This window comes from Amycolatopsis roodepoortensis, from assembly GCF_024628825.1.
In the GTDB taxonomy this organism is placed as follows: domain Bacteria; phylum Actinomycetota; class Actinomycetes; order Mycobacteriales; family Pseudonocardiaceae; genus Amycolatopsis; species Amycolatopsis roodepoortensis.
In genome coordinates this window covers 5145523-5199695 of sequence record NZ_CP102415.1, presented here as the reverse complement: position 1 = coordinate 5199695, position 54173 = coordinate 5145523, and the positions used below count along the sequence as shown (strand labels likewise).

The 54173-nt window shown below is 67.5% G+C and carries 60 protein-coding genes and 1 tRNA gene (2 of these 61 only partly in view); 30 read left to right on the top strand and 31 right to left on the bottom strand.

From position 1 onward, the window contains the following. The 5 genes from NQK81_RS24790 to NQK81_RS24770 all read right to left on the bottom strand — a co-directional run. Positions 1-727: the 5' portion of an ESX secretion-associated protein EspG gene (locus NQK81_RS24790; protein ID WP_126736168.1), read on the bottom strand. 17 nt of this gene lie to the left of the window's left edge; the window shows 727 of its 744 coding nt (coding positions 1-727); it begins with the start codon at positions 725-727; its stop codon lies beyond the left edge, outside the window. 2 nt (positions 728-729) lie between these two features. Beyond that, positions 730-1818, bottom strand: coding sequence for a hypothetical protein (locus NQK81_RS24785; RefSeq protein ID WP_257483448.1), 1089 nt, complete (start codon positions 1816-1818; stop codon positions 730-732). 117 nt (positions 1819-1935) lie between these two features. Beyond that, positions 1936-2541, bottom strand: a complete 606-nt coding sequence (locus NQK81_RS24780; RefSeq protein WP_257483447.1) for a DUF3558 domain-containing protein — start codon at positions 2539-2541, stop codon at positions 1936-1938. After that, positions 2541-3047, bottom strand: a complete 507-nt coding sequence (locus NQK81_RS24775; RefSeq protein WP_126736165.1) for a hypothetical protein — start codon at positions 3045-3047, stop codon at positions 2541-2543. Before NQK81_RS24775 ends, NQK81_RS24780 begins: the two co-directional genes overlap by 1 nt. Positions 3048-3293: 246 nt before the next feature. After that, positions 3294-3884: a DUF3558 domain-containing protein gene (locus tag NQK81_RS24770; protein WP_257483446.1), complete on the bottom strand. Its 591-nt coding sequence runs from the start codon at positions 3882-3884 to the stop codon at positions 3294-3296. Positions 3885-4160: 276 nt separating this feature from the next. Between NQK81_RS24770 and NQK81_RS24765 the strand changes: the two genes are divergently transcribed. After that, positions 4161-6506, top strand: coding sequence for an oxidoreductase (locus NQK81_RS24765; RefSeq protein WP_257483445.1), 2346 nt, complete (start codon positions 4161-4163; stop codon positions 6504-6506). 35 nt (positions 6507-6541) lie between these two features. After that, a complete protein-coding gene (locus NQK81_RS24760) occupies positions 6542-7039 on the top strand; it encodes an SRPBCC family protein (protein WP_257483444.1) in 498 nt (165 codons plus the stop codon). Here NQK81_RS24760 and NQK81_RS24755 read toward each other — a convergent pair. Beyond that, on the bottom strand, positions 7006-7575 hold the full coding sequence (locus tag NQK81_RS24755) for a hypothetical protein (RefSeq protein WP_126736161.1): 570 nt from the start codon (positions 7573-7575) through the stop codon (positions 7006-7008). The genes NQK81_RS24760 and NQK81_RS24755 overlap by 34 nt on opposite strands. Positions 7576-7754: 179 nt before the next feature. Between NQK81_RS24755 and NQK81_RS24750 the strand changes: the two genes are divergently transcribed. Genes NQK81_RS24750 through NQK81_RS24740 form a run of 3 tightly spaced genes read left to right on the top strand, consistent with a single transcriptional unit; the run spans position 7755 to position 11753 of the window. Further along, complete coding sequence (locus NQK81_RS24750; RefSeq protein ID WP_257489834.1) at positions 7755-9563, top strand: NHL domain-containing thioredoxin family protein; 1809 nt, start codon at positions 7755-7757, stop codon at positions 9561-9563. A gap of 40 nt (positions 9564-9603) precedes the next feature. After that, positions 9604-9897 (top strand): GroES family chaperonin, encoded by a 294-nt coding sequence (locus NQK81_RS24745; RefSeq protein WP_007032412.1) that lies wholly within the window; start codon positions 9604-9606, stop codon positions 9895-9897. A 26-nt stretch (positions 9898-9923) separates the two neighbouring features. Continuing rightward, positions 9924-11753: a VanW family protein gene (locus NQK81_RS24740; RefSeq protein ID WP_257483443.1), complete on the top strand. Its 1830-nt coding sequence runs from the start codon at positions 9924-9926 to the stop codon at positions 11751-11753. Positions 11754-11757: 4 nt separating this feature from the next. Here NQK81_RS24740 and NQK81_RS24735 read toward each other — a convergent pair whose 3' ends face one another. The 6 genes from NQK81_RS24735 to mug form a co-directional block, all read right to left on the bottom strand. Further along, the gene (locus NQK81_RS24735) at positions 11758-12474 is read right to left on the bottom strand and encodes a leucine-rich repeat domain-containing protein (protein ID WP_257483442.1); all 717 of its coding nucleotides are present in this window, start codon (positions 12472-12474) and stop codon (positions 11758-11760) included. Positions 12475-12494: 20 nt separating this feature from the next. Then, positions 12495-12791, bottom strand: coding sequence for a GlsB/YeaQ/YmgE family stress response membrane protein (locus NQK81_RS24730; RefSeq protein WP_126736158.1), 297 nt, complete (start codon positions 12789-12791; stop codon positions 12495-12497). Positions 12792-12862: 71 nt separating this feature from the next. Beyond that, positions 12863-13138, bottom strand: coding sequence for a GlsB/YeaQ/YmgE family stress response membrane protein (locus tag NQK81_RS24725; protein ID WP_016338181.1), 276 nt, complete (start codon positions 13136-13138; stop codon positions 12863-12865). A gap of 124 nt (positions 13139-13262) precedes the next feature. Then, complete coding sequence (locus NQK81_RS24720; RefSeq protein ID WP_126736157.1) at positions 13263-15107, bottom strand: acyl-CoA dehydrogenase; 1845 nt, start codon at positions 15105-15107, stop codon at positions 13263-13265. A 148-nt stretch (positions 15108-15255) separates the two neighbouring features. After that, positions 15256-16056: a response regulator transcription factor gene (locus NQK81_RS24715; RefSeq protein ID WP_126736156.1), complete on the bottom strand. Its 801-nt coding sequence runs from the start codon at positions 16054-16056 to the stop codon at positions 15256-15258. Between the two features lie 282 nt (positions 16057-16338). Beyond that, entirely contained in the window at positions 16339-16890 is a 552-nt protein-coding gene (mug, locus tag NQK81_RS24710) for a G/U mismatch-specific DNA glycosylase (protein ID WP_257483440.1), read from the bottom strand. Between the two features lie 28 nt (positions 16891-16918). Here mug and NQK81_RS24705 point away from each other — a divergent pair, with 28 nt between their 5' ends. Beyond that, positions 16919-17572, top strand: a complete 654-nt coding sequence (locus NQK81_RS24705; protein ID WP_257483439.1) for a class I SAM-dependent methyltransferase — start codon at positions 16919-16921, stop codon at positions 17570-17572. 96 nt (positions 17573-17668) lie between these two features. Further along, complete coding sequence (locus NQK81_RS24700; RefSeq protein WP_185927304.1) at positions 17669-17845, top strand: hypothetical protein; 177 nt, start codon at positions 17669-17671, stop codon at positions 17843-17845. On the opposite strand, the gene NQK81_RS24695 is transcribed toward NQK81_RS24700, so the two are convergent. After that, positions 17786-18433, bottom strand: a complete 648-nt coding sequence (locus NQK81_RS24695) for a VanZ family protein (RefSeq protein WP_257483437.1) — start codon at positions 18431-18433, stop codon at positions 17786-17788. The genes NQK81_RS24700 and NQK81_RS24695 overlap by 60 nt on opposite strands. Before the next feature lie 150 nt (positions 18434-18583). Between NQK81_RS24695 and NQK81_RS24690 the strand changes: the two genes are divergently transcribed. The 3 genes from NQK81_RS24690 (at position 18584) to NQK81_RS24680 (ending at position 21277) form a co-directional block, all read left to right on the top strand. After that, positions 18584-19060: a GNAT family N-acetyltransferase gene (locus NQK81_RS24690; protein ID WP_126736152.1), complete on the top strand. Its 477-nt coding sequence runs from the start codon at positions 18584-18586 to the stop codon at positions 19058-19060. 83 nt (positions 19061-19143) lie between these two features. Continuing rightward, positions 19144-20829, top strand: coding sequence for a bifunctional metallophosphatase/5'-nucleotidase (locus NQK81_RS24685; RefSeq protein WP_257483435.1), 1686 nt, complete (start codon positions 19144-19146; stop codon positions 20827-20829). Between the two features lie 109 nt (positions 20830-20938). After that, positions 20939-21277, top strand: a complete 339-nt coding sequence (locus tag NQK81_RS24680; RefSeq protein WP_126736150.1) for an MmcQ/YjbR family DNA-binding protein — start codon at positions 20939-20941, stop codon at positions 21275-21277. Here NQK81_RS24680 and NQK81_RS24675 read toward each other — a convergent pair. Further along, on the bottom strand, positions 21274-21801 hold the full coding sequence (locus NQK81_RS24675; RefSeq protein ID WP_257483434.1) for a GNAT family N-acetyltransferase: 528 nt from the start codon (positions 21799-21801) through the stop codon (positions 21274-21276). The genes NQK81_RS24680 and NQK81_RS24675 overlap by 4 nt on opposite strands. A gap of 34 nt (positions 21802-21835) precedes the next feature. Next, entirely contained in the window at positions 21836-22228 is a 393-nt protein-coding gene (locus NQK81_RS24670; RefSeq protein WP_126736148.1) for a pyridoxamine 5'-phosphate oxidase family protein, read from the bottom strand. Positions 22229-22264: 36 nt separating this feature from the next. Between NQK81_RS24670 and NQK81_RS24665 the strand changes: the two genes are divergently transcribed. Together NQK81_RS24665 and NQK81_RS24660 are read left to right on the top strand one after the other, a co-directional pair. Beyond that, entirely contained in the window at positions 22265-22666 is a 402-nt protein-coding gene (locus NQK81_RS24665) for a DUF4279 domain-containing protein (RefSeq protein ID WP_192747167.1), read from the top strand. A gap of 61 nt (positions 22667-22727) precedes the next feature. Next, positions 22728-23381, top strand: a complete 654-nt coding sequence (locus NQK81_RS24660; RefSeq protein WP_126736146.1) for a hypothetical protein — start codon at positions 22728-22730, stop codon at positions 23379-23381. A gap of 1 nt (position 23382) precedes the next feature. Here the strand turns inward: NQK81_RS24660 and NQK81_RS24655 are convergent, their stop codons facing one another. The 3 genes from NQK81_RS24655 to NQK81_RS24645 form a co-directional block, all read right to left on the bottom strand. After that, positions 23383-23871, bottom strand: coding sequence for a GNAT family N-acetyltransferase (locus tag NQK81_RS24655; protein ID WP_257483433.1), 489 nt, complete (start codon positions 23869-23871; stop codon positions 23383-23385). Positions 23872-24318: 447 nt separating this feature from the next. Further along, positions 24319-24972, bottom strand: coding sequence for a YdcF family protein (locus NQK81_RS24650; RefSeq protein WP_257483432.1), 654 nt, complete (start codon positions 24970-24972; stop codon positions 24319-24321). A 358-nt stretch (positions 24973-25330) separates the two neighbouring features. Further along, complete coding sequence (locus NQK81_RS24645) at positions 25331-25558, bottom strand: hypothetical protein (RefSeq protein ID WP_257483431.1); 228 nt, start codon at positions 25556-25558, stop codon at positions 25331-25333. Between NQK81_RS24645 and NQK81_RS24640 the strand changes: the two genes are divergently transcribed. Continuing rightward, entirely contained in the window at positions 25557-25718 is a 162-nt protein-coding gene (locus NQK81_RS24640) for a hypothetical protein (RefSeq protein ID WP_257483430.1), read from the top strand. The two genes, NQK81_RS24645 and NQK81_RS24640, sit on opposite strands and share 2 nt — an antisense overlap. Before the next feature lie 157 nt (positions 25719-25875). Here NQK81_RS24640 and NQK81_RS24635 read toward each other — a convergent pair whose 3' ends face one another. From NQK81_RS24635 to NQK81_RS24620, 4 genes are all read right to left on the bottom strand, one after another. Next, positions 25876-26940 (bottom strand): hypothetical protein, encoded by a 1065-nt coding sequence (locus tag NQK81_RS24635; protein WP_257483429.1) that lies wholly within the window; start codon positions 26938-26940, stop codon positions 25876-25878. A 126-nt stretch (positions 26941-27066) separates the two neighbouring features. Next, positions 27067-27729 carry a YdcF family protein gene (locus NQK81_RS24630; RefSeq protein WP_257483428.1) on the bottom strand — a complete coding sequence of 221 codons (663 nt, stop codon included), beginning with the start codon at positions 27727-27729 and terminating at the stop codon, positions 27067-27069. Between the two features lie 70 nt (positions 27730-27799). Further along, complete coding sequence (locus NQK81_RS24625; RefSeq protein ID WP_257483427.1) at positions 27800-28135, bottom strand: UTRA domain-containing protein; 336 nt, start codon at positions 28133-28135, stop codon at positions 27800-27802. 198 nt (positions 28136-28333) lie between these two features. After that, positions 28334-28404 (bottom strand) — tRNA-Gly (locus NQK81_RS24620). Between the two features lie 111 nt (positions 28405-28515). Here NQK81_RS24620 and NQK81_RS24615 point away from each other — a divergent pair. Together NQK81_RS24615 and dcd are read left to right on the top strand one after the other, a co-directional pair. Next, positions 28516-29721 carry an oxygenase MpaB family protein gene (locus NQK81_RS24615; RefSeq protein WP_126736135.1) on the top strand — a complete coding sequence of 402 codons (1206 nt, stop codon included), beginning with the start codon at positions 28516-28518 and terminating at the stop codon, positions 29719-29721. Positions 29722-29734: 13 nt separating this feature from the next. Next, positions 29735-30316 (top strand): dCTP deaminase, encoded by a 582-nt coding sequence (dcd, locus tag NQK81_RS24610; RefSeq protein ID WP_125679521.1) that lies wholly within the window; start codon positions 29735-29737, stop codon positions 30314-30316. On the opposite strand, the gene NQK81_RS24605 is transcribed toward dcd, so the two are convergent. Beyond that, positions 30313-31497, bottom strand: a complete 1185-nt coding sequence (locus NQK81_RS24605) for an FAD-dependent oxidoreductase (protein ID WP_257483426.1) — start codon at positions 31495-31497, stop codon at positions 30313-30315. The two genes, dcd and NQK81_RS24605, sit on opposite strands and share 4 nt — an antisense overlap. Positions 31498-31570: 73 nt before the next feature. Between NQK81_RS24605 and NQK81_RS24600 the strand changes: the two genes are divergently transcribed. Beyond that, complete coding sequence (locus tag NQK81_RS24600; protein WP_257483425.1) at positions 31571-32029, top strand: MarR family winged helix-turn-helix transcriptional regulator; 459 nt, start codon at positions 31571-31573, stop codon at positions 32027-32029. 121 nt (positions 32030-32150) lie between these two features. Continuing rightward, entirely contained in the window at positions 32151-32843 is a 693-nt protein-coding gene (locus tag NQK81_RS24595) for a CAP domain-containing protein (protein WP_257489833.1), read from the top strand. Here the strand turns inward: NQK81_RS24595 and NQK81_RS24590 are convergent. The 3 genes from NQK81_RS24590 to NQK81_RS24580 form a co-directional block, all read right to left on the bottom strand. Continuing rightward, on the bottom strand, positions 32837-33820 hold the full coding sequence (locus NQK81_RS24590) for a cation diffusion facilitator family transporter (RefSeq protein ID WP_257483424.1): 984 nt from the start codon (positions 33818-33820) through the stop codon (positions 32837-32839). The two genes, NQK81_RS24595 and NQK81_RS24590, sit on opposite strands and share 7 nt — an antisense overlap. A gap of 30 nt (positions 33821-33850) precedes the next feature. Then, positions 33851-34252 (bottom strand): DUF742 domain-containing protein, encoded by a 402-nt coding sequence (locus tag NQK81_RS24585; protein ID WP_225950780.1) that lies wholly within the window; start codon positions 34250-34252, stop codon positions 33851-33853. 265 nt (positions 34253-34517) lie between these two features. Continuing rightward, a complete protein-coding gene (locus NQK81_RS24580) occupies positions 34518-36812 on the bottom strand; it encodes a (Fe-S)-binding protein (protein WP_126736130.1) in 2295 nt (764 codons plus the stop codon). 153 nt (positions 36813-36965) lie between these two features. Between NQK81_RS24580 and NQK81_RS24575 the strand changes: the two genes are divergently transcribed. From NQK81_RS24575 to NQK81_RS24565, 3 genes are read left to right on the top strand one after another with little or no spacing between them, the layout of a single operon-like run. Next, positions 36966-37292, top strand: coding sequence for a DMT family transporter (locus NQK81_RS24575; protein WP_257483423.1), 327 nt, complete (start codon positions 36966-36968; stop codon positions 37290-37292). Then, positions 37293-37853: a TetR/AcrR family transcriptional regulator gene (locus tag NQK81_RS24570; protein ID WP_126736128.1), complete on the top strand. Its 561-nt coding sequence runs from the start codon at positions 37293-37295 to the stop codon at positions 37851-37853. A 22-nt stretch (positions 37854-37875) separates the two neighbouring features. Continuing rightward, entirely contained in the window at positions 37876-38310 is a 435-nt protein-coding gene (locus NQK81_RS24565) for a GNAT family N-acetyltransferase (protein ID WP_257483422.1), read from the top strand. Positions 38311-38491: 181 nt separating this feature from the next. On the opposite strand, the gene NQK81_RS24560 is transcribed toward NQK81_RS24565, so the two are convergent. Continuing rightward, on the bottom strand, positions 38492-39031 hold the full coding sequence (locus NQK81_RS24560; protein ID WP_257483421.1) for a YbhB/YbcL family Raf kinase inhibitor-like protein: 540 nt from the start codon (positions 39029-39031) through the stop codon (positions 38492-38494). A 325-nt stretch (positions 39032-39356) separates the two neighbouring features. Here NQK81_RS24560 and NQK81_RS24555 point away from each other — a divergent pair, with 325 nt between their 5' ends. The 7 genes from NQK81_RS24555 to NQK81_RS24525 all read left to right on the top strand — a co-directional run bounded on the left by NQK81_RS24555 (position 39357) and on the right by NQK81_RS24525 (position 46655). Continuing rightward, positions 39357-40124, top strand: a complete 768-nt coding sequence (locus tag NQK81_RS24555) for a DUF4097 family beta strand repeat-containing protein (RefSeq protein WP_257483419.1) — start codon at positions 39357-39359, stop codon at positions 40122-40124. A gap of 26 nt (positions 40125-40150) precedes the next feature. Then, the gene (locus NQK81_RS24550; protein ID WP_126736124.1) at positions 40151-40822 is read left to right on the top strand and encodes a DUF4097 family beta strand repeat-containing protein; all 672 of its coding nucleotides are present in this window, start codon (positions 40151-40153) and stop codon (positions 40820-40822) included. Then, positions 40819-42225, top strand: coding sequence for an alpha/beta fold hydrolase (locus NQK81_RS24545; protein ID WP_257483418.1), 1407 nt, complete (start codon positions 40819-40821; stop codon positions 42223-42225). Before NQK81_RS24550 ends, NQK81_RS24545 begins: the two co-directional genes overlap by 4 nt. Before the next feature lie 166 nt (positions 42226-42391). Continuing rightward, positions 42392-44263, top strand: coding sequence for a molecular chaperone DnaK (gene dnaK, locus NQK81_RS24540; protein ID WP_016338148.1), 1872 nt, complete (start codon positions 42392-42394; stop codon positions 44261-44263). Then, positions 44260-45015: a nucleotide exchange factor GrpE gene (grpE, locus tag NQK81_RS24535; protein ID WP_126736122.1), complete on the top strand. Its 756-nt coding sequence runs from the start codon at positions 44260-44262 to the stop codon at positions 45013-45015. Before dnaK ends, grpE begins: the two co-directional genes overlap by 4 nt. 33 nt (positions 45016-45048) lie before the next feature. Next, positions 45049-46221 carry a molecular chaperone DnaJ gene (gene dnaJ, locus NQK81_RS24530; RefSeq protein WP_126736121.1) on the top strand — a complete coding sequence of 391 codons (1173 nt, stop codon included), beginning with the start codon at positions 45049-45051 and terminating at the stop codon, positions 46219-46221. Between the two features lie 5 nt (positions 46222-46226). Next, positions 46227-46655 carry a heat shock protein transcriptional repressor HspR gene (locus NQK81_RS24525; protein WP_257489832.1) on the top strand — a complete coding sequence of 143 codons (429 nt, stop codon included), beginning with the start codon at positions 46227-46229 and terminating at the stop codon, positions 46653-46655. A gap of 284 nt (positions 46656-46939) precedes the next feature. Here the strand turns inward: NQK81_RS24525 and NQK81_RS24520 are convergent, their stop codons facing one another. The 4 genes from NQK81_RS24520 to NQK81_RS24505 all read right to left on the bottom strand — a co-directional run bounded on the left by NQK81_RS24520 (position 46940) and on the right by NQK81_RS24505 (position 51098). Next, positions 46940-47536, bottom strand: coding sequence for a DUF305 domain-containing protein (locus NQK81_RS24520; protein WP_257483416.1), 597 nt, complete (start codon positions 47534-47536; stop codon positions 46940-46942). Beyond that, positions 47533-48285, bottom strand: a complete 753-nt coding sequence (locus NQK81_RS24515) for a lytic polysaccharide monooxygenase (RefSeq protein WP_126736119.1) — start codon at positions 48283-48285, stop codon at positions 47533-47535. Before NQK81_RS24515 ends, NQK81_RS24520 begins: the two co-directional genes overlap by 4 nt. Positions 48286-48445: 160 nt before the next feature. After that, entirely contained in the window at positions 48446-49546 is a 1101-nt protein-coding gene (locus NQK81_RS24510) for a globin domain-containing protein (protein WP_257489831.1), read from the bottom strand. A gap of 448 nt (positions 49547-49994) precedes the next feature. Then, positions 49995-51098 carry a globin domain-containing protein gene (locus NQK81_RS24505; RefSeq protein WP_225950779.1) on the bottom strand — a complete coding sequence of 368 codons (1104 nt, stop codon included), beginning with the start codon at positions 51096-51098 and terminating at the stop codon, positions 49995-49997. 372 nt (positions 51099-51470) lie between these two features. Here NQK81_RS24505 and NQK81_RS24500 point away from each other — a divergent pair, with 372 nt between their 5' ends. The 3 genes from NQK81_RS24500 to clpB form a co-directional block, all read left to right on the top strand. Next, entirely contained in the window at positions 51471-51935 is a 465-nt protein-coding gene (locus NQK81_RS24500) for a MarR family winged helix-turn-helix transcriptional regulator (RefSeq protein ID WP_126736118.1), read from the top strand. Positions 51936-52010: 75 nt separating this feature from the next. Further along, positions 52011-53195, top strand: a complete 1185-nt coding sequence (locus NQK81_RS24495; protein WP_126736117.1) for an MFS transporter — start codon at positions 52011-52013, stop codon at positions 53193-53195. A gap of 88 nt (positions 53196-53283) precedes the next feature. Continuing rightward, positions 53284-54173 carry the beginning of an ATP-dependent chaperone ClpB gene (gene clpB, locus NQK81_RS24490; RefSeq protein WP_126736116.1) on the top strand. The gene runs 1708 nt beyond the window's last position, so the window shows 890 of its 2598 coding nt (coding positions 1-890); its start codon is at positions 53284-53286; its stop codon lies beyond the right edge, outside the window.

The following is a 54173-nucleotide window of genomic DNA, read 5'->3' as shown; positions in this document are numbered from 1 at the left end:
CCGACTCCAGCTGGACGACCTTCGAGACGATTTCGTGCGGCCCGGCGCCCATGAGGCTCACCCAGCCCTTGGCGTCCGGGCCGAACACGACGCGGCCGTGTTCGGTGTCCATCCAGCCCGGTGGCCTCTCGACGCGTTTCCGGTTGCCGGCACCGTCACGGATCGCGACGTAAAGCCTGCCGAAGAAGGTGTGCGGCGACCGGATCCACTGGAGGATCTTCTTGGCGTCGCGGATGCTCGGGCTGGTGCCGGTCAGCATTTCGCCCTTCATCAGGACCTGCAGATCGGCTTCCGAACAGTTCAAGGACGGTGTGCGCGCCGGAGCGGCTTCGGGGAGGAGGCCGGTGAACTCCTGCGCCAGCGTGTCCGGCCGCGTCGGTGTCAGGTAGACGACCTTGTCGACCAGAACGACGTTGACCGCTTCCCGGCCACTGCCCGCGGCGCGAACGGTCCGTTCACGCCCCTCGGACTTCACCCACGAGTAGTACTCCACCGCCGGCCGCTGCAGGAAGCGCAGTGTGTCGAGGAATTCGTCGTCGATCCGGCCACGGGTGAGCAGCCCTTGTCCGTCCAATTCGGACTGCGCGGTGGCCGCGAGCTCGCGACGTTCCTCGGGCAGATACCACTGCGCGCCGCGGACGAGCGTCGGATGGATGTCGCCGAGATTATGTTGGTCCAGCAGGGTTTCGTAGGTCTGGAGCGTCAGCTCGACGGGTTTCCGCAGCACGATTACGCGCCGATCACCGGCGGCACCGGCTTGTCCCCGTCGTAACCGCCGAAGAGGGAGTCGCCGTCCTCTTCCTGCAGCGTGATCTTGCGCTGGTGCTCTTCGTCCTCGGCGCCCTTGCCCTTACCGGCACCGGCGCCCATGCCGCCGCCACCCATTCCGGGCGCGCCGGGGCGTCCCGCCGCCGCTGGGCCTCCCGCCGGTGTGCCGCGCATGGCGCCTTCACCGGGCATGGCGGCGCCGACGCCACGACCGGGCCCCATGCTCCCGGGCCCGCCGGTCGACCCACCCGGCCCGAACCCGCCGCCGGGCCCGAAACCGCCGCTGAACCCGCCCGTTCCCGGGCCGAATCCGCTGCCGCCACCACCAGGGCCGCCGGGTCCTGGCCCGAAGTTGGGCGGCCGGAAGTCACCTGGACGCCCCTGCACCCTGTCATCCGCCCAGGACAGCTTCGTCCGATCGTTCGGCTCCGAGGACGGCAACGGTCGTGGGACCTGCGGAACCCTCGGCGCCGGCGGAACCTGCGGCGGCCTCGGCGCCTGATACCCCTCGGCCCCCGGAGGCGCGCTGTAGGAACTCGGCCCGCCGGTGTACCCGCTGGGACCACTGTGCCGCCCCGAGTCGCCGGGCCCGCCACTGAACCCGCTGACCTTGGTCTGCCCGGGATCGATCGGATCCGGCGTGATCGGCCCCGACGAAACGTTCGGATCGTGCGCGGCCGGATAGGCCGGCGCGAGCGACTGCTGCCGCGGCTGAGTGCTCTGGTAATACGGCTCGTAGATCTCGACGTTGTGCTTCGTGTCCGCGTCGAACTTCGCCGCCGCGATCTCGTCGTCACTCGCGCCGATGGACAAGACGTCCTCAGGCCCGCTGTCCCCCGCGCGCTCCTTCTCGACCGGACGCACATTGCCGCGCGTGTAATGGAAAGAAGCGTTCTGGTCGAACATCGACTGACGGGCGCGATCCATGTTCTCGCCCGCGATCTTGGAGGTCGCGATGAGCGGGGCCAAGCCCGCTGTTCCGGAGTCGGCTGCTTTGCCCTTCCAGAAGGAACTGAGCGCGGTTTGGCTCTTCTCTAGAGTGATGCTCATCCTGTGATGGACGTCCATCAAGGTGTGAGAGGCCTGCTGCGCTTTGTCGAGAGTGCCTGTGGTGTCAGGGTTGGCGTTGAGCTTGGTGTAGATCTCCCAGCCGCTGTAGGTCATGGCCTACGCCCCTTTGAGGTTCTTGATCGCCGCCGCCGCTACCTTGGTCGCCATTCCGCAGGGGTCGGAATACGAAGGGTGATCGCTGCCGAGCCGCGGAATGACGGTGTAAACGAGGTCGTCCCGAATGCCGACAGCGAGGGTGCAGGTCCCCGGGCCTTCACCGCCATTCGCGTAGACAACAGCTGGGTACCCGTCAACTTGTTCGACCGGCTTGAAGGTTGTCAAACCTCCGGTCGCGTTCTGTGCGTAGAGAGAACTGAGGCCGTCCTTGTTGCCGGCGACAAGTCCGGCACTGACGGTGTTCGCTCCTTTGGCGAAGATCCAAGCGCATGCTTTGCCCATGGTCAGATTCTCTTGTTCGGAGCGTTCGACCTTGCCGCCGAGTGATTCGACCTCAGCCGTGGGGATAGCCGCACACGGATCGGATTCGAACTGGGCGGTGTTCGCGATCGGATTCGCGACGGCCGGGGCGCCGTTCGCCGGAAGACCCGTCGAGGAAGGAGCGCTGCTCGGCGTGGGCGTGCCGGACTTCTGGTCGCTGCAGCCACTGAGAACAGCAATCGAGCTCAACGCCGCAATGGTCAGGAGCGTGGCCTTGGGTCGCATCAGTCGATCTTTCCAATCTGGCGGAGTGCGTCGATCGCGGCTTGGTCTTGCTCTTGATAAGCGGTCCGTATTTGGATCAAGGTCTCGACGTAGGCGCGGGTGTACTGCTCCGCACCCTGGAGGAAGCTCTTGTATTCGGTGCCGGACTTATTCGCTGCGGCCGTGTAGCCCTGGCTGCCGACCTCATCCCCCGGTGGCTTTATCTGGTCCAGCCATACGGCTTCGTTCTGGGCAAGCCTGAAATCGTCCTTCAGGCAGTCCTCAAGGGACTTGATCACGCTGTCCATGGCTTCCGGGTCGAACTCCCAGCCGCCGTTCGCCGAGGCGGCCGCGAAGTCGGCCTTTGCCTGGCCGGCGCCGAGATTGCGGTAGTCCGGTGGCGGACCAGGCGGTGGCGGTGCCGCGGCGGCGCCCTGGATCAACCCCGAGCCCTGTGGCGGTGCCTGCGGCGGCGTGGTGTTCAGCTGGTCGTAGACCCCTCGAGGGCCGCTTCCCGGTCTGGTCATGTCGTGCCTCCCCGCACGGGCCGCGATGGGGCGCGACCTACCCGTAGTTCCCTACCGACTCCAACCGGTGACGATAGCAGCAGGTAAACCGTTGATCAGCACCTTCGTGAAGATCGCCATCGAAAGATGGTCGCTCGGTCCGATCTGGCGCATTTCGTCCTGGATGGCCCATTGGCTGTCTGGATCGCCGGGCTTAGAAGGAGGCAGACGCGGTATCCCCTCCGGATGAAGCGAGTCGTCGGCGAGCTAAGCGCTGGCGAGGTTCCTGATCGCCGCTGCCGCGACCTTGGTCGCCATCCCGCATGGGTCCAGGTAGGAAGGGTGGTGGTCGGTCAGGCGTGGGATGACGGTGTAGACGAGGTCATCTCGAACACCGACGGCGAGGGTGCAGTTCCCTTTGCCTTCGCCGCCATTGGCGTAGATGACTGCTGGGTACCCATCGACCGGATCGACCGGTTTGAAGGTGGTGAGGCCACCAGTCGCGTTCTGTGCGTAGAGTGCGCTTAGACCGTCCTTGTTCCCAGTGACGAGACCAGCGCTGAGGGTGTTCGGCGCTTCTTGGAAGACCCAGGCGCAGGCGTTCCCCATGGTCAGGTCGTCAACTCGCGTCCTCTTGACCTTGCCGCCGATCGCCTCGATCTCGGCGGTGGGAATGGCGCTGCAAGGGTCCGCCTCGACCGCTGCCGTGGCGGCGATCGGTTTCGCCACCGCCGGAGCTCCATCGGACGGAAGCCGTGGTGCAGACGGCGAACTCGTCGTCGCCGTGCCGGTCACCTGTGTGCCGCAACCGCCGCTCAAGAGCGATGCTGCCGCCGCCAAGACCAAGAAACGCTTCATGTCGTGCCTCCCCGCACGGGCCGCGAAGGGCGCGACCTACCCGTAGTCCGTTGCCGACTGCGGTGAGTGACCGTAGCAGTGAACCACGGAACCGGCGGCCGATCCGGCCAAGATCACCAACGCCGCGAGAAACGGCCTGGTCCGGCACCCGGGGCGGCCGTTCTGCCGTCGCACTCCCGTGGCAGGTTCCGGTCTACTGTCCTGGGCCACTTGCGAATCCCGTGCGTGATCGGCTTCGCTGGTGGTCGAGGAACGACGGGGGAGGGAAGCGAGACGATGCCGGGTTTTCGGCGCAACAACGGGCCGCGTGATCCGGGGGAAGGCGACCAGAACGGCGACACGTCGCTGCCGCCGCTCGACCCGTTCGATCCGAACCCCGACAAGCGGTACGAGGTCCCGGCGTCCGAGCTGATGAAGCCGGGCACGACGGGGCTGCTCCGCTGGCGTCGCCAGGCGACCAACGCGCCGATCGTGCAGGTCGAGGACGCCTACATCACCGGGACGCTCGATCTGCGCGCGGCCGACATCAAGTATCTGTTCCGGTTCGAGCGGTGCCGGTTCGAGCATCCGCCGGACGTCCGTGAGGCGCATCTGCTCGGGCTCGTGTTCCGCAAATGCTGGCTGCCCGGGCTCAAGGCGCGCAATCTCCGCACCCGCAACGACGTCCGCCTCATCCGCAGTGTCGTGCACGTCGACGCCGAGCACGAGATCGAGGAGACCACGGTCCAGCGCGGCGACGATCGCGAGCGCGGGATGCCGAACGCGGCGGTCAACCTCACCGACGCGGTCATCGAGGGATCGGTCGTGCTGACCCGCACGGTGATCACCCATCCGCGCGGCAAGGCGATCCAGGCCGACCGGGTCAACATCGTGGGTGCGCTGCTGGCGTATCGGCTGGTGGCCAACGGGGAAGTCCGCATCCCGGGGATGCGCGCCGGCGGTAACGTCAACTTCTCCGGCGCGACGCTGAACAACCGCGACGGCTTCGCGCTCAACGGGAACGGCATCCACATCGGCGGCAGCCTGCTGTGCGAGGTGGACAACTACGGGCCCGCGGCGCAGCGGAAACGCTTTTCCGCCAGTGGGATCATGTTCCTGCCGAGCGCCACTGTGGACAGTGACATCATTTTGCGTGAGGCCAAACTTTCGGTGAACCAGGCGGGACCGATCGTCGTCGACGCGTGGAAGTCGAACGATCCGTACATCGATCCGCGGCCGGCGCTGGTCGCGGATCGCTCGACGGTCAAGGGGAACCTCGAGCTGAGCGACGGTATGCAGGCGACCGGGACGCTGCGGATGGTCAACGCCAGGATCGGCGGTTCGCTGCGACTGGCGGGCGCCGAGGTCCAGGTCGTCCGCGGGCAGACCCTTCCCTACTACGACCGCGCGATCCACCTCGACGGGACCACGATCGGCGGCGATCTGGAGGCGACGAGCCTGCGGGTGCCGTCCGGGCAGTTGCGCATGGCCGACATCACCGTCGGCGGCAACGTGCTGGCGTGGAACTCGATGTTCCTCCACCCGCGCCGCGACGTCTTTTCCGCGCGGCGCGCGAAGATCGCGGGCAACTTCCAGCTCACCGACGCGACCGTCCAGGGCACCTTGCGGTTGCAGGGCGCCGAGATCGGCGGCAGCGTGAACCTCTTCGGCACGAGCCTGACCGAGCCCGGCGCCCGCACGCGCACCAGTTACTCGCTGGACGTCCGCACCGCGCGGATCGGCCGGGACCTGATCCTCACCGAGAACAAGGAGCGCCCGTTCGTCGCGCAGGGCGGGGTCAACCTCGACGGCGCACAGGTCGCGCGGCGCGTCGACTTCCGCGGCGCGCGGCTCGGTTCCCTGCCACAGCACGGGATCGCGCTCGACGGCAGCGACGTCTCGGCCGACGAGTTCCTGCTCACGCCCGGTGTCCCGCCGGACGGCCGGATCGTGCTGCGGCGCGCGCATTGCGGGACGCTGGGCGACAACGAGGCGTTCTGGGCGTCGGCGAGCGGGATCGAGCTGGAGGATTTCCGTTACGACGCACTGCAAGAGGACATCGCGCTCGACGACGACCGGGCGATCGACCATCGGATCGCGTTGCTGCGCAAGGCGATGGACGGCTACCGCCCGGGGCCGTACGACCAGCTGGCGGCGACGCTGCGCGCGTCCGGTAATGAAGAGCACGCCTCCACGGTGCTGCTGAAGAAACAGCAGTTCCGGTACGAGGCGCTCGCGAAGGGCTTCAAGTTCTTCGGACCCGGTGTGCACGTGTGGAGCTGGTTGCAGCGGTCGATGGTCGGCTACGGCTTCCGTCCGGTGCGCGCGCTCGGCTGGCTGCTGACGCTGCTCGTGCTGGGAAGCCTGTGGTTCGGCCTCGGGGTCGACGACTGCGTCACCAATCCCAAGCTGACGGTGAGCGGGCCGCGGTGCCTGGTCAACCAGGACGACACCGGTCTCCAGTGGAATCCGGTGCTGTACACGATCGACCTCCTGGTCCCGATCGTCGACTTCGGCAACAAGTCGCGCTGGTACATGCACGGCATGGACAACTGGGTCGCGGCCGGGTTCACCGCCTCGGGCTGGGTGCTGGCGACGACGGTCGCGGCCGGTATCAGCCGGATGCTCCGCCGCGACAACTGAGGGTATTTCACATACCCTCAGTACGGAGGTATGTGATGACGCAGCGCAGCGCCACCGGCAAGATCGCGATCGCCGCCCCGCCCGAGAAGGTGTACGCCCTGGTCAGCGACCCGGGCGCGCTCGCGGACATGGCCGAGGAGTACGAAGGGCACCAATGGGTCGGTGCGACGAAGGAGCCCGCCGTCGGCGCCAAGTTCCGCGGCCGCAACCGCCGGGGCTTCCGTCGCTGGAGCACCCTTTCGACGATCACCGACGCCGACGAGGGCAAGCGGTTCGCGTTCGAGGTGACCACGTTCGCCGGTCTTCCCGTCTCGCGCTGGCAGTACGACATCGAGGCGACGGACGACGGTTGCGTGGCCGTCGAAAGCACGTGGGACCGGCGGCCTGCCTGGCTGCGCGGGCCGACGTCGCTGTTCACCGGGGTCTGGAAGCGGGACGACGCCAACCGGGCGAACATCGCCGCGACGCTGGCCAGGCTGAAGGCGGCCGCCGAGTCGCCTCACTCCACGAACCGCGACCAGAACTCGATCTGACGCGGCCCGCCGGGCGGCGGGGTGCCCAGCGGCTGGCCGCAGAAGTCGTGCCGCAGGTATCCCCGCAGGTCGTAGCCGTAATAGACGATGTCGGTCTGATACACCGACAGCACCGGATACCCCTGGCTCCCGGGGATCCCCGGCAGATACCGGTGCCCGCAGACGGGCACCAGCTGAGGGGCGAGCGCCAGATGCGAGCGGGCCCGCGAAAGCGCGTCGGCGAGGTCGATCGGGCGCATGCCCCAGTCCGGCAGCCAGAAGCCGTTGTGTTCGACGTCGTACAGCACGCCGTCGACCGGCCAGTCCAGGCGTTTTCGCAGCTGGTCGGGGTTGCCGCAGCGCCAGTCCGGCCAGCGGTCGCCGATCGGCACCCCGGCGGACAGGAAGGTGCGGTGGTCGGCGGCGAACCGGAAGCCGAAGCGGGCTTCGACGTCGTCGAGCTCGGCCTCGCTCAACCCGGGACGCACGGGTTCGGCCAAGCTCGCCTGGAGGTCGTGTGCCTCCTCGATGGTGAAGGCGTGCTCAACAGTGGACATGTGTTCGAGCCTAAGTCGCGTGACTCGAACACGCCTTCTCTTTTAACACCACTCCCTCATCACCCACATGAGGCTCCTCCCCTGGGGTGAGCTCGCCCTCTCAACGCCTGGACGTCGGAACAGCACGGCCGGGCGTGTAGTTCACTCATGTCGTGACTTCCCCACGAACGCAGTCCCGCGTGCGGGCGCCCGAGCTCGACGGCGACGTGTGGCTCAACACCGGCGGCGAGCGGATCACGCTCGCCGGGCTGCGCGGCCGCGTCGTCCTGCTGGACTTCTGGACCAGTGGCTGCATCAACTGCCTGCACGTGCTGGACGAGCTGCGCCCGCTGGAGGCCGAATTCGCCGACGTCCTGGTGACCATCGGCGTGCATTCGCCCAAGTTCCTGCACGAGGGCGAGGCGGCCGCGATCGAGGCCGCCGTGCGGCGCTACGAGGTGCACCACCCCGTCCTCAACGACCCGAAGATGGCCACCTGGTCGCAGTACGCGGTCAAGGCGTGGCCGACGCTGGTCGTCGTCGACCCCGAGGGTTACGTCGTTCACGTCGCCGCCGGCGAGGGGCACGCCGAGGCGCTGCGCCGGGTGATCGCCGACCTCGTCGCGACCCACGAGGCCAAGGGCACGCTGCGCCGCGGCGGCAGCCCGTACGTCCCGGCCGAGGAGCAGCGCACCGAGCTGCGCTTCCCGAGCAAGGCCGTCACCACCGCCGAAGGCCGCATCCTGGTCGCCGACACCGGCAACCACTCCATCGTCGAGTTCGCGTCCGACGGCGAGACGATCATCCGCCGCTTCGGCAGCGGCCGGCGCGGCGCGCAGGACGGGCCGTTCGACCTGGCGAGCTTCACGGAGCCGTCCGGGATCACCCTGTTGCCGTACGAGGTCGCCGAGCGCGCGGGTTACCACGCCGTCGTCGCCGACACGGCCGGTCACCGCCTGCGCGGTATCGACCTCATCACCGGCGAGGTCTCCACGGTCGCCGGCACGGGCCGTCAATGGCGCGACGGCGTCGACACCGGCAAGGCGCTCGACATCGACCTCACCAGCCCCTGGGACGTCGCCTGGTGGGGCCCGGCGGGCGGCGTCGTGGTCGCCATGGCGGGTAACCACACCCTGAGCGTGTTCGAGCCGGTCTCGGGCAGCATCCGCCGCTTCGCCGGCACGACCGTCGAAGGCCTGCGTGACGGCGACGTCCACGAAGCGTTCTTCGCGCAGACGTCCGGCCTCACGCCCGACGGGCGGAAGCTGTGGCTCGCGGACGCGGAGACGTCGGCCCTGCGCTGGATCCAGCCCGAGGGCGAGACGTTCACCGTGCACACCGCGGTCGGCGTCGACCTGTTCTCCTTCGGTCACGTCGACGGCCCCGCCGACAAGGCGCTCCTGCAGCATCCGCTCGGCCTCGCCGTGCTGCCCGGCGACACCATCGCGATCGCCGACACCTACAACGGCGCGGTCCGCCGCTACGACCCGCTCACCCGCCAGGTCACCACGCTCGCGACCGGTCTCGCGGAACCCTCCGGCCTGCTCGTGCACGACGGCGAACTGCTGGTCGTCGAGTCCGCGGCCAACCGCATCGGGCCGGTGCCGCTCGGTGAGCAGGCGGTGGCCGGGGACGCGCACGCGGTCCGCCGTCCGCCGACCGTGCTGGCGCCGGGTGAGCTGGAGTTCTCCGTCGTCTTCACCCCGCCGCCGGGAGAGAAGCTCGACGACCGGTTCGGCCCGTCGACGCGGCTGGAGATCAGCGCGTCGCCGCCGGAACTGCTCGCCGACGGCGCGGGGGTGGGCACGGACCTGTTCCGCAAGCTCCGCTTCGCCGAGGGCGTCTCCGGCGGTGTCCTGCAGGTCGTCGCGCAGGCCGCCAGCTGTGATGACGGAGGCGAGCACCCCGCCTGCCGCATCACCCGGCAGGACTGGGGCGTGCCGGTGCGGTTCGAAAAGGGCGGAGAAAGCGTGCTGAGCCTGGTCATGGCCGGGGATCCGGGTAAGTAGAGTCGTAGGCGTGTCAGATCGGCCGAAACTCGAGATTCAGATGCTGCAGGACAGGGTGCTCGTGAAGCTGTCCCCCGAGGACGGGGAGCGCCGGAGTTCGGGCGGCATCGTCATCCCCGCCACCGCGCAGGTCGCGCGGCGCCTCGCGTGGGGTGATGTACTGGGCGTTGGCAACAGTGTGCGGAACGTCAAGACCGGTGACCGTGTGCTGTTCAACCCGGACGACCAGCACGAGGTCGAGATCCAGGGCGAGGGGCACCTGGTGATGCGGGAGCGCGACATCCACGCCGTGGCGACCGAACGGACCGAACACGGCACGGGGTTGTACTTGTAGCTCGGCTGCGGGAGGGGTGGGGAGACTTGGCACGCGATGGGCAAGACGACCTGTTCACCGACGACCTCCTCCCGGACTCCGACCAGGACCTGGTGGACGAGCTCTTCGAGGGCGACCGGGTGGTCCAGCCGCCGCCCACGCCCGCGTCGAAGCTCCGCAGGGGGCTCGGCAAGGCCCTCATGGTCACCGGGGTGCTCATGGGCCTCTTCGTGGTCGCGTACGCGGTCGATCTGATCGTCAGCGCCGGGGACGTCCCGCGCGGCGTCACGGTCGCGGGGATCGACGTCGGCGGCCTCACGCACAAGGAGGCCGAGTCGAAGCTCCGCCGTGAGCTGGAGCCCAGGCTGATCGAGCCGGTGCGGGTGCGGGCGGGCGACGTCCGGACGGTGCTGTACCCGACGTCGTCCGGTCTCGGCCTGGACTGGCCGCAGACGCTGGGGCGCGCCGGCCACCAGCCGCTGAGCCCGTACACGCGGCTGATGTCGTTCTTCAGCAGCCGTGAGGTCGGCGTCGTCACCTGGACCGACGCACCGAAGCTCGAAAAAGCTGTCTCGGACCTCGCCGCCACGCAGCTCAACCGCCCGCCGGTCGAAGGGAACATCACGTTCCAGCCCGTCGCGGGCACCGACGGCGGCGTCGTCCCGGCCGCGGTCGAACCGCGGCACGGGCAGGCGCTCGCCGACGTCAAGGAGTCGGTCGCCGCGGTCACCGACCGCTGGCTGAGCGACGAGGGTGTCGAGCTGAGGGTGAACGTCGCGCCCGTGAAGGCGACTTCGCCCGGCGTGCACGCCGCGCTCGTCAAGATCGTCGTGCCCGCGGTCGCGAAGCCGCTCGTCATCCGCGGTGAAGGCAAGGACGCGACGCTGAAGCCGAACACGATCGCGGGGGCCTTCCAGTTCGCCGCACGTGACGACGGCAACCTCGAAGTCCGCATCGACCAGGGCAAACTGCGCGCCGCCGCGCAGCCTCAGCTCAAGGAGACCGAGACCGACGGGGCGGACGCGCAGATCGTCTTCGTCGGCGACCGGCCGGCCGTGCAGCCGTCGAAGGACGCGCGGAAGGTCAACTGGGACCTCACGTTCTCGTCGCTGACCTCGGTGCTCGCGAAGAGCGAGGAGCGGGAGCTGAGGGCGGTCTACGACGCCAGCAGCCCGGCCGTCAGCACCGACGCGGCGAACGTCCTCGGCATCAACGAGATCATCGGCGAATTCACCACCTCGGGCCTGAGCGGACCGGCGATGACGAACGTCCAGGCGTTGGCTGGCCGGGTCTCCGGCGCCATCGTGAAGCCGAACGAGACGTTCAGCCTCGGCGCGCGGTCCGGGGCGAGGACGGCGGACGCGGGCTACGTCCCCGCCCCGGTGAACGAAGACGGCACCGGCCCGGTCGTGGTCGGCGGCGGCGTCTCCCAGCTCGCGACGACGCTCTACAACGCCGCGTACCTGGCGGGCCTTGCCGACGGCGGGCATCTGGAGCACGACCACTATCTCGACCGCTATCCGGTCGCGCGTGACGCCAAGGCGATCAACGCGGACGGCTCACCGGTCGAGCTGCAGATCGTCAACGACGCCCCGACCGGGATCGCGATCCAGGTGCTCCCCGCGAACGGTTCGGTGACCGTGCGGATCTGGGGTACGAAACGGTTCTCGGTGCAGAGCGTCGGCGGCGAGCGGCATTCCTACGTTCCCCAGCCGGTGCAGATGGGGTCGGGACCCGGCTGCGTGCCGGATCCCGGTGCGGCCGGGTTCAGCACGTCGGACACCCGCGTGCTGATCGACGTCGTCACCGGGACGGAGGTCCGCCGCGAAACCCGCAACGCGACCTACTCGCCGCGGGCCACGATCATCTGCGCCTGAGCGCTCATCGCAGCACCATGCAGCCACGCGCCTCGAAGTCCGCGAGCCACGACGGCTCCCGCAACTCCTTGTTCCAGCGCAGATCCAGTTTGTCCAATTTGGACAGCCGGGCGATGGACGACGGCAGCGAGGTCAGCTTGTTCTCGCGCAGATCCAGCTGACGCAATTCGCTCAGCTCCCCGATGGAGGACGGCAAGGAAGTCAGCAGGTTCTTCCGCAGATGCAGTTCGCGTAACGCGGAGAGCGTCCCGATCGACTCCGGCAGTTCGGTCAGCCCGTTGCCGTACAAGCGAAATTCGCGCAACGAGGCCAGCCCGGAGAGGTCTTCCGGGAGCGTCGGGATGCGATTGTCCGTGCAGCCGAGATATTTCAGCCGCCCGAGCGAACAGAGCGCGGCGGGGAATTCGGTGAGCCGGTTGTCGCTCACGTAGAGGTATTCCGTCAGCCCGGCGAGCTCGCCGAGTTCGTCCGGCAGCGCCTGAAGCTCGTTGTGCCCCAGATCCAGCGTGTGCAGATTCCGCAGGGCGCCGATCGCGGGCGAGATGGCGGTGAGCCGGTTGGCGGCCAGATTCAGCACGCGGAGCCCGGACAGCGACCACAGCTCGCCGGGAACGGACGTCAGCCGGTTGTCGTACAGGTCCAGGTGCTCGAGCGAGGACGGGAGGGAGGTGCCGGGCAGGGAGGTCAGCCCCTGGCCACTGAGATCGAGTCGAGTGGTCACAGGGGCCGACCGTAACGGGATCAGGTGACTGTCCGGTGCCCGCCGCCCTTGACCTTCGCGTAGATCGCGGCCGCTCCGATCACGCCGACGATCGCCGCGCCGACCTGGAAGGCGTGGCGGATCCAGTCGATGCCCGCGGTGTCACGGACCCCGAACACACCGGCCAGCCAGTTGCCGATGAAGGCGGCGATGATGCCGACGACGATCGTCAGCCACATCGGGATCTTCTGGTCGCCGGGCGCGATCATCCGGCCGATGACGCCGAGGATCAACCCGACCACGATCGTGGTGATGATGCCCCAAAGGCCACCCAACATGGTTCCTCCTTCGCTGGAGATCGATGAGCCCACGGTGACACCGATTCGGGCTCATCGCGCCTCAAGACCCCTTACCGGGTGACACTGCGCCGTCCGTAGAGGTTCGCGGCCAGGGTCACCCCGATACCGGCGATGACGATCTGGGTGATGAGTTCGAGCCAGTCGAAGCCCTTCGTGTCCGCGTAGCCGAGTCCACGGGCGATCGCCGTACCGATGAAGGCGGCGACGATACCGACGACGATGGTCAGCCAGATCGGGATGGACTGCTTGCCGGGCGCGAAGAACCTGCCGAGCACCCCGAGGATCAAACCGACCACGATCGCCGTGATGATGCCGGTGACTGTCATTGAGACTCCTTTGCCGAGGTCTCCGCCAACGGGCGGACTCAGCACGGAAATTCCCCCGGAGATCCCCCTCGAAACCACGAAGAGCCCCCTCCGGGCCGGAGAGGGCTCTTCGTCACGAAACCGTTTAGAACGCGGCCTCGGGGATGTCCATGAGGCTGTTGTCCGCGGCCTCGACGATCGCGCGGCGCGACGTCAGCTCCGGCAGCACGTTCTTCGCGAAGAACGACGCCACCGCGAGCTTGCCCTCGTAGAACGGGACGTCCTTCGCGGACGCGCCCGAGTCGAGCTTGCCGATGGCGACCTCGGCGTGCTTGATGAGCTGCCAGCCGATGAGCAGGTCGCCGACCGACATCAGCAGGCGGACCGTGTGCTGGCCGACCTTGTTGATGTTCTGCGGGTCCTCCTGCGACGAGGTCAGGTAGCCGATCAGCGAGCCGAGCATGCCCTGGGTGTCTTCCAGCGCCTGCTTGAGCAGGGCACGCTCGTTCTTGAGCCGCCCGTTGCCGATCTCCGACTCGATGGTCTTCGTGATCTCCCCGGCGACGTAGGCCAGCGAAGCGCCCTTGTCGCGCACGATCTTGCGGAAGAAGAAGTCCAGCGACTGGATGGCCGTGGTGCCTTCGTACAGCGAGTCGATCTTCGCGTCACGGATGTACTGCTCGATCGGGTAGTCCTGCAGGAAGCCCGACCCGCCGAGGGTCTGCAGCGACTGCACGAGCTGCTCGGTCGCGCGCTCGGAGCCGACGCCCTTGACGATCGGCAGCAGCAGGTCGTTGACGCCGTGCGCGATCTTCTGCGAAGCCTCGTCGCCCTCGCCGGTCCACACCTGGTCCTGGAAGGTCGCCGTGTACAGGTACACCGCGCGCAGGCCCTCGGCGTACGCCTTCTGCAGCATCAGCGAGCGGCGGACGTCCGGGTGGTGGGTGATGGTGACGCGCGGCGCCGCCTTGTTCAGCATGTTCGGCAGGTCGGCGCCCTGGACGCGCTCCTTGGCGTACTCGAGCGCGTTGAGGTAACCGGTCGAAAGCGTCGCGATGGCCTTCGTGCCGACCATCATGCGGGCGTACTCGATGACCTGGAACATCTGCGCGATGCCGTCGTGCACCTCGCCGAGCAGCCAGCCCTTGGCGGGCGTGCCGTGCTGGCCGAAGGTCAGCTCGCAGGTGGTGGAGGCCTTGATGCCCATCTTGTGCTCGACGTTGGTGACGAAGGCGCCGTTGCGCTCGCCCAGCTCACCGGTCTCGCCGTCGAAGTGGAACTTCGGCACGAGGAAGAGCGAAAGGCCCTTCGTGCCGGGCTTGGTCTCGATGCCGGGGCCCTCGGGACGCGCCAGCACCAGGTGCATGATGTTCTCGACCATGTCGTTCTCGGCCGAGGTGATGAACCGCTTCACGCCGTCGATGTGCCAGGAGCCGTCCTCCTGCTTGACGGCCTTGGCGCGGCCGGCGCCGACGTCGGAACCGGCGTCGGGCTCGGTGAGCACCATGGTGGCGCCCCAGCCGCGGTCGATCATGATCTGCGCCCAGCGCTTCTGCTCGTCGGTGCCGTTCTTGTCGACGATGCCGGCGAAGTTCGGGCCCGCCATGTACATGAACAGCGGCGCGTTGGCACCGAGGATCAGCTCGGCCGCGGCCCACTGCACGGTCGGGGGCAGGCCGAAGCCGCCGAGCTCGTTCGGCAGGCCCAGCCGCCACCATTCGCCGTCCATCAGCGCCTGGTAGCTCTTCTTGAACGACTCGGGGATCTTCACCGAGAAGGTCTTCGGGTCGTACACCGGCGGGTTGCGGTCCGCGTCGGCGTACGAGTCGGCGAGGGGACCGGAAGCGAGCTTGTTCAGCTCGGTCAGCACGCCGCGGGCGGTCTCCTCGTCGGATTCCGCGAGGACGCCCTTGCCGAGGCGGTCCTGCACGCCGAGTACCTCGAAGAGGTTGAACTCCAGGTCTCGGACGTTGCTCTTGTAGTGGCCCATTTCGTCACTCCAATGTGTTCGGCTCCCCGGCCGGGCACACGTCCCCTACTCGCCGGTAACTTCAGGATATTACCTGTGGGTAACCGGCGGCAAGTGAATGGCCACTGTTGTGATGTGTAAATCAGCAATACGGGGGTCTCGGCGCGGTTCAGCGGGATGACGGCGCGATCGAAGCGGCCGCCGGCGTCTCGGCGGGGGTGTGCCCGTCGTCGGGGTTCGCGACCAGGATGCCGGAGCGGAACGCGATCGTCACCGCGTGTGTCCGGTCGCGGGCGGAAAGCTTGCGCAAGATGCTCTTGACGTGGGTCCGCACCGTTTCCACGGACAGGAACAGGATCTTCGCGATCCCGGAGTTCTCCAGTCCCTCCGCCACCAGCTGCAGGACCTGGTACTCGCGGCGGGACAGCGGCATCAGGCCGCGCGCGGTCGCCGGTTTGGGGGCGTCGCCCGGCTTGGGGAGCACGGGCTGGCGTTTCGGCCGCGCGGTCAGCGCCGCCAGCGTCGGGTCGATGTAGCGGCGGTCGCTGTGCGCGCGCCGGATCGCCTCGGCGAGGTGCCGCCCGTCGGTCGCCCGCGGCACGATCGCGTGCACGCCCGCCGCGATCGCCGCGGCGAGGTACTGCTGGGTGCGGTTGGTGTCCCGGATCATCGTGATGATGACCAGCGCCGGGTCTCCGCCGCTGAGCAGACGGGACAGATGGCAGTTCGGGTCGAGCGCCGAATCCAGCACGATGACGTCCGGTTTGAGCTGTTCGCACAGCTGGAGCGCCGCGTGATGGCTCGCCGCGTGCCCGAGCCACTGCAGGCCCGGTGTGCGGTGGACCAGTGAGCTCAGGCCCTCGCAGAAGATCGGGATCGGATCGACGGCGGCCACGCCGAGTCCGCGGCCGCCTGGCGACAGTCCACCAGGCCTGCCGGCCTGCGTTCGGTTCGGCTCGATGCTTCGCATCACGGACCCCTCCGTTTTCCTGCCCGCCATCTCCGGACGAGAGGACTCGCGAGTCCATTCGGTGACCACCGCCCCCCGGCGTGGTCACCCTCGTCAACCGGTCCCCCCTGCGGGACCGGACAGAGATGACACCTCGTAACTATTACGAGTCAGTAGGCCGGAGCACGTGACGCGATATCCCCCTCATAGATGTATCGCCCCGTCGCGGCAAACTCTGCGTATCGGCTGGTTGTGGATCTCTGGCTCGAATGAGCGCGCCGAGGGCGGAAGTTGACACGTTCACTACTCAGAGTGGACTTCGGCGCGAAGGCGGCCGAATTCGTCTCCGAGCGCCGCGGGGGTCCAATGTGCGTTCAGCCCGCTGGGATTGGGCAGGACCCAGACCCGTGCCCCGCCGATCTCGCCCTCCTGCGGGCCGACCTTCGCCTTCGGCAGGCCGAACGCCGTCCGGAAGGCCGTGATCCCGACCACGGCGAGCCAGCGTGGCCGGTATTCGGCGACCCTCGCCGTGAGGAGGCGCCCGCCTTCGCGGAATTCGTCCGCGGTCAGCTCGTCGGCCCGTGCCGTCGTCCGCGCGACGACGTTCGTGATGCCGAGGCCCAGGCCGAGCAGTTCGTGCTGTTCGCTGGGATCGAGCAGGCGCGGGGTGAAGCCGCCGCGGTGCAGCGCGGGCCAGAACCGGTTCCCCGGCCTGGCGAAGTGCAGGCCGAGCGCGCCCGAATAGAGACCAGGGTTGATCCCGCAGAACAGCACGTCCAGATCGGGCGCGATGACGTCGTCGATGGTCTTGCCGTAGGCGGCGGCCAGCTCTTCCTTGCTCGGTTTCGTCCTCACCCCGCCAGTTTCCGGCACGCTGGCGGGTATGGATGAGGGGGCGTTCACGGCCGACGGCTGCCCGGTCGAGGTGTACCGGCTGCTGCCGCCCGGCGACGAGCCCGGGATCGTGCACGCGGCGATCCCGGAAGGCGCCTCGATCCTGGAGCTCGGCAGCGGCGTCGGGCGGATCACGCACGCGCTGCTGGATCTGGGGCATCCGGTGGTCGCGGTGGACGACTCGCCGGAGATGCTCGCCGACGTCCGCGCGGACAAGGTGTGTTCGAAGATCGAGGAACTGCGGCTCGACCGGGTCTTCGACGCGGTACTGCTGGGCAGTCACCTGGTCAACACCGCCTCCGCGGTCGATCGCGAGGCTTTCCTGTCCACCGCTCGAGCCCATGTCGCGCCCGGTGGCCGGGTGCTCGTCGAATGGCATCCGCCGGAGTGGTTCGAGTCGGTGCGCGATGGCCAGGGCGGCACGCTCGGCCGGGTCGGCGTCCGGCTCGACCAGGTCGTCCGCGACGGCGACCTGCTGTCGGCCGTCGTGCGGTACTCGGCGGCGGACCGGTCCTGGAGCCAGCCCTTCACCTGCCGACAGCTGGACGCCGAGGCGCTGAACGGCGCCCTGACCAGGGCGGGTCTGGTCTTCGAGCGCTGGTGCGCCGACGACCGCACCTGGTTCTCGGCGACCCCCGCGTGACCTGGGACACCCACTTTCGTCTCAAGGGGTGGTCAACTCACCACGATGTGCGTACTGTTTGTGATCTCGCACACAAGGTCGTATCGAGGAGGCGTTTTGCAGCTCTCGCTCATCCTCGGCCTGGTCGCGTTGATCTTCGTGGTGGCCACCGTGCTGGTGATCGCGGAAGACCGGCGGGCCGCGCGGCGCGCGGCCCAGCGACGACAGGCGAGGCTAGCGGACCTCGGCGAGGTCGATCCGCTCGCCACGCGGCGGCTGCATCTCGACCGTTGAGGGAGCGGGCTTCCGCACGAGGCTGAGCAGCAGCGCCCCGGCGATCCAGCCGAGCATCGCGCCGCCGGTGTTGTTGAGCAGGTCGTCGACGTCGAAGATCCGGTAGACGTAGGGCGCGGTGCCGAAGTTCGCGGTCAGCTGCGTGACCTCGATCAGCAGCGACGCGGCGAGCCCGATCAGTGTCGTGCCGATGAGGCCGCGCTTCCACAGTGTCCTGGCGAAGAAGCCGAGCGGGACGAACAGCAGCACGTTCATGGTGGCCTGCTGGAAGGTCTGGGTGGTGAACCAGTCGGCCATCGGCAGCCCGTGCTTGAGCAGTTCGGTGTGGATGTCGGCGACCCACTGGAACGGGTTCAGCTGCACGGTCTGGCTCAGCCGTTTGACACCGGGGCCGGGCAGCGGCAGGAACGTCACCGCCAGGGCCATGGTGGCGTAGAGCAGCACGGCGGCCGTGGTCAGGACGGGACGAAGCCGCACCCGGCCGTGCCGTGCGTGCAGGACGATCAGCTGCGGGATCAGCACCGTCGCCCAGAGCGCGAAGAAGGCGATCAAGCCGTACTGCAGGGCGGTGACCTGTGCGTTCGTCATGGTCACGACGTTATGGATCAGGCGGGTGCGGCCACTTCGGTCGAAGGGCCGCCGCCGGCGGGGCCGGATCGGCCGAGTGGCCGACCCCGATCTTGGCCGATCGGCGATATTCGTTCCCTGCTCCGCCGGTGGACGTGGGATTCTGCCCGGATGGTGCTCGTGCGACGGCTCATCCCCGCGGACCTCGACGTCTTCCGTGAGATCCGCCTTCGTGCCCTGACGGACACGCCCGAGAACTACGGCTCGATCGCCGCGGCCGAACGCGCGCAGTCCGACGAGGAGTGGCTCGCGAAGCTGGCCGGGGACGCCTGGTTCGCCGCCTTCGACGACGGGCGTCCGGTGGGTCTCGTCGCCGGACGGGCGCGGGACGACGGTTGGATCCTTTACTCGATGTGGGTCGCGCCCGAAGCCCGCCGCCGGGGATTGGGCACCAGGCTGATGGATGAAGTGCGGTCCGCCGCCGAGGAAGACGGCGCGCGCGAGGTGTGGCTGCACGTCGCGGAGGACAACGATCACGCGCGGCGCCTGTATTTGAAACTCGGCTTCATCGCGACGGGGGAACTGGAGCCGATGCCGAACGACGTCACCCGGCGGCGTGAGCGTCTCTATCTGCCTGTCGCCATGTGACGTTTGCCTATCGTCATGCTTTCTCCCCTGGTGAAGGTCAAATCCGCAAGGCAGACTCCTCCGCCGTGCGAATCGGAGGAAGCATGAAACTCTCTACCCGGCTGGCCGTGGTCGCCGGTGCCGCGCTGACCGCGCTGGCCGCCGTCGCCGCGCCCGCGTCCGCCACGTCGGCGACCACCGACGTCCGGCTGATCACCTTCAACGACCTGCACGGCAACCTCGAACCGCCGTCCGGTTCGAGCGGCCGTGTCACGCTCCCCGACGGCAAAACCGTCAATGCGGGCGGTGCCGCCTACCTCGCGACGCACCTGAAGAAGCTTCGCGGCGAAGTGCGTAACTCTGTCGTCCTGTCGGCAGGTGACAGCATCGGCGCGTCGCCGGTGATCTCGGCGCTGTTCCACGACGAGCCGACCGTCGAACTGCTGAACCGGCTCGGGGTCGAGGCTTCCGTGGTGGGCAACCACGAATTCGACGAAGGACTCAAGGAACTCCGCCGGATGCAGCACGGCGGCTGCCATCCGACCGACGGCTGCCAGTTCCGCGAGTCCTTCAAGGGCGCGAACTTCCCCTTCCTCGGGTCCAATGTGTACTACGAGAACGGCTTCCCGGCGCTGCTGCCGTTCAGCATCGAGTTCTCCGGCGGCGTCCCGATCGGCGTCATCGGCGCGACGCTGAAGGATCTGCCGCAGGTCGTCACCCCGGAGGCGATCAAGGGCCTGAAGTTCGGCGAAGAGGTCCAGGCGATCGACCGCACCGCCAAGCTGCTCGACCTGTTCGGGGTCAAGGCGCAGGTCGTACTGCTGCACCAGGGCGACAACTCCGAGACCGCCGGTCCCGACGAATGCAAGGTCAAACCGGGCGCGGCGACCGCTATCGCGCAGAAGGTGACGTCCACAGTGGACGCCATCTTCACCGGGCACAGCCACCAGCAGTACAACTGCGTCATCAACGACCCCGACGGCAAACCGCGCCCGGTGATCCAGGGTGCGTCGTTCGGTCGTCTGCTGTCGGTCGTCGACCTGAAGATCGACCGCCGCACGCTCGATGTCGTCCGTGGCGACACCAAGGCGCACAACCAGATCGTCACCCGCGACGTCACGCCGGACGCCGACGTGCTGAAGCTGATCGATGAGGCGAAGACCAAGGCCGCGCCGATCGCGAACAAGGCCGTCGGCACCATCACCGCGGATCTGACCGCCAAGGGGGCCCCCTCCGGGGAATCGCCGCTCGGTGACGTCATCGCGGACGCCCAGCTCGAAGCCACGAAGTCGAACGGCGCGCAGATCGCCATGACGAACCCGGGCGGTATCCGCACGGACTTCACCTACGCGTCGTCGCCCGCCGGCGAGGGCGACGGTGTCGTGACCTACGGCGAGGCGTTCGCCGTGCAGCCGTTCGCGAACATCATGCAGACGATCACGCTCACCGGGGCGGATCTGAAGAACGTGCTCGAACAGCAGTGGCAGGCCAACGGGGTCGTGCGGATCCTGCAGATCTCGAAGTCGCTGAAGTACTCGTACTCGGCGTCGGCGGCGCAGGGAGCACGCGTCTCGAACCTGACGCTCGACGGCACGCCGATCGACCCGGCGGCGTCGTACCGCGTTTCGGTGAACAACTTCCTCGCCGCCGGCGGGGACGGCTTCACCGAGTTCACGAAGGGGACCAATCTGTCGGGTGGTCCGGTGGACCTGGACGCGCTGATCGCGTACTTCGGGGCGCACCCGGGCATCGCGCCGCCGCCCGCGGACCGGATCACCGCTCTTCCGTAGCCCTCACGAGTGTCATAAAAGGGTCGTTCCTGACGTTTTTCGTCCTGAACGACCCTTTCCTGACATCTGCGGGGTGGTTTTGTCAGTGACCCAGGGCACAATGGCCGCCATGACGACCTGGGAAGAAGTCGTGGAACTGGCGGGCAGGCTGCCCGAGGTCGAGGAGTCCACTTCGTACCGCACGCCGTCGCTCAAGGTCGCGGGCAAGAGCTTCGCCCGGCTGCGCACCGAGGCCGAGGGCGGGCTGATGCTGCTGTGCGAGCACGCGGAGAAGGAGGCGCTGCTGGCCTCCGGCGACCCCGCGTACTTCACCACGCCGCATTACGACGGCTACGGCGCGATCCTCGTCGACCTGGACAAGGTCGAGAAGACGCAGCTGCGCGAACTCATCGAGGAGGCCTGGCGGATGAAGGCACCCGCCAGGCTCACGAAAGGACTGAACGACTAGCGGAGTTCCCCTTCGATGAGGCTCATCAGGTACTCGTCGTGCCACTGGCCGTCCCGGCCGCGGAACGACTGCCGGTGCCTGCCGTCCACCTGGAACCCGAGCTTCTTGTAGACGTGGATCGCGGCCTCGTTGCCGACCACGACCCACAGCGCGATCATGTGCAGCCGCATCACGTCGAAGCCGTAGCGGCAGAGCGTGCGCATGGCGTCGGTGCCGTAGCCGCCGCCCCAGTGGTCCTTCTCGCCGAGGTAGATGTCGAGTTCCGCGCGGCCGCTCTCCGGCGTGGCGTCACGCAGGGTGCAGGTGCCGATCAGCGTGCCGACGGCGAGGCTCTCGATCGCGAAGTCCACCTGGCTGAAGCTGTTCGGCTTCCGGTTGGCAAAGCGTTCGCGGATCTGCGCGAGGGATTCCGGGTGGTCGGCGACCAGCCAGCGGGTGACCTCCGGGTCGTTGTGCCAGCGCCACAGCGTGTCCGCGTCCTCGGGTTCCAGCGGGCGCAAACGGATCAGTTCACCGGTCAGCATCGTCCATCCCAAGATCGGTATCGGACTTTCCAGACTATTGGGCGACCCCCGCGAGCAGCCACCGCTTAACGGGCACTTCCAGCAGCACCCTGGCGCCGAACGGCTCGATCTCCACGCCGGCCGCCCAGCCGTCGTACTTCGCCGACAGGGCCGCGAGAACGTCTTCGCGCAGGGTTCCGCGATGGACGCGTGCGGAGCCTTCGGCGACAGCGGGCGCGTCGCCGTCTTCCAGCGCGATGCTGACACGCGGATCGTTGCCGATGTTGCGCACCTTCACGTTCCGCTCGCCGCTGCCGATCCAGAAGACGTCGTCGAGGTAGACGAACCACACCGGCGTGACGTGCGGCGATCCGTCCACTCGGAGCGTGCACAACCAGGCGTTGCGCTCCCGCGCTAGACGTTCGATAAGCGATTGATCACGTTTCACCTGGTCAGCCTGCCCGAAAGCTAGGGTGCCGGGCGTATGAAGGTCCACCAGTACTGCTACTTCGCCTTGAAGAGCGAAACCGTGTCCGCCGGGGAGATCACCGCGCGGCTCGGCATGGAGCCCGACGAGGTCCTGGTACTGGGTTCGCGGTCCGCCGAGCACCGGTTGCCGCGGATGCACGCCTGGAAGGTGACGCACCGCGGTTCGGAGCCGGTCGACGACCAGATCGAGAGCGTGATCGGCAGGCTCGCCCCGGTCCGCCCCGAAATCCGGAAGCTGGTGGACGAAGGGGCCAGCGCGGTGCTGCAAGTGGTCCGCTACTTCCATCACCGTGACGGCGGCGAGGAGTTCGGCTGGCACCTCTCGCCCGCCGTGCTCGCATTCCTCACCGAAGCCGCCGCCGCGCTCGACGTCGACGAGTACGACCTCAGCGAATGAGCTTCCGCCGGTCGTGGTGGGATGGTGCCCTGCAGCCGGACAACCCCGTTGGGAGCCCAGCATGTCGAGCGAGAACTGGCCGTTGAGTCAGGATCCCGAGTCGCCGGTGATCATCTCCCGGTCGCTGGTGGAGGATCCGTCGAACCTCGCGTTCGTCGTACTGGACGACGACGGTGACTGGTTCATCAGCGACGGCAACGAGTTCTCCGAGGACATGGAGATGAACAAGGACGCGTTCGGCGCGCTGCCGCTGCGGGAAGCGGTGGAGCTCATCCCCGAACTCGCCGCGCTCGCCGGCCTCCCCACCGGCATGGCCGCCGACTGGGACCCGGAGCGGCGCTCGTGGCTGCTGAGTTCGGTCGCCGATTCGGACGACGACGAGGAAGACCTCCTGGTACGCGCCGCCCGCCTCGCCGCGTGGACGCATCCGGGGTCGCCGCTGGAAGAAGTCCAGGTGAGCACCGAACTCGCCGAGATCTCCACCGACCCGGCCGCCCCGGCCCGCGCCGTGCGCCAGGTCGTCCGCGAGGCCGACGGCAGCTGGCTGCTCGTCGGCTTCCAGGTGCCGGAGAACGAGGATTTCGAGGTCGAAGCCCTCGAAATGGAGCACGCCGTCACGCTGTACCCGGACGTCGCCCTGGTGCTGAGCGCCGCGCCCGGCCAGGTGTACGACCGGCCGAGCGCCGACGCGCCTTGGGAACTCGTCGAAGGCTGACTCAGCCCAGGTCGCAGTACATGACGTGCAACCCGATGCGTCCCAGCGTCGGGTGCTCGAACGCGCCCGGCACCGTCCCGACGATCTCGAACCCGAGCCGTTCGTAGATCCGGATCCCGGCCACGTTCGATTCCGCGACCGCGTTGAACTGCATCCCCGCGAATCCCTGTCCCCTGGCCCACTCCAGGGCGTTCGCGCACAACGCGCTCCCGACCCCCTTGCCGCGCAAGTCCTTGTCCACCATGAAACTGGCCGTCGCCACATGCGACCCGGGCCCGCCGCGGTTCGGCCCCATCTTGGCCGTTCCGAGCACGCGGCCGTCCTCGACCGCGACCACCGTCCGGCCCGGCGGCTTCTCGACCCACGTCCGGCGGGCGTCGTCCTCGGTGAGGTCCGGGTCGTAGGTGTAGGTGTCCGCGGCCTGCACGACTTCGCGCACGATCGGCCAGACCTGCGGCCAGTCGTCTTCGGTGAACTGCCGGATCTCCATACCTGGCACGGTAATCATGCTGGGAAGTCAATAACCGGCGCCGCGGTTATCGGTCTGGATCCGCCAACGTCTCCGGCCGGCGCCGAACATCGGCGGGTTGCGTGGCAGCGGCTAGGGTGGGGCTATGACGACCAGCGGAAGCTCGGATTCGGTTGCGGTTCGCGTGTCTGCTGTGTTGTCGCCGCTCCGGCAGTCGGCCAAGGCGCAGCCGGACGCTGAGTCGCCGCGCCGCTTTCGGACAGCAGGTGTGTTCGACGGCGAGCATGACCTCGGTCGGCGTGCCAAGGAATTGACCCGCCACGAACTCGGGGGCGGATCGAGCAAATCAGCGTGACCCGGCCGAGATCGAGTGGGTGGTAGCCACGGGGAGCCCCACGGCTCGGAAGCCTGAGGCCTATCCGCCTTGGCCGCCGCCGTGCGCCAGGTCGTCGCGATCGATCGATCCCTTCAGAGAAGACGCTCTCTGAATCCAGCCTGGACCAGGCGGTCGTAAGCCTCGGCGACGCGGCTCGGGATTTCTTGCCGAATAGCGAAACCATGCTCGGCGTAGACGGTGATCCGTTGTGTGTCACCGACGAGCATGTTGATCACGCGGTCCACGTCACCGATGCTCTCGACGTAGTCGTCCAGCGGCAACGGCCGGGAAGCGCAGATGACGTCGACCTCAGGCCACAGCTTCTTGCAAGTCGCGTAGGCCCGTCGCTGCTGGTATGGCCGGGAGATGAGAACGACCGACTCGGCCTCGACGTCGCGAGACTTCAGCAGTGCGCGAGCGAGCGTGATGTTCTCCCCGGTGTTCCGCGCCTTGGGCTCGACCAGGATCGCGTCATCCGGGGCGCCCAGTTCCAGCGCGTGTTCGCGATAGTGGACGGCTTCGCCGCGCGGGAAGCGGTCAACCGTGGTCGGGGCGTTGGCCCCGGTGAAGACGACGCGCGGGAACATTCCAGCGTGGAACAGTTCCGCCGCGCAGGTCGCGACGCCGAGGTCGTGGCTGCCGAGTCCGACGCCGACGTCGGCGGGCCGGAGTTCGTGACGCATGTCGTGGTAGTCCCAGAGCGCCTGGACGTCGTCGCGGAGATCGTCCGGCAAGGTCTGGGGCATCAGGACTCCGAAGCAAAGGGAAAAGCCCCAGGTCCTAAGTGGACATCCACTGACCTGGGGCTTCCGCATGAGAGCGGATGACGGGAATCGAACCCGCGTATTCAGCTTGGGAACCAGGGTGATCATGCTGGAAAGTAGCCCTGACCTGCGGATGGGCCTGTCTCGTCGTGCCCGCCGTTGACCTTGGTTGACCGGCCTGAATGGCACGCTAATGGCACGACCTGGGCTCGGCCCGCCGCTCCCCCGTCATCCCGATACGAAGGCAGCACGCGGACGGTGGTGCCGGGTCAAGGCACACTTTCCCGCCTTGACGCGGTGCTACCGGCCGTAGTCATAATTCGGCTTCGGGGTGGCCGTCCTAGCGATCGGGAAGCTTGCGGCTGAGCGTGTCCATGGCGTCGGCGAGGTCGGCTGCTCCCCGGAGGCTGATCGAGTCGTCTTGCATGTACTTCAACTGGTGATACACCGCCAAGAGTCCCTCGGCGGTGGCCAGTTGGAGCAGGTCCGCGCCTCCCCTGCCCTGCTCGAGGGCTTCGCGTGCTGCGACGGCGTGTGCTTCTGCTGCGGAGCGGTCTGAGGTCGGCATGAGGTCGACCCTGCCAGCGGCGGCGCGCTGTGCGGTCTACCGGTCCGGCGAGCCCACCCGGCGGGCGGCGGCCGGAGTGGAGCGGCAGGCCGTCCGTCCCGCGAGCGGGTGGGCCGACGAACGGGAGATGACGTGCGCGCCGCCGCTGGCGGCGCCTTGATCCCATAGAGGCAAGTTCGGCAGTACTCCTAGCCAAAATAAGACATGCCTAATACTGCGGAGGAGTCGAAAGCTGGAGTATGAGATTCTAGGTCCAGAGCTGTTTACGTTCGACGGGAGTACGCCTGATTTAGAGTGAAAACAGGAAATAGTTTCGCCTATTTAGCGATCAAGGAAGCGACAGCTCCACTTGCTGCTCCAAGAAGAGTTGCAAGAGAGAGGACTGCCACTTCGAATTCTTTAGTTCTGCCAGATTCGAGCATTGACGCGGATTCTTTCAACGCGCGTAGCTCTGTGATAAATGAGGTGTCAATCTGGTCTTGCAGCTTGTCTTGGTAGATCAATCTTCCTGGCTGCTCCTTTAGTTCTTTTAACTGCTGAGTGTTTGATCGTTTAGCATTTGCTTCTGCCGCTTCTGCCGTTAGGATATCAAGGATGATCTCTCGGGCCTTGTGAGAGGATCGAAAGAGTCTCCTAAATACCCCTTTAATTCCGCGAGTTTGGTGCATGTCGACAAGTATATCGAGATCGATCGCTATACCCTGGAGTTGATCACTTCTAATCTCGCGATCCCGGACTAGTTCGTAGTACAATGAGAATTCGTCGGAAATAATGCTCTGGGAAATTCTTTTCAATATTTCAAGAGGAATCCCTGCTTCCTGATGGAATGTAAAGGTGCAGATATCAAATCCGCGTGCCTTCTGTATGTTAATTGGGTCGAACTCTTCAGGTTTAGCTCCTGGCATGGTTTTGATTCGAAAGTCGGCATGAAAGGGCGAAGGTCCTACCACTAAAAGCTCGACCGTGCCACCAAGCTTCTGAAGTTCGCTCCTGAGATACTCGCGTACTAGTGCTACGGCGCTCGACGCTAGAGTGCCCGGCGGGGCGTTAACGCATTCTACAAAAGTTACCGGACCATGGAACAGGTATCTGGTATCGACCTGAAATTCTGTGCCAATTTCATATTTTCGTCCAGCGGCCACGCTGTACGGGTTGAATTTCTGTTGAATTCTCTCTGGAATCGATATAGTGAATGATATGGATCCTCTTGTCGGCTGTTCTACTTCTTCTATCTGTCCGATTCCGTTGTCGTCAACTCGCCTCATGCTCCCCATGGAGAAGTTGTTGGCCCTGTCGAGTATCAGTTCCTTAATTGTCCCGATTTGCCCAAGTTCGTCTTCGATTGTTTTAAACCAGCCGTCGGCCCCCTTGAATTGGTCCACTTTGAAGATGAAGCAGCCAACTCCAAAGTTGCAAAGCTCTGACTCTGTCCAAGTAGTCAAAGTTCTCCTTGTGAAATCTCGTTGCATGAAAAGGTGAAATATGCATTCTTGCATCGATCTCAGCGGTTAGATCAAACGTCTATTGTAACCTTTCTGAATCAGGATTTTGTTGACTCTCGCGACGCTAGCTGGAATTTCCTGAGGGATAGCGAATCCACGTTCGGCGTAGACGGTGATGCGCTGGGTGTCGCCGACCAGCATGTTGATGACGCGGTCCACGTCGCCGATGCTCTCGATGTACTCGTCCAACGGGAGTGGCTGCGAAGCGCAAATGACGTCGACCTCTGGCCAGAGCTTCTTGCAGGTCGCGTATGCGCGTCGCTGCTGGTATGGCCGCGAGATGAGGATGACTGACCCGACTTCGATGCCGCGTGACTCCAGCAGCTTCCGGGTGAGCGTGATGTTGTCCCCGGTGTTCCGCGCCTCGGGTTCGACCAGGATGGCGTCACCGGGTACGTCCAGCTCAAGCGCGTGTTCGCGGTAGTGGACTGCCTCGCCGCGAGGGAAGCGTTCGACGGTTGTCGGCGCGTTGGCTCCGGTAAAGACGATGAGCGGGAGCATTCCGGCGTGGATCAGTTCCGCGGTGAAGGTGGCAACGCCGAGGTCGTGGCTGCCGAGTCCGATCCCCACGTCGGCGGGCCGGAGTTCGTGGTGCATGTTGTGGTAGTCCCAGAGCGTTTGGACGTCGGCGCGGAGGTCGTCCGGCAGGGTGGTCGAGCGCTCGGGCATGAGTTCTCCGGGGTCAGTCGGGGATCTTGAAAGTGTAGGTCCAGGAGAAGCGACTTGCGGCGTGTACGCCTCATGCGAATTCGACCACGCGGCCGTCTTCGGTGTACGTGCGGCGTTGCAGGACCATGACAGGTTCGCCTGCGGGGAGTTCGAGCTGTTCGGCCTCGGCGGGCGTCGGCGTCTGCGCGTAGAAGGTCTCGGTCATGGTGTCCGGCTCAAGGCCTTGCAAGGTAAGGACCAGGAACCCGCCACCTCGTCCGGCGGGCCCGGGTGTCGGGTCGACGATGGGGGTGCCTTCAACGTCGGCGGGGCGGTAGTAGCTGGTGAGTACGTGGGTGGGCTTGCCGGCGTCCTTGGTCGTGGCGAAGATGGGCTCAAGGGCCTGCACTTCCATGACCTCCGGCACGCGGGGAACATCTGGGCGTCGAAGGCGGGCACGTCGACCAAAGACCTTATGGCGCGGAAGACGATGACGACGGCCTGAGCGGTCAGCCGGCGCCCGTTGGCTAATGGCCCGTTAATGGCCCAGCCGGAAGATCACCCGGACAAAGCGAAAGCCCCAGGTCCACAGTGGACATTCACTGACCTGGGGCTTTCGCATGAGAGCGGATGACGGGAATCGAACCCGCGTATTCAGCTTGGGAAGCTGATGTTCTACCATTGAACTACATCCGCAGTGCGCCGCCAGCATACATGGTCCGGATCTCCCCTTGCCAAGCCCCACCCCATCCTTGACGTCGCCCCCGAAAGTGACAACACTTGTTGTCGACCTCGGAGGTGATCCGGATGGGCGAGCGGCTGCCTGATCCTGAACTGTTCCGTCAAGGCGGCTTCCGGGTCGCGTCGAGGTTGTTCATCGAGGGCGACATCAGGGGCGACGAGCGCCAGGTGGCCCGGTTGCGGCAGTTCGCGCAGCGCGAGGACCCGGCGGCCGACGTGCTGGTGCCGTTGCTGCGGAAGGGCGCGCAACCCAAGTTCGAACAGGCGCTGCGGCAAGGCATCGACAGCGTCGAGAGTCCGCCGGAGGAGCTCGAAGCCTTCTTCCGCGACGTCGAGGCGACGCCGTACTGGGTCGACCCGGATCGCCTCAACAGCGGAGCGCGGGCGATCACACGCGCCGGGTTGCTCGGCCTCTTCCCGCTCGGCGACGTTTCGCTGATGGGCGGCTATCTCGCATCGCGCGCCACGAAGGCGCTCGTCGGTACCGGTGAGATCGAGTACAAGGCGGCGCGGCGGCTCGTCGAGACGGCGACGTGGTGGATCCATGTCACGACGCCGGGCGCGCTGGTGCCCGGCGGGCGCGGGTACGAGTCCGCGTTGCGGGTGCGGATCGTGCACGCGCACGTCCGCGCGGCCATGAACCGCCGCAAGGACTGGGATTACGCCGCTTGGGACAAGCCGGTCAACCAGGTCCAGACCGCGGGCACGCTCCTGCTCTTCTCGCTCGTCTACGTCTTCGGCACGCAGCTGCTCGGGCTCCGCTACAGCGCCCGCGAGCGCGCCGACATCCTCCACCTTTGGCGTTACGTCGGCTGGCTGATGGGCGTCGACGAGGAACTCCTGCCCGCCGGCGAGGACGACGCCTGGCGTCTGCTGTGGCTGCTCGCCACCACCGAGTTCATCCCGGACGACGATTCCAAACGGCTCGCCGCGGCGCTGATGAAATCCCACGCCGGGATCGGCGAGGGCCGGGGCGCGCTCGGCAAGGTCCTCGCGCACGTGTCGGTCGCCGGGCACGGGGCGATCAGCAGGCTCCTGCTGGGCAAGGCCAACGCCGACTTCCTGGAGCTGCCCGACGATCCGATCGCGCAGGCGGCCGTGGTCGCGGCGGCGGGCGTCAACTTCGCCGCCGAGACGGTCCGGCGGGTGGTGCCCGGCGCGACGGCGCTCCAGGAGCTGCTCGGGGCCGCCGGACGGCGCCACTACCTGCGGCAGGTCACCAAGGTGTTCGGGCTCGACCCGACCTACGGCAGGCACATGAAGGCCGCTTGACTACGCTGATCGCGTGCTCCTCAGCGACCGTGACCTCCGTAAAGAGCTCGACGCAGGCCGTCTCGGCGTCGACCCGTTCGACCCGACCATGGTCCAGCCGTCGAGCATCGACGTGCGCCTCGACCGCTACTTCCGCGTGTTCGACAACAGCAAGTACACGCATATCGACCCGCAGCTCCAGCAGGATGAGCTGACCTCGCTGGTCGAGAAGGAGGGCGAAGACCCCTTCGTCCTCCACCCTGGCGAGTTCGTCCTCGGCTCCACCTACGAGACCGTCACGCTCGCCGACGATCTCGCCGGCCGCCTGGAGGGCAAGTCCTCCCTCGGCCGCCTCGGGCTGCTCACGCACTCCACCGCGGGCTTCATCGACCCGGGCTTCTCCGGCCACATCACCCTCGAGCTGTCGAACGTGGCGAACCTGCCGATCACGCTCTGGCCAGGGATGAAGATCGGCCAGCTCTGCATCTTCCGCCTGTCCAGCGCGGCGGAGTTCCCGTACGGCTCGAACGAGGCCGGCTCGCGCTACCAGGGTCAGCGAGGGCCGACCCCGAGCCGTGCGTACAAGAACTTCCACCGCGTCGACACCTGGCGCTAAGCCACCGGGGCTTCCCAGTCGATCCGGTGCCGCCACATGAAGGCGTTCGGATCCTCCTCCGGCGGGTTCTTGAACGCCCGCGTGAGGAAGAAGTCCCGGATCACCCGTCCGACGGGCCCGACCGCCTTGTCGTCACCGTTGCGCTTGCCGCGCTCGACGACGGCTTCGACGCGCTCGCGTCGCAGTCCCTCGTAGGTGGCGAGCGCCTGGGGAATCGAGGGCACGTCACGCAGGCATCGCGCCAGCGTGACGGCGTCCTCGATGGCCATCGCGGCGCCTTGCCCCGCCGCCGGTGACGTCGCGTGGGCGGCGTCACCGATGACGACCATCCGGTCCGTGCGCCAGGTCGGCACGCTCGGGAAGTCGTACGTCGCCCACGGCCGGTAGATCTCCCGCGTCGCGCGCACGATCTCGGCGGCGGGGGTGCGGTCCACCGCCAGCTGCCGGATCAGGTCCTCTCGCCAGGTGGGCGACACGGCGAGCTCGGCCGGAGACGGCTCACGCTTCCGGGGCACGTTCGCGAACCACCAGACGCCCCCGTCCGGGTGGACGATGTGGGCGAAGAACAGCCGCTTGCCGAACGTCATGTGCATGACGCCGGGTTCGTCGTCCAGCCGCAGGCCCTCGGCCAGTCCGCCGGTGTTCAGCAAGGGCACGTAGCGCGGTGACGGCGCCCCCGGGTCGATGATCGTCCGCACCCGTGAGCGGAGCCCGTCCGCGCCGATCAGCAGGTCGCCTTCGGCCGACGAGCCGTCCTCGAAGGTCGCGAGGACGCCCGAAGCGGTCTCGCGCGCGTCAGCCAAACGCTTGCCGTAGCGGATCTCGATGCCGCGTCCGACGGCTTCGTCGCGAAGCCCGATGTAGAGGTCGGAGCGCAGCACGGTCTGGCTCACGGTGCCGTCCTCGAGCGGTTCGCCGAGCGCGAGGTCGGCCAGTTCGCGGCCGTCGCCCAGCCGCATCTTGATCCGCGGCGTGTCGAATCCCAGGCCCTTGACCAGGCTTTTCAGTCCGATCGGGCTCAGCGCGTCGAGACCGTTCACCGCGAGGGTCAGGAACGCGCCGACTCCTTCCGCGCTCCGGTCGTACGCCTCGTGGATCACCGGCTCGTGGCCCGTCTCGTGCAGTGCGATCGCCGTGATCGTGCCCGCGATACCCCCGCCGGCGATCAGTACCTTCGCCATGTCGTTCACCCCATCGAATATCTTAGAAACTAATTCGTTCTGTCGAACTAAAGACTCCGCTAGGCTGGCCGACGTGTCAAGCGAGCGAGCGGAGCTGATCGAGCGGGTCCTCAGCGGGTCACGCGCGCTGTCGACGGAGACGGTCATGTTCCACACGGCGATCGCGGAGCAGCGCGGCCTTTCGGCCGTCGAAAGCAAGGTGACCGACTACCTCGCCCGCTTCGGGCCGCAGACGCCCAAGGCGCTGTCACACCTTTCGGGGCTCGCGCCCGCGTCGATCACCGCGCTCATCGACAGGCTCGAGAGCAAGCGGATCGTCGCCCGGAAGCCGCATCCCGAGGATCGGCGAAAGGTGCTCATCGAGATCGACGGGGCGATGATGGCCTCGGCCGCGCCCTTGTGGGATCACCTGGTGAAGTCGGTCCGCGAGGCCTGTGAGAACTACACGGACGGAGAGCTGGAGACCGTGATCCGGTTCCTCGCCGACGCGACGGCGATCACGCACGACTCCACGGGTCGCCTCGGCCGCTGACCGGTATTACTACTTTCGGGGGTATTGCCGTAACCGGTTCGTGATAAATTTCGGCCCCGTGTCCCCCAATAGAACACGAAGCCGGTTACTGCTGGTCACGCTCAGTGTGCTGCTGGGCGGGGTGATCGCCAGCGCGAGCTACCTGATGGTGACCGATCGGTTCCAGGGCACCGCGCTGAGCAACCTCTCGTTGAGCGTGCCCGACACCAAGGGCAGGCCCGGGGACGCGCTCGCCAAGCCTCCCGCCTACTTCGGCCAGACGTCCGCCCCGGCGCCCGGCGGTCCCGCGACCGAGCCGTCTGCCCCGACGTCGTCTTCGGCCGCGCCGACGTCTTCCTCCGCGCCGCCCAGCTCGTCCTCCGCCCCGGCCGAGCCGCCCGCCCAGTCCTCCGAGGCCCCCAAGCCCACTCCGAGCAAGGCGCCGGAACCGCCCCGTTCGCAGGACAGCTCGCTCGCCGGGCAGGTCATCGACCTGGTCAACGCCGAGCGCGCCGACGCGGGCTGCTCGCCGGTGAGCAACGAGTCCCACCTCGCCGCCGCCGCGCAGGGCCACAGCGACGACATGTCCGCCCGCAACTACTTCTCGCACACCACACCGGAAGGCGTCACGTTCGACCAGCGCATCCGCGCCGCCGGCTACGACAAGCCCGGCGCCGAGAACATCGCCAAGGGCCAGTCGAACGCCGCCAAGGTGATGGACGCCTGGATGAACTCCGAGGGCCACCGCGCGAACATCCTCAACTGCAAGCTGAAGAAGATCGGCGTCGGCGTCAACACCAAGGGCATGTACTGGACGCAGAACTTCGGCTACTGACCCTTGTCCCAGTCGCCGTAGCGGGCGAGCACGGCGGCGCGCAGTTCGGCGTCCGTGCGCGGAACGGGTTCGATGAACACCTCGGTGACATCGCCGAACGTCTCGGTCAGTTCGGTCGCCATCCGGACGCAGGCGCGTTCGACCTCCGCGGCGCCGAGCGCGTCGTCGAAGTCGACGCGGGCGCACACCAGCACCTGATCGGTGCCCATCAGCATGGTCTGCAGGTCGACGACGGCCTCGATCTCGGACTCCTTCCTCAGGTGGTCGCGCACCGCGCGCACCAGCCTCGGATCCGCCTGCCTGCCGATCAGCAGGCCGCGGTTGGTGCGGCCGAGCAGGTAGGCGACCAGCGCGAGCAGGACACCGATCGCGATCGACGCCGCGCCGTCCCACACGTGCGAGCCGGTGAGCTGGTGCAGCCCGATCCCGGCGAACGCGAGCAGCAGGCCGATCAGCGCGGCCGAGTCCTCGAACAGCACGGTCTTCGGCGCCGGGTCGTCGATCATCCGCAGATAGACCGAGACCTTCTGGCCCGATTCCGCGGCGTCGCGCCGCACCTGCCGCACGGCCTGGAACCACGAGACGGATTCGAGGGCGAACGCGATCGCGAGGACGACGTAGCCGACGATCGGATCGGTCTGCTCGGTCTCCTCGCCGAAGACCGTCGAAAAGCCTTCGTAGAGCGCGAACATCGCGCCCGAGGCGAAGATCGACACCGCCGCGAGCAACGACCAGAAGTAGCGCTCCTTGCCGTAGCCGAACGGGTGGACGCGGTCGGCCGGCCGGTCCGACCGTTTCAGCGCGGTCAGCAGGAGTACTTCGGTGATCGTGTCGGCCACCGAGTGCGCGGCTTCCGACAGCATCGCGCCGGAGCCGGTGATGATCCCGGCGATCAGTTTCAGCACGGCGATGGCGAGGTTGACCCCACCCGCCAGCACCACCGTCAGGGTGCTTTCGTCACCGGATTCTTCACTCACCTCGCGTAGCGTAGTGCGAGTGCGCCGATCTCACAGGCGACGCAAACCCTGCAGGACGCGTTCCATCAAGGCGAGTGCCGGATGACCGTCGAATTCAGCCTGCGTTTCATGAACGGTGACCAAACCGAGTTCCGCCATATCACCCAAAAGGACCTTTGCAACGCCGAGTGGAACGCATAACGACGCGGCTACTTCGGCGACGGAAGTCGGACGACGGCACAACGATCTCACGGAATGGAATTCGACGCTGAACCCCGGCGCGTTCCATGGCGCGTCGTTCCGGACGGAAATCATCGCTTCGATCGCGAAGTTCCGTTTGGACTGTGTGCGTCCGCCCGTGCGGACGTACGGGCGGACGCGCGTGCGACGGCGTTCCTGCCGCGGCGGCCGCCGGGCGGCCGGGATGCTGGGGATGGTCGCTTCCTGGGCCATCCTGGCGAATGCCGCGGAAGAAGGGACGCGGGCGGGCGGGCGAACGGTCGGCGACCCCGGCATCGCGAGCCGGTGTTCCTTGACCGAACGGAGTTCGTGCCGGTTGCCCATCGATTCCTCGCCCCTTTTTTCGGATCCGCTGCAGCCTATCGCCACGGTGTACCGCCGAACGGGTAACGGGACCGAATGACCCGGACGGCATAAAACAAGAGGGAACATTCTCTCGCATTATGTGCGAGAGAATGTCCCCTCCGGTTGTGACGTTCTACTTGTCTTCCTCCGGCAGCGGGGTTCCGGTGGCCGTTTCGTCGGTGGGCACGTCGGCCTTTCCGTCGAGTTCGGCGTCCGAGACGGCGTCCAAAGAGGGCGCCCCCGCCGGGACCAGTTGCGGCTCCGGCTTCCGCTTGACGGCGGTCAGCAGCAGCTGGGCGACGTCGACGACCTCGACCTTCTCGCTCGCCTGCCCGTCGCTCTGGCGCGCGGTGACGCCGTCGGTGAGCATCACGCGGCAGAACGGGCAGCCGGTCGCGATCTTCGACGGTGCGGTGCCGAGCGCTTCGTCGACGCGCTCGACGTTGATCCGCTTGCCGATCTTCTCTTCCATCCACATCCGCGCGCCACCGGCGCCACAGCACATCGAGCGGTCGCCGTGCCGCGGCATTTCGCGCAGCTGCGCGCCCGAAGCGCCGACGAGCTCACGCGGAGCGTCGTAGACCTTGTTGTGGCGGCCCAGGTAGCACGGGTCGTGGTAGGTGACGTCCTCGGCGACCGGGGCCACCGGGGTCAGGTGCTTCTCCCGCACCAGGCGGTTGAGCAGCTGCGTGTGGTGCACGACGTCGAACTGGCCGCCCAGCTCCGGGTACTCGTTCGCGAGGGTGTTGAAACAGTGGGCACAGGTGACGACCACCTTGCGCGCCTTGCGTTCGCGGCCCTCGAACACCGAGTTGAGGATCTCGACGTTCTGCTGCGCCAGCATCTGGAAGAGGAACTCGTTGCCCGCGCGGCGGGCCGGGTCACCGGTGCAGGACTCCTCCGAGCCGAGCACGGTGTACTTGACGCCCGCGATGTGCAGCAGCTCCGCGACGGCGCGCGTGGTCTTCTTCGCGCGGTCCTCGAACGCGCCGGCGCAGCCGACCCAGAAGAGGTACTCGGTGTCGCCGAGGTCGCCGTCGAACACCGGCACCTCGAAGTCCAGGTCCTCGGTCCAGGCGAGCCGGTCCTTGGCGTTCTGGCCCCACGGGTTGCCCTTGTTCTCCAGGTTCTTGAACATCCCGTTGAGCTCGCTGGGGAACGCGGACTCGATCATCACCTGGTAGCGGCGCATGTCGACGATGTGGTCGACGTGCTCGATGTCCACCGGGCACTGCTCGACGCACGCGCCGCAGGAGGTGCAGGACCACAGCACTTCGGGGTCGATGACGCCACCGTCGTCGCCGATGAGGGCCTTCTGTGACTCGGCGATCGCGAGGACGTCGATACCCGCGTACATGTTGTCACCGGACAGGCCGACCTCGTCGCCCGCCATATCGCGCTTGCCGCCCGCGAGCAGGTACGGCGCCTTCGCGTAGGCGTGGTCGCGAAGCTGTGTGATGAGCAGCTTCGGCGAAAGCGGCTTGCCGGTGTTCCACGCGGGGCACTGCGACTGGCAGCGGCCGCATTCGGTGCAGGTGGAGAAGTCCAGCCAGCCCTTCCAGCTGAAGTCCTCGATCTTGCCGACGCCGAAGGTGTCCTCGTCCGGGTCCGCCTCTTCGAGGTCGAGCACCTTGCCCTTGCTCATCATCGGCTTGAGCGCGCCCAGTGCGACGCCACCGTCGTCCTCGCGCTTGAAGTAGATGTTGAAGAAGGCGCTGAACCGGTGCCAGGCGATACCCATCGTCATCGTGCGTGCGATGACGAACAGCCAGATCGTGGCGCTCATCAGCTTGACGAAGGCGAACACCGAGACCAGGTTCGGGCTGGCCGGCAGCAGCTCACCGATCGGGTGCGAGACGAACGCCGCCCAGATCGGGGTTTCGTGGACGTTCATCGCGGACTTCGCGGCGCGGACACCGATGATGCCGATGCCCTCGATGAGCACGACGGCCTCGATGAAGTACGCCCACTTGAAGTTCGAGCCCTGGAACCGGGACTGCCGGTCGGCGCGGCGCGGGTGGTTCTTCTGGCGGATCCCGATCAGCACCAGGGCGCCGACGATGGTGCCGACCCCGAGCACCTCCATGAGCAGCTGGAACAGCGACCAGTCGTCGAGGATCGGCCAGCCCCAGGTGGGGACGAAGACTTCGCCGTACGCCTCGAACAGGGCGAGCGACCCGAGCAGGAAGCCCCACATGACGAGCCAGTGCGCGGCGCCGACGCTGCGGATCTTGTTCATCCGGGTGTGCGCGGCGAATTCCTTGATCAGGGTCTTCATGCGCGGCACGAACGGGCCGTTGCGGGTCGAGTCCGGCTGACCGAGCCGGATCACCCGCACGAAGCGGGCGATGGTCGCGAAGAACATTCCCCAGGCGACGACGCCGAGCAGGACCGAGATCCCGCCGAGCGTCAGCTGTACAGCGCCCATCATCGGGTGCCTTTCGTCCGAGTGAAGCGTGTGGTGGTTCGGGCAGACTAATGCTTCTTACTGATGGGTAACCCACTGACCGCGCCCAAGTCCCACCGATGTGGTGTACGCCTCTCTTGGTTTTAAGACGATCGTCCAGGTAGTTTTTGTGACATGGGTGCGTACCTTCTCCTCGCTTTGGCCATCGCCGCTGAGGTAACCGCCACGGTCTCGTTGAAACTTTCCGAGGGTTTCAGCAAGGTGGGGCCGTCGATCGTCGTCGTGGCCGGGTACGCCTTCGCGTTCGTCGTGCTCGCGTACGTACTGAAGGCGGGCGTGCCGGTGAGCGTCGCGTACGCGATCTGGGCCGCGGCCGGCGTCGCGCTGGTGGCGGCCGTCGGCATCGTCTTCTTCAAGGAACCCGTCAACCTCTCCGTGATCGCCGGGCTGGTGCTGGTGATCGGCGGTGTCGTGCTGATCGAGGCAGGGGGCGCGCACTAAGTGAAGATCCAGGTCGACGGCCGGAAGGCCAGGGGCGAGAAGCGGCGCGAGGAGATCATCGCGGCCGCGCTGCGGGTGATCGAACGGGACGGCGTCGCCGGCGTCACCCACCGGACGGTCGCTGCCGAGGCGGGCGTGCCGACGGCGTCGACCACCTATCACTTCTCCAGCCTCGACGACCTGCTGATCGCCACCCTCATCTCGTGCGCGCGGGATATGGCGACCGAGGTCTACTGGATGATCGATCGCGCCCGCTCGCGCGGCAGCCGCGGCGCGGAAGAGGTCGCCGGGCTGCTCGCGGAGGCGCTGGGCCCGCGCCGAGGGCGGACGATGGCGGAGTACGAGCTGTACCTGCTGGCCGCGCGCAAACCGGAGCTGCGGCCCGCCGCCCGGCGCTGGCTGGACGTGCTGACCTCGATGGTCCGGCACGACGACGAGGTCGCGTTCCGGGTGTTCCTGGCCGGGATCGACGGCCTGCTGATCCAGGGCCTCATCGACGACGAACCGCCGTCCGCCGACGAGCTGCGGCCGGTGGTGGACTACCTGCTGAAACCTCGTTGACCTGCTGGGTAGCGTTCGGATCATGAGGACTGTCGGCGCTTACGAACTGGACGACGACCCGGCACGGCTGGACCTCGACGTGGTGTGGAAGCACCTGTCCACCGAGGTCTACTGGGGCAAGTGGCGAGACCGCGACCAGGTCGAGAAGGTCTTCCGGAACGCGTGGCGGGTCGTCGGCGCGTACGAGACTTCGAGCGGCAGGCTGGTCGGGTTCGCGCGGGCGTTCTCGGACACCATCGGCAGTGCTTATCTCGCGGACGTCTTCGTCGTCGACGAGGCGCGCGGCGCGGGGCTCGGCAAGGAACTGGTCCGGGAGATGATCGACAACGGGCCGGGCGCGGAGTTCCGGTGGATGCTCCACACCGCCGACGCGCACGGGCTGTACCGGCGGTTCGGCTTCGGTGACCCGCCCGACGGGCAGTACATGGAGCGGAGCCGGGCGAACGGGCAGGTCTAGCGAGGACCACTCCGCCGACGTTGTGAAAGCCACGTTCGCAACCTTCAACGTTGCGAACGTGGCTTTCGCAACATCACCTTGGTCCGGTCTAGTAGCGAGCGTCGCCACTGAGCGCCCAAGTCCGTGAAGGCCTCCTTGAGGGACCCAGAGTCCCTCAAGGAGGCCTTCACGGAAAGCCGGTTCAGCCCTTGTTCTCGTGCAGGGCCGTCAGCGATGCCCGGGCGATGGCGTGGCTGAAGAGGTTGAAGCCGAGGAAGGCCGGCGTAGCGTCTTCGCCGACTTCCAGCTTTTCGACGTCGACCGCGTGCACCGTGAAGATGTACCGGTGCGGCCCGTGCCCGGGCGGCGGGGCGGCGCCGAGGAACCGCTTCACGCCACCGTCCCCCTTCAGGGTGACAGCGCCCTCCGGCAGACCGGAACCCGTCTCGTCGCCCGCGTTCGCGGCCAGCGCCGTCACCGACGCCGGGATGTTGAAGACCGCCCAGTGCCAGAACCCGCTCGCCGTCGGGGCGTCGGGGTCGTAGCAGGTCACGGCGAAACTCTTGGTCCCTTCGGGGAAGCCGTCCCACGACAGCTGCGGGGAACGGTCCTCGCCGCCCGCACCGAAGATCCCGGAAAGCTGGGGCGTCGGCAGGAAGCCGCCTTCCTCGATATCGGTGCTGCTCAAGGTGAAGGCAGGCAGATCGGGCAGGAATTCGTACGGATCGGGTGCCTGCGGCATGCGTCCTCCTGATCGTCGAACAGATGACGGAGCCAGGCTAGGCGCTGTCCGGCGAGTCTGTTCGATGGGCTTCGGGATCCAGGCGGTTCCTGGCGGTGCGGGCGGATCGGCCTCGTACCGGGTCGTACTCGGCCGCATCCGCCCGTGCCGTCAGGGGCCGCCTGGGCGCGAAGACCGCGAACACGACTTGCCGGACAGCGCCTAGGACCCCTAGAGCCCTGGCGCGGGATCAGGGACGAATCCGGGGGTTACCCCTATGTCCAACCCGCCGCGCTGCCCTTAGCGTCGAGCTACACGAAAACCTGCTCTGGAGGGACTCAAGACCATGGCGCGCCCACTCCTCGCGATCGGAGGCATCGCGTTGATCGGCGTCGGTGTCCTCACCGGCCTCGGCTGGTGGTGGCCGTCCGACGCGGAGGCCACCTCGGAGGTCACCCAGCCGATCCGCAGCGTGCGGATCGACAACGACGAGGGCCGGGTCAAGATCCGCACCGGCGAGGGGCCGGTCCGGATCCACCAGGAGTTCGAGTACCGCTGGAACAAGCCGGGCGACTCGTTCCGCGTGGAAGGCGACACCTTGGTCCTCGCCGACTGCGGCACCACCTGCGAGGTTCGTTACGACGTGGTGGTCCCGGCGGGCGTCCCGGTCTCCGGCAAGCTGGATTCGGGGGCACTCGACGTCGCCGGGGTGTCCACTGTGGACGTCACGGTGGACTCCGGCGAGGTTTCCGTCGCGGATGTGCCGGGCACGGTGAAGGTGCGGTCCGACGCGGGCCGCGTCGAACTGGCGAACATCGGCCAGGCCGTCACCGTGCAGGCCGCTTCCGGTGCCATTAAGGGGGAACGGCTCGGCGGCAACGTCGAGGCCCGCACCGACAGCGGCCGCATCGAACTCGAACTGGTCAAGGGCGCCGACGTCGCCGCGCAGACCGACAGCGGTTCGGTCGAGGTCACCGTCCCGGCCGGCGAGTACAACGTCACCGGCACCACCGGCAGTGGCAGTCGCGACATCGACGTGAACCAGTCCGGTTCGGCCCAGCACAAGCTCGATCTCAACACCGACAGCGGAAGCGTCAAGGTCAAAGCGGCCTGACGGAAATATCGGGGGAACATTTTCTCATGGGGAACAAGGAGAAGCGCGTCCTCGGCGCGCTCGCTCTCGGCGCGCTGACCGCCTTCGGGATCGTCGGCTGCACAGGGGAATTCCAGCAGAAGCTGAGCGACGGCGCGCCCGTCACCGAGCAGGTCACCGCGATCCGGGTGGACGTCCCGGTCGGCGCGGTCACGCTCCGGGTCGAGGACGGCGCGCCCGTCTCGCTGCGCCGCGAAGTGACGTACAACGGCAAGAATCCGGGCAAGACGTACAGCGTCGAGAACGGCACGCTGGTGCTCGGCGGTTGTCAGCAGTGCGGCGTGGACTACGACGTCGTGGTGCCGCGCGAGCTGGCGATCTCGGGGACCATCGGCACCGGCAAGATCACGCTCGCCCGCGCGGCTTCCGTCGACCTGAAGGGTGACGTGGGTGACCTCAAGGTGCTGAGCACGTCCGGGCCCGTCAATCTGCGCACCGGCACCGGCGACATCGAGGTCGGTCTCGCGAAGCCCGGCGCCGTCACCGCGAACGCCGAGGTCGGCAAGGTCGTCGTGTCCGTTCCCGACGGCGCGTACCAGGTCCGCGCGAAGGCGGAGGTCGGCAAGGTCGAGACCGGCGGCGTCCGGCAGGACCAGGCTTCGGCGAACGTCCTGGACCTCCAGTCCGGCACCGGCTCGATCACGGTGAAGCCCGCATGAAGACGCTGGCCGCGGTCACCGCGCTGACCCTGCTGCCGCTTTCCGCGCTGCCGGCGTCCGCCTCGTCCGGGATCGACTGGAAGCCGTGCGCGACCGAGTACGCGCCGACGCTGGAATGCGCGAACCTCCCGGTGAGCGACGGTTTCTCGATCGCGCTGGCGAAACTGCCCGCGGCCGATCCCGCGCGCCGCGTCGGTTCGCTGCTGACGCATCCGGGCGGGCCGGGCGGTTCCGGCGTCACCGTGCTGAAGTACGGCGGCCGCGGTTTCGCGCTGGACAAGCCGGAAATGGCCGAAGTGCGGCAACGGTTCGACGTCATCGGGTTCGATCCGCGCGGCGTCGGCGAAAGCACGCCCGCGATCGCCTGCGGGCCGGAACTGCACGATCCGGCGGTCAGCCGTTTTCCGCGGAGCCACGCCGATTACGACAAGCTTCTCGCGCACAACCGCGCTTCGGGCGGCGAGTGCCTGAAGCGGACCGGACCCGGATTGTCCTCTGTGGACACTTGGCGGGCCGCGGACGACGTCGAAGCGATCCGGGGCGCCCTCGGCGAGCCGAAGGTGAACTGGCTCGGCGTCTCCTACGGTTCCGAACTCGGCGCCGTGTACGCGGAGAAGTACCCGAAGCGAGTCCGGACGATGGTGCTCGACGGCGCCGTCGACCACTCGCGGCCCACCAGGCAGGCGGTCCTCGAAGAGGCCATCGCGACCGAGAGCGCGCTGAGGGACTTCGCGCGGTGGTGCACGACGTCGGCCGACTGCGCGCTTCGCGGCAAGGACGTCCTCGCCACCTACGACGCGTTGATGCGGACGCCCGGCGGCGTGCCGTCGAAACAGCTCGGACGGAACGTGACCGCGGAGGAGATGGCGGCCGGCGTCTACGGCAGCCTCATCCTCCCGGCGTTCTGGCCGGATCTCGCGAAGGCGATCCAGGCCGCGACGGCGGGGAACGCGGACGGACTGCTGCCGTACTCCCAGCTCGACCCGTCCTACGGCGCGTATCGCGCGATCGGCTGCCACGACTTCGGCTCGCCGTTCACCTCCTATGCCGACATGCGGGCGATGCAGGGGCTGGTGAAGACCCTCTCGCCGCACGGATGGCGGTATTCGGAGTTCTGGGACATGGCGAGCGGGTGCGCGGGCTGGCCGGTGCCATCCGCCTACCTGCCGCGACCGCAACGGGTGACCGGCGCGGCGCCGATCCTCGTGGTCGGCGGCGAACACGATCCGGCGACGCCGCTCGTCTGGGCGAAAGGGCTCGCGCGGAACATCGAGAACTCGACGTTGCTGGTCGACGCCGGGTACGGGCACACCGGGCTGCTCAACTCGGCCTGCGTGCGCACCGAAGAGGTGAAGTACCTGGTGAGCGGCGTCACACCCGCTCCTGGCACGGTCTGCCGGTAGTCCGGGAACAAGACGAACGTGCCGCACGTTGAGCCGGATGCAAGGTTGAGTGAGGGTGACTCAAGTCCGGCTTGACGGAAGCCCCACCATCCCGATACAACTTGCGTTGAGCCCGCTCAAGGTGGGCGGATACGTGCAGGTCACGAACTAGCAGGAGGATCACACCATGGCGCGAGCGGTCGGCATCGACCTCGGCACGACCAACTCGGTCGTCGCTGTCCTTGAGGGCGGCGAGCCGACGGTCATCGCCAACTCGGAAGGTTCCCGCACCACCCCGTCCATCGTCGCCTTCGCCAAGAACGGTGAAGTGCTGACCGGCCAGCCGGCGAAGAACCAGGCCGTGACGAACGTCGACCGGACCATCCGGTCGGTCAAGCGGCACATCGGAACCGACTGGAAGACCGAGATCGACGGCAAGGCTTACACCTCGCAGGAGATCAGCGCCCGCGTGCTGATGAAGCTCAAGCGCGACGCCGAGGCGTACCTCGGCGAGACCATCACCGACGCGGTCATCACCGTCCCCGCCTACTTCGAGGACGCGCAGCGGCAGGCCACCAAGGAGGCCGGGCAGATCGCCGGCCTGAACGTGCTCCGCATCGTCAACGAGCCCACCGCGGCCGCGCTGGCGTACGGCCTCGACAAGGGCGAGAAGGAACAGACCATCCTGGTCTTCGACCTCGGTGGCGGTACGTTCGACGTCTCGCTGCTGGAGATCGGCGAGGGTGTCGTCGAGGTCCGCGCGACCTCCGGTGACAACCACCTCGGCGGTGACGACTGGGACGAGCGCATCGTCACCTGGCTGGTCGACAAGTTCAAGTCGTCCAACGGCATCGACCTCACCAAGGACAAGATGGCGCTCCAGCGCATCCGTGAGGCCGCCGAGAAGGCGAAGATCGAGCTGTCCAGCTCGAACTCGGCCAGCATCAACCTGCCGTACATCACGGTGGACGCGGACAAGAACCCGCTCTTCCTCGACGAGCAGCTTTCCCGCGCCGAGTTCCAGAAGATCACCTCGGACCTGCTCGAGCGCACCCGCAAGCCGTTCAACAACGTCATCCGTGACGCGGGTGTCGCCGTCGGCGACATCGACCACGTCGTGCTCGTGGGTGGTTCCACCCGTATGCCCGCCGTGTCCGAGCTGGTCAAGGAGCTGACCGGTGGCCGCGAGCCGAACAAGGGCGTCAACCCGGACGAGGTCGTCGCCGTCGGCGCGGCGCTGCAGGCCGGTGTGCTCAAGGGTGAGGTCAAGGACGTCCTCCTGCTCGACGTGACCCCGCTTTCGCTGGGCATCGAGACCAAGGGCGGCGTGTTCACCAAGCTCATCGAGCGCAACACCACGATCCCGACCAAGCGTTCGGAGATCTTCTCCACCGCGGACGACAACCAGCCCTCGGTGCAGATCCAGGTGTTCCAGGGTGAGCGCGAGATCGCGGCGCACAACAAGAAGCTCGGCATGTTCGAGCTGACCGGTCTCCCGCCCGCCCCGCGTGGCGTGCCCCAGATCGAGGTCACCTTCGACATCGACGCCAACGGCATCGTGCACGTCCTCGCGAAGGACCTCGGCACGAACAAGGAGCAGTCGATGACGATCACCGGTGGCTCCGCGCTGCCGAAGGACGACATCGAGCGCATGGTCAAGGACGCCGAGGCGCACGCCGAGGAGGACAAGCAGCGCCGCGAGGAGGCGGAGACCCGCAACCAGGCGGAGACGCTGGTCTACCAGACCGAGAAGTTCGTCAAGGACAACGAGGACAAGCTGCCCGACGAGCTCAAGGGCAAGGTGAAGTCCGCGATCGACGAGGCCAACGAGGCGCTCAAGGGCACCGACTCGGCGAAGATCCGCGAATCCATCGAGAAGCTGAACACCGCTTCGCAGGAGCTGGGCACCGCGCTCTACGCCAACGCCACCCCGGGCGCCGAAGGTGCCGCCGGTGAAGGCGCCGCCGGTGCGGCGGGCGCGGGCACCGGTTCGCAGGCCAAGGCGGACGACGTCGTCGACGCCGAGATCGTCGAAGAGGACGAGAAGGACAAGAAGTGACGGGACGCTACGACGAAACCGAGGGCCGGGGCCCGGACGAACCGGTGGTCGTGCGGGACCGTAGGCGGATCGATCCGCTGACCGGTGAGGTCCGCTCGGCCGCCCCGGCCGCCGAAACCCAGGACGGCCCGAAGCACGCCGCTCCGGCCGAAGACACCGTCGAACCGGAGCCCGCGGCCCACGCGGGCCCCGGCCTCGGGGAGTCCATCGTGGACGACTCGGTGTCGGTGGCCACCGGGCTGGAGAAGGAGCTGGCGGAACGCACCGCCGACCTCCAGCGGCTCCAGGCCGAGTACGCCAACTACCGCAAGCGCGTGGACCGCGACCGCGAGCAGGTCGTCGCCGGCGCGAAGGCGTCGGTCGTCAACGACCTGCTCCCGCTGCTCGACGACCTCGAGCGCGCGGAGCAGCACGGCGATCTGACGGGCGCCTTCAAGTCGGTCGGCGAGAAGCTCGTCGGAAGCCTGCAGCGGTCGGGTCTCGAAGCGTTCGGCACCGAGGGCGAGCCCTTCGACCCGAGCGTCCACGAGGCGGTCCAGCACAGCACGTCGCCGGACGTCTCCGGCCCGACGGTCACCGTGGTCATGCGCCGCGGCTACCGCTTCGGCGAGCGCGTGCTGCGCCCGGCGATGGTCGGGGTCACCGACCACGAGCCCGGTGCCGCCCCGGCGGCGCAGGACGCTCCGGTGGACCCGCCCGTGGGTGGCGAACTGCCGCTCGAGGGCGAACTTTTCGATGAGAACAACCGCTGATCGGCGATACGGCGTGAAAGGAGGAGACGTTCGGTGAGTGCACGGGAATGGATCGGTAAGGACTTCTACCGTGAGCTGGGCGTCTCCTCCGACGCCACCGCGGACGAGATCAAGAAGGCCTACCGCAAGCTGGCCAAGGAGAACCACCCCGACGCCAACGCGGGCAACGTGGAGGCCGAGAAGAAGTTCAAGGCGGTCTCCGAAGCGTACGGCGTTCTTTCCGACGCGTCCAAGCGCAAGGAGTACGACGAGGCCCGCCGCCTCTTCGGCTCCGGCGGTCCCGGCGGCTTCGGCTTCCCGGGGGCCGGCGGTGGCGGCGGATTCGACGTCGGCGACATCTTCGGCCAGGCGGGTCAGCAGCAGGGCGGGTTCGGCGGTCTCGGTGACATCCTCGGCGGGCTCTTCGGCCGCCGAGGCGCCGCCGCCGGTGCCACCGCGAACCGGCCGCAGCGCGGCTCGGACGTGGAGACCGACGTCCGGATCGACTTCGCCGAGGCGGTCAAGGGCGCGACCCTGCCGCTGCGGCTGTCGAGCCCGGCGACCTGTTCCACCTGCGGCGGGAACGGTGCGAAGCCGGGGACCTCCCCGAGGACGTGCGCGACCTGCCAGGGCAGCGGGCTGGTCAGCCGGAGCCAGGGCGCGTTCGCGTTCTCGGAGCCGTGCCGTGACTGCCGCGGCCGCGGCACGATCATCGACGATCCCTGCCCGGAATGCGCGGGCGAGGGCATCAGCACCCGCACCCGCACGCTGACCGTGCGGATCCCGCCGGGCGTCGCCGACGACCAGCGGATCCGGCTGGCTGGTCAGGGCGAGCCGGGCCGTGGCGGCGCGCAGCCGGGCGATCTGTACGTCCGCGTGCACGTCGCTCCGCACGCGGTGTTCGGGCGCAAGGATCTCGACCTGACGATCACCGTGCCGGTGTCCTTCTCGGAACTGGCCCTCGGCGGCACGATCACCGTGCCGACGCTGGAGGGCAAGGTCTCACTGAAGGTGCCGCAGGGCACGGCGAGCGGCCGCGTGCTCCGGGTGCGCGGCAAGGGGATCGCGAAACGCGACGGCTCGCAGGGCGATCTGCTGGTCACCCTGCAGGCGGCCATCCCGGCCAAACTGGACGACAAGGCCCGTGAAGCGCTGGAGGCCTACGCGGAGGCCATGGCCGATCACGATCCGCGACCGGAGATCACCGAACTTCTCGAAGGCAGGTGAGCACGATGTTCGGCGGGCTGCCGCACGGTGCGGACGAGGACACCCCCGTGTTCGTCATTTCGGTGGCGGCGCAGCTTTCCGGCCTGCACGCGCAGACCCTGCGGTCCTACGACCGCCAGGGTCTCGTGTCGCCGGGCCGGACGTCCGGTGGTGGACGCCGTTACTCGATGCGGGACATCGCGTTGCTGCGCGAAGTGCAGCGACTGTCCCAAGAGGACGGTGTCAACCTCGCGGGCATCAAGCGGATCATCGAGCTGGAGAACCAGGTCGACGCGCTGCGCGCACGGATCGCCGAACTGACCGACGAGCTCACGGCGGCGTACGTCGCCGCCGAACAGACCGCCGCGGCCGTGCACGCCTCCTACCGCAAGGACCTCGTCCCGCTGCGGCAGCAGACGGCCCTCGTGGTCTGGAAGCCCAAGAAACGCAATTAGTCCTCTGAATGCGGGGGCGAGGCAAGGTGGCAGGTTGCGAAAGCCACTTTCGCAACCTTCAACGTTGCGAAAGTGGCTTTTGCAACGTCGGTGGCGGTGAGCGGTCGGACCTGGTGGCCGCTGCCCGAGGGGCTTGCGCTATGCAGCCGACCTGCCCCTGTTCGTGAACCTCGCGCCCGAGACGTGTCGCGAAAGCCACTTTCGCGACGTCTGATGTCCCGAAAGTGGCTTTCGCGACACAGTCGCTTTTGCCTCTCACGAACGCCTTCAGAGGACTAAACGCGTCATTGGCCGGGCACCAGGGTCCGGATCTGCTGGACCTCGCCGGTGCGCGAGTCCATGATCCGCTGGGCCAGCGCCTTCGCCTCCGGGTTCTTGCCGTCCTTCAGTTCGGTCCTCGCCAGCGCGACCCCGTTGTGCTGGTGCGCGACGAAGATGTCGGCGAAGTCGAGGCTGAACTCCGCACCATCCTTTTTGGACAGTGCTTCGAGCAGTCCCTTGTCGGTGAGCCCGTCGCCGCCGTGATGGTGGTGCGCGTGCGGATCCGCCGAGCCCGTCTCGGGTTTGCCCCAGGCCTTCAGCCAGTTCCGCATGTCGGTGGTCTCGGTCTGCTGCGTCGCCTCGATGGCGGCCGCGAGATTCGTCAGCTCCTGCTTCTGCCCCTGCTTGGTCTTCACCAGCTTGACGATCTCCACGCCCTGGTCGTTGTGGGCGATCATCATCTGCAGGAACATCACGTCGGCGTCGTTGTACTGCGCGGACGCCGCCGCCGACTGGGGGACCGGGGAGATCGGGGCGCCGGCGTTGGTCGGTGAGCCGTCGCCGGACCCGCAGCCCGCGAGGGCCACGAGACCGGCGACGAGAACGAGGGCCAGCTTCACTGGCGCGTCCACAGCGCGGGCGTGTTCGGCGGTTCCCAGCCTTGGATCGCCGTATGCGCCATCTGGCACCGGTAGGTGGCGCCGCCGTAGGTCACCGTGCTGCCGACCGTGTAGGACGTCCCGGCCGCCCAGGTGCCGCCGGCGGGCGGGTTGGTGGTGCTGGTGGGCGGGTTCGACGTGGTCGGCGGGTTGCTGGTCGTCGGCGGGTTCGACGTCGTGGGCGGGTTGCCGCCGCCGATCTGCAGGTCGATGCAGCTGTAGAAGGCCATCGGTGTGTCCGCGATGTTCCAGATGGCGAGCACCTTCTGGCGACCGCTGAAGCCGGCCAGGCTCACCGTGTGCGACGTCGGGTCCTTCGGCGCGGAGTTGTTCCCGCTGATGTCGGCGATCTTGGTGCCGCCGATGTAGTACTCGTAGTTCGTGGTCCGGTGGTAGGCGGTGAACTTCCAGTTGAAGGTCACGCTGTTGCCGACCGACGCGGCGGGCCACGGCTTCGATTCGTCGTTGAGCTCGGCGAATCCGGGAAGGCCGCCGTTGCAGCTGCGGAGCCCCTTCGGACCTTCGACGCTCTGCGGTTCGTAGACGATCGCGCCGCAGCCGGAGACCTTGCCCTGGGCGCAGTTCGCCTGGCGGCTTGGCGGGGACAGCACGTAGCCGTGGGCGCTGGCCACCTGGGGGATGGCGACGATGGCGATCGGGGCGAGGATCGCACCGGCGGCGGCTGCCACGAGCTTGCGTTTGACGGTCATGCCGGCTCCTGGGGGATGGAACGACGGTGTTCCCGTGAGGGGGAGCAATGTGGTCTAGACCATAAATCCGCCGGTGACCGCGGTCAATGATTCACTGACCTACTGCTGCGTCGAGCCCAGGTGGAACAGCCGATCGGCCTAATACGAACGGCGCACCGGCTCAGTCCAGGGTGAAGGGGTCGTACTTGATCCGCGCCAGATCCGTGCCCGCGGCGAGCAGTTTCGCGATCGTCGCCCGGATCATCGACGGCGACCCGGCGACGTACACGTCACGGTCCTTCCAGGCGCCGCGCTGGGTGACCGCCGTGGCCAGCGTGCCGCGGTCGCCGCCGGCGATGGTGCCTTCCTCGGTCACCGGGGTCACCGTCAGCCAAGGGCAGGTGACGGTCAGCCCGCGGAGCTCGTCGAGGGCGTAGAGGTCTTCCGGTCGGCGGCCGCCGAAGAACAGGTGCACCGGAGGGTTGTTCTTCCAGCGCGACATGTCGTCGAGCAGGGCGAGCAGTGGCGCGACGCCGGTGCCGCCACCGATCATCAGCAGCGGACGGCTTTCCGTGTGGTGCACCGAAAGCGCGCCGAGCGACGGGCCGAGCCGCCAGACATCGCCGGACCGGGTGTGGTGGACGATCGCGCGGGAGACCCAGCCGCCGCGCACGGCGTGCACGTGGAACTCGATCGTCCCGTCGTCGTGCGGCGCGGTGGCGGGCGAGAAATACCGCCACATCCGTGGCCGCTGCGGGACTTCGACGCTGACGTAACCGCCGGCCCGGTACGGGAGCGGCTGCTCGGTGCGCACCTTGATCACGGCGACGTCGCGGGTGACGAGACGGTGTTCGACGACGGTCGCCCTCCACCACGCGGGCCCGATCTCCTTGCCCGCGGCCTCGCGCATGTTCTTCGAGATGACGCCGTACGCGGTGACCCAGGCGTCCTCCAGTTCCGGCGTCCAGTCGTCCTTCAGGAATCTCTTGAGCGCGGCGATCAGCGCGACACCGACGGCGTCGTAATGACGGCCGAGGACATCGAACTTCCGGTGGTCCCGGCCGAGTTGCCCGAGGAACGTGGCCAGTTCGTCGGGCCGGTCCACCATCTGGACGACGTAGACGAGTGCGCGCAGCAAACGATTTCGCTGCGTGGCCATGTTGATCGGGAACAACGCCCTGGCGTCCGGCGAAACGGAGAAGAGCACGCCGTAGAAGTACTGGGACAACTCCTCGGCTTTCGTTTCGACGGCGGCGAAACTCTCCCTGATGAGCTTGGCCATCTCGACGGTCTTGTCCGCCGACGGCGTTTCGATCAAGGGCGGGACGGGAATCGGTGAAGATCTCGACGGACTCGGTGGATGCTCGTATTTCACGGTTTCGGCAGTCATGGGTGAACGATTTTCTCCAGTTGGATCGGGCATATTCTCCAGACCCGATGTCATCGTGCTCGTGTTCCCCCGCGGGTTCCCGACTGTATGCCCGAACGTCGCGAAAGGATCCAAGAATGGTTGTTTCCCGCTCGAACGGAGCAAACGATATACGCGCCGTCAACCCCGTCTGGCACTAAGTAAAGGTGATCAAGCAGGCCGGATTTCCCTTGCCCACCAGTGGTTTTCGCCACGCCTGGGCGAAAGCGTGATCCGCCGATCGGGTGGGTTTTTCTCCGTGATTACGGGGTCACGTAACGGTATGCGGCCGGTGACTGATCACCATTGCGGAATCGAATTGCTAGTCGATGGTGAACGGGTCGTACGCGATCTGGTCCAGCGCGCTGCCCGCGACCAGCATCCGGGACACCGTCGCGCGGATCATCGCGGGCGAACCGGCGACGAGGATCCGGTGACCCGGCCAGGATCCTTGCTGGGTAACGGCTTCCGCGAGTGTGCCCTGCACGCAGCCGGGGGCCTCTTCACCGCGTTCGACCACCGGGGTCACGGTGAGCCACGGGTTGGTGGCCGCGAGGGCGCGCAACTCGTCGAGGTCGTAAAGGTCCTCACGCGACGGTCCGCCGTAGAACAACTGGACCTTCGGGTTCTCGCCCCACTGCGCGAGATCGTCCAGGATGGCGCGCAACGGCGCGACGCCGGTGCCACCGGCGATCATCAGGACGTCGCGGCCGTCGGTCCGGTCGACCGAAAGCCTGCCGAGCGGCGGCCCCAGCCGCCAGACGTCGCCGGGCTGGGTGTGGCTGACGATGGCGCGTGACACCCATCCGCCGTCGACGGCGCGCACGTGGAACTCGATGCCGCCGTCCTCGCGCGGCGCGTTCGCCGGCGACAGGTAGCGCCAGAGCCGTGGCCGCTGCGGTACTTCGACGCTCATGTACTGACCGGGCTGGTACGGCACCGGGAATTCCGGCTGGACGCGGACCAGGGCGAGATCCCAGGTGAGCCGCCGGTGTTCGAGCACGGTGGCCGACCAGGACGCCGGGTTGACGTCGGCCGCGGCGGCCTCCTGCATCGCGCGGGCGACGATGGTGAACGCCTCCGCCCAGGCCCGTTCGACCTCGGGTGTCCAGTCCGGACCGAGGTGGTTCTTGAGCGAGGCGAGCAGCGCGGTGCCGACGGCCTCGTAATGCCGCGGGATGACGCCGAACTTGCGGTGGTCGCGGCCGAGCTGGGTCAGGAACGGCACCAGGTCGTCGGGCCGGTCGACCATCTGCACGATGTGGACGAGCGCGCGGACCAGCCTGCCGCGCTGGACCTCCATGTTGATCGGGAAGAAGTCGCGGGTCGCCGGCGCGAGGGTGAACAGCATCCCGTAGAAGAACTGGGAGATCTCCGGGATGAAGGGCTCCGACTTCGCCCAGGTGTCCCGGATGAGCCGCACCATCGCGGTCACCGCGGGCGGGGCTTCGCGCGGCGCCGAAGACCGCGGGACCGGGCTGACCGCGTCGGCCGTCACGGGCTGGGAGTCGCTGATCGGGTAGCGCATGCCGGAAGACGGTTCCCCAGGTTCACGTACGAGGGACCACTGGAGAAGAATTCACGGATCATTCACCTCTCCGGTCAGTGGCTGTCGGGCCGGTCGGCTCATTCCGGCTCGTTCGCGAGACTAGCTGCCGAGAGCCCTTTTGCCCGCATCGTTGCTCCGGACGGGTGTACTCGAAACCGGTCGGCAGTGGGCGATCTCACGAGGTAAATAGTTGTCTTACGCAAGTGTCGCCGAATAAAGTTGTACTGTACAAGTAGCCAGGAGGGACCGATGAGCTCCGCCGACGACGCCAGAGTCGAACTGATGCGTGAGTTGAAGGCCGCCTCCCAGCTGCAGCACGCCTGGATAATGCAGGCCTGGCAGGACGACCCCGGCCTGCACCCGGCGGCCGCGATGCTGCTGTCGGATCTGGCGAAGCACGGCGAGGCGCGGCCTTCCGAATTGGCCAAACGACGCTTTGTGGACCTTTCGGTCATCAGTCGTCAAATCTCCCAGCTGTCCGCGGCGGGCATGGTGGACCGCCGTCCGGCGCCCGAGGACGGCCGCGCGTCGATCATCAGCGTCTCCGAGCGCGGGCGCGCGGAACTGGGCCGCAGGCGGGCCGGGTACCTGGAGTTCATGGAGCGCGCGCTCGGTGACTGGGACGACGAAAAGGTCCTCGAGCTGACCACGCGCCTGGCCGAGATGAACGCCGACGTCCGCGCCGCCCTGTCCGTGCGGACCTGCGACGTTTGACGGCGGCCGTTCCTACCCGCCGGTCTTGACTGAACGGACCTTTCGTAGCGCCGTGACGCCGGTAGCGTCGTATCGGTGCGTAACCGGGTCGCGTTGCTGGTCGCCTTGGGAATCGACAACTTCGGCTCGGGACTTTTCCTTCCGCTCGGGCTGGTCTTCGTCATCCGTGTGGTGGGTCTGCCCCTCGCCCAGGCGGGGACCGCGGTCACTCTCGGTGCGTTCGCCGGTCTGCTCGTCCCGGCCATCGCGGGTCGCCTCGTCGACCTGATCGGCCCGCGGACGGTGATGATCTGCTCCCACGTCCTGCAGGCCGCCGGAGCGAGCGCCTTCCTGCTGGCCGACGGGTTCGCCGGTGTCGTCGGCGCGACCGTCATGCTCGCGGCCGGGCAGCAGTTGTTCTACAGCTCGCAGTTCTCGCTCATCGCCGACGTCGCCGGCGAAGGGCCGAAGGACCGCCCGTTCGCCGAAGCCGCGATGGTGCGCTCCGCCGGCTTCGGGCTGGGCGGGCTCGCGGCGGCCGGGCTTCTGGTGTGGATCGGGCGCGAAGGGCTGTACGTCGCCGTGATGGTCGACGTCGCGACCTTCGTCATCGCCGCGGCCATCCTTTCGACGCTGGTCACCCCCGCCCCGCGGCACCCACGGCGCTGCTCGGGGCCCGCGCGGGTCTGGCGGAACCGCCCGTACCTGGCGCTCATCGTCTTCAGCGGCCTCTTCGCGCTCACGATGGACTTCTTCCTCATCGGGATGCCGGTGTACGTCTTCAACGCCTTGCACGGGCCCCGGTGGCTCCCCGGCGCGATCATCGCGCTGCTCACCGTCGTCACCAGTCTGGGTGGAGTCGTCGGATTGCGGCTCACCCGGAAGCTGACCCGGATCGCCGCCATGCGCGCGGGCTCGGCGTTGTTCGCGGTGTGGTGCCTGGCGTGCCTCGCGGTGGTGTTCGTGCCGAAGGTCTTCCAGCCGGTTTACCTGCTCGGGGCGACCCTCGTGCTGGCCGCGGGCGATCTCGCGTTCGGCCCGCGCTCCGGGGCGCTGGCCGAAGCCGCGGCGCCGCCGGAGGCGCGAGGCCGGTATCTGGCGGCCTTCCAGTACGCGTTCACGCTCGCCGCGGTGATCGCTCCGGCCGTCGTGGCGCTGTTCTCCGTGGCAGTCTGGATCCCGTGGGTGCTCGTGGCCGCGTGCGCCTGTACCGCCGTGGTCGGCCTCGGCCGGGTGGGCCCGCGTCTGCCCGCGGAGGCCGTCTCCCCGACCGGGGGCTGAAACTTTTCAAGGTTGAGCGGAACAGACTCAACTTTGCTGACGTTGTACCTGTCGACAAGCTTTTGCACGACCTAGTACGAGGTGAGGGATGGACGCTTTCAACCCGACCACGAAGACCCAGCAGGCGATCTCGTCGGCGGCGCAGGCGGCCACGATGGCGGGCAACCCGCACGTGGCGGCCGCGCACCTGCTCGGCGCCCTGCTGGCGCAGGGTGAGGGGCTCACCGCACCGCTGCTGACCGCGGTCGGGGCCGATCCGGCGCAGGTGCACAAGGAGCTGGAGCCGCTGATCGCGGCGCTGCCGTCGGCGACGGGCGCCACCGTGTCGAGCCCGCAGTTCGACACGAACGCGGTCAAGGCGCTGACGCACGCCCAGAAGCTGGCGACCGAACTCGGCGACGAGTACGTCTCGACGGAGCATCTCCTCGTCGGCCTCGCCACCGAAGGCGGGCCGGTGGCCGAGCTGCTCAAGCGGCACGGCGCCACCCCCGACGCGCTGCGCGAGGCGTTCGCCAAGGTGCGCGGCTCCGCGCGGATCACCAGCGCGGATCCCGAAAGCACGTTCAAGGCGCTGGAGAAGTACGGCGTCGACCTGACCGAGCGCGCCCGCGCCGGCGAGCTGGACCCGGTGATCGGCCGCGACACCGAGATCCGCCGCGTGGTGCAGGTGCTCTCGCGCCGCACCAAGAACAACCCGGTGCTCATCGGTGAACCCGGCGTCGGCAAGACGGCCATCGTCGAAGGGCTCGCCCAGCGCATCGTCGCCGGTGACGTGCCGGAGTCGTTGCGTGGCAAGCGCGTGGTGGCGCTCGACCTCGGCTCGATGGTCGCGGGCGCCAAGTTCCGCGGTGAGTTCGAGGAGCGGCTGAAGGCCGTGCTCAAGGAGATCACCGACTCCGCGGGCGAGGTCGTCACCTTCATCGACGAGCTGCACACCATCGTCGGTGCCGGCGCGACCGGCGAGGGCGCGATGGACGC

Excerpts from the sequence above, each read along its gene's own strand:
- NQK81_RS24785 (WP_257483448.1), bottom strand. The coding sequence starts at position 1,818 with ATGAGCATCACTCTAGAGAAGAGCCAAACCGCGCTCAGTTCCTTCTGG.
- NQK81_RS24780 (WP_257483447.1), bottom strand. The coding sequence starts at position 2,541 with ATGCGACCCAAGGCCACGCTCCTGACCATTGCGGCGTTGAGCTCGATT.
- NQK81_RS24775 (WP_126736165.1), bottom strand. The coding sequence starts at position 3,047 with ATGACCAGACCGGGAAGCGGCCCTCGAGGGGTCTACGACCAGCTGAAC.
- NQK81_RS24770 (WP_257483446.1), bottom strand. The coding sequence starts at position 3,884 with ATGAAGCGTTTCTTGGTCTTGGCGGCGGCAGCATCGCTCTTGAGCGGC.
- NQK81_RS24765 (WP_257483445.1), top strand. The coding sequence starts at position 4,161 with ATGCCGGGTTTTCGGCGCAACAACGGGCCGCGTGATCCGGGGGAAGGC.
- NQK81_RS24760 (WP_257483444.1), top strand. The coding sequence starts at position 6,542 with ATGACGCAGCGCAGCGCCACCGGCAAGATCGCGATCGCCGCCCCGCCC.
- NQK81_RS24755 (WP_126736161.1), bottom strand. The coding sequence starts at position 7,575 with ATGTCCACTGTTGAGCACGCCTTCACCATCGAGGAGGCACACGACCTC.
- NQK81_RS24745 (WP_007032412.1), top strand. The coding sequence starts at position 9,604 with ATGCTGCAGGACAGGGTGCTCGTGAAGCTGTCCCCCGAGGACGGGGAG.
- NQK81_RS24730 (WP_126736158.1), bottom strand. The coding sequence starts at position 12,791 with ATGTTGGGTGGCCTTTGGGGCATCATCACCACGATCGTGGTCGGGTTG.
- NQK81_RS24725 (WP_016338181.1), bottom strand. The coding sequence starts at position 13,138 with ATGACAGTCACCGGCATCATCACGGCGATCGTGGTCGGTTTGATCCTC.
- NQK81_RS24720 (WP_126736157.1), bottom strand. The coding sequence starts at position 15,107 with ATGGGCCACTACAAGAGCAACGTCCGAGACCTGGAGTTCAACCTCTTC.
- NQK81_RS24715 (WP_126736156.1), bottom strand. The coding sequence starts at position 16,056 with ATGCGAAGCATCGAGCCGAACCGAACGCAGGCCGGCAGGCCTGGTGGA.
- NQK81_RS24705 (WP_257483439.1), top strand. The coding sequence starts at position 16,919 with ATGGATGAGGGGGCGTTCACGGCCGACGGCTGCCCGGTCGAGGTGTAC.
- NQK81_RS24695 (WP_257483437.1), bottom strand. The coding sequence starts at position 18,433 with ATGACGAACGCACAGGTCACCGCCCTGCAGTACGGCTTGATCGCCTTC.
- NQK81_RS24690 (WP_126736152.1), top strand. The coding sequence starts at position 18,584 with ATGGTGCTCGTGCGACGGCTCATCCCCGCGGACCTCGACGTCTTCCGT.
- NQK81_RS24685 (WP_257483435.1), top strand. The coding sequence starts at position 19,144 with ATGAAACTCTCTACCCGGCTGGCCGTGGTCGCCGGTGCCGCGCTGACC.
- NQK81_RS24680 (WP_126736150.1), top strand. The coding sequence starts at position 20,939 with ATGACGACCTGGGAAGAAGTCGTGGAACTGGCGGGCAGGCTGCCCGAG.
- NQK81_RS24675 (WP_257483434.1), bottom strand. The coding sequence starts at position 21,801 with ATGCTGACCGGTGAACTGATCCGTTTGCGCCCGCTGGAACCCGAGGAC.
- NQK81_RS24665 (WP_192747167.1), top strand. The coding sequence starts at position 22,265 with ATGAAGGTCCACCAGTACTGCTACTTCGCCTTGAAGAGCGAAACCGTG.
- NQK81_RS24660 (WP_126736146.1), top strand. The coding sequence starts at position 22,728 with ATGTCGAGCGAGAACTGGCCGTTGAGTCAGGATCCCGAGTCGCCGGTG.
- NQK81_RS24655 (WP_257483433.1), bottom strand. The coding sequence starts at position 23,871 with ATGGAGATCCGGCAGTTCACCGAAGACGACTGGCCGCAGGTCTGGCCG.
- NQK81_RS24650 (WP_257483432.1), bottom strand. The coding sequence starts at position 24,972 with ATGCCCCAGACCTTGCCGGACGATCTCCGCGACGACGTCCAGGCGCTC.
- NQK81_RS24640 (WP_257483430.1), top strand. The coding sequence starts at position 25,557 with ATGAGGTCGACCCTGCCAGCGGCGGCGCGCTGTGCGGTCTACCGGTCC.
- NQK81_RS24645 (WP_257483431.1), bottom strand. The coding sequence starts at position 25,558 with ATGCCGACCTCAGACCGCTCCGCAGCAGAAGCACACGCCGTCGCAGCA.
- NQK81_RS24630 (WP_257483428.1), bottom strand. The coding sequence starts at position 27,729 with ATGCCCGAGCGCTCGACCACCCTGCCGGACGACCTCCGCGCCGACGTC.
- NQK81_RS24615 (WP_126736135.1), top strand. The coding sequence starts at position 28,516 with ATGGGCGAGCGGCTGCCTGATCCTGAACTGTTCCGTCAAGGCGGCTTC.
- NQK81_RS24605 (WP_257483426.1), bottom strand. The coding sequence starts at position 31,497 with ATGGCGAAGGTACTGATCGCCGGCGGGGGTATCGCGGGCACGATCACG.
- NQK81_RS24585 (WP_225950780.1), bottom strand. The coding sequence starts at position 34,252 with ATGGCCCAGGAAGCGACCATCCCCAGCATCCCGGCCGCCCGGCGGCCG.
- NQK81_RS24580 (WP_126736130.1), bottom strand. The coding sequence starts at position 36,812 with ATGGGCGCTGTACAGCTGACGCTCGGCGGGATCTCGGTCCTGCTCGGC.
- NQK81_RS24575 (WP_257483423.1), top strand. The coding sequence starts at position 36,966 with ATGGGTGCGTACCTTCTCCTCGCTTTGGCCATCGCCGCTGAGGTAACC.
- NQK81_RS24565 (WP_257483422.1), top strand. The coding sequence starts at position 37,876 with ATGAGGACTGTCGGCGCTTACGAACTGGACGACGACCCGGCACGGCTG.
- NQK81_RS24560 (WP_257483421.1), bottom strand. The coding sequence starts at position 39,031 with ATGCCGCAGGCACCCGATCCGTACGAATTCCTGCCCGATCTGCCTGCC.
- NQK81_RS24555 (WP_257483419.1), top strand. The coding sequence starts at position 39,357 with ATGGCGCGCCCACTCCTCGCGATCGGAGGCATCGCGTTGATCGGCGTC.
- NQK81_RS24550 (WP_126736124.1), top strand. The coding sequence starts at position 40,151 with ATGGGGAACAAGGAGAAGCGCGTCCTCGGCGCGCTCGCTCTCGGCGCG.
- NQK81_RS24545 (WP_257483418.1), top strand. The coding sequence starts at position 40,819 with ATGAAGACGCTGGCCGCGGTCACCGCGCTGACCCTGCTGCCGCTTTCC.
- dnaK (WP_016338148.1), top strand. The coding sequence starts at position 42,392 with ATGGCGCGAGCGGTCGGCATCGACCTCGGCACGACCAACTCGGTCGTC.
- NQK81_RS24525 (WP_257489832.1), top strand. The coding sequence starts at position 46,227 with ATGTTCGGCGGGCTGCCGCACGGTGCGGACGAGGACACCCCCGTGTTC.
- NQK81_RS24515 (WP_126736119.1), bottom strand. The coding sequence starts at position 48,285 with ATGACCGTCAAACGCAAGCTCGTGGCAGCCGCCGCCGGTGCGATCCTC.
- NQK81_RS24510 (WP_257489831.1), bottom strand. The coding sequence starts at position 49,546 with ATGGCCAAGCTCATCAGGGAGAGTTTCGCCGCCGTCGAAACGAAAGCC.
- NQK81_RS24505 (WP_225950779.1), bottom strand. The coding sequence starts at position 51,098 with ATGGTGCGGCTCATCCGGGACACCTGGGCGAAGTCGGAGCCCTTCATC.
- NQK81_RS24500 (WP_126736118.1), top strand. The coding sequence starts at position 51,471 with ATGAGCTCCGCCGACGACGCCAGAGTCGAACTGATGCGTGAGTTGAAG.